Raw genomic sequence first — 41,978 nt, 5'->3', positions numbered from 1 at the left:
TGATGCATCTCCTCACGACCAGCGGGCGCACGGTCTGCCGCAAGACCTCGCACGGGTCAGATCCGGAGAGTGCTGACCCGCCAGCCGCTACCGACACCGAGTCTGCTCCAAGAACCGACCCGACAGAACCCATGAGATCCGGTCGTCTCCGACGCGCTGTCAGCGGCATGTGCGGATGCCGGGTGACGGGCTGCTCTTGCGGCGTGACGGGTGGATTGGCACTCGAATTTGGTGAGGCGCCACCCTATGATCGTGATCATGGAGATCCTGCGGTACGCCGCGTTCAGTGCCGATCCAGCCGGCGGCAACCCGGCTGGTGTTGTGCTGGATGCCACCGGGCTCGGCGACGCGGAGATGCAGCGGGTGGCGGCCGATGTCGGGTACTCCGAAACGGCGTTCCTCGTGCCTGGCGGGAATGGGCATTTCAAGGTGCGCTATTTCAGCCCGAAGGCAGAGGTCCCGTTCTGCGGCCACGCGACCATCGCGTCGGCAGTTGCCTACGCCGAGCGGCACGGTCCGGGAGTTCTGTATCTGGACACCCGCGCCGGCCTGGTCGAGGTCTCCACCAAGGTGCAGGCGGACGGCACTAGCACCGCCACGCTGATCAGCGTCGAACCGCAAAGCAAACCTATCTCCGCCGGCGACCTTGCGGCGCTGCTCGAAGCGCTGCATTGGACGCCGGGCGACCTCGACGCGACGCTGCCGCCGCGGATCGCCTTCGCCGGGGCGTGGCATCCCATCGTGGCCGCCGCGAGCCGGCAACGCCTGGCCAGCCTGGACTACGACATAGCGGCGTTGGCCAGCCTGATGGCCCAGCGCGACTGGACAACCATCGACCTGGTCTACCGCGAGTCCGCGCTGGTATTCCACGCGCGTAACCCGTTCCCACCCGGTGGTGTTGTCGAGGACGCCGCGACCGGTGCGGCGGCCGCGGCGTTGGGTGGCTATCTGCGCGAGATGCGCCTGGTGGCGCCGCCCGCGACGGTCACCGTGCACCAGGGCCAGGACATGGGCCGTCCAAGCCTGCTCACGATCGAGATCCCCGCCCAACCCGGAACCGGGATCGCGGTGACCGGCACCGCCGTTGCCCTTCCTGACATCCAGGCGAGCGGGGTCTGACCAACCCAGTCGAGCCGCCAAGACTTGTCGTCGACGACTTGGCAATGCACTGTCATCGCCACGACCGCGCGCCGTACGCTGCCGCTCTCTCGTCACGTACTGTGACGCGCGATCGGCGGCAGATCCGGATATCTGATCAAGGCGCATCGGCTTCCAGCCGGCCGCTGGCCTCAGAGCGGTAGGTCACGTGGGGGGTCGGCTGGTGATGCCGTCCAAGACGGTGGTCAGGTTGTGGTTGAAGGTTTCCTCGGCATTGAGGTGGGCGCCGTCGATGACGAGCCGGGCGACGGTGGGGTATCGGCCGGTTTTCAACATGCGTGTGAGGTAGGGGCCGAGGCTGGCCTGCCAGGCGGCCTCATCGGTGCCGGTGGAACGGGCGGTGCGTCGCTCGGTGACCTCTCTGCGGACCGCTCCGATGATGAAGGCGTTGAGGGCGCCCAAAGCCTCGCGGCGCCCCCGCGACCTGACGGGGGCTGGGAACTGACGTTCGATGGCGGCCACCGAACCGGCTGCGACATCCTCATCGGCGCGGACGGCGCGCGCTCAGTCGTCCGGTCGCTGCTGACCGACGTCCAACTGTCCTATGTGGCCACTCTCGTAGAGCTGAACATCGAAGACGTCGACCGGCGCCATCCCGATCTCGCCGAGCTGGTTGGCCCCGGGAACCTGTGGTGCGTCGGCGTGAACCAGATCCTGGCAGCGCAACGCCTCGGCGACGGCCGCCTACGTGTCGGGATCTCGCTGCGCGCAGACGATCGCCCCATCGACACATACCGTAGTAAGCGCGCTTTGCTGGACATGTTCGCTGGCTGGGACCCACGCCTCACCGCACTCATCGAGGCCGGCGACAGCGCGCCGACGCCGCGCCCGATCGAAGCGATGCCCATCAGTACGCGCTGGTCCAGCCGGCCGGGCGTCACCCTCATCGGCGACGCCGCGCACCTCATGCCGCCGGTCGGCGAGGGCGCCAACCAGGCCATGCTCGACGCCGCCGAACTCGCCAGCCGACTCGCCGCCAACCCCGCCGACCCTGACTCGGCGATCCGGACGTACGAAGAGGCGATGTTCACCAGGATTCATCCGATCGCCGAAATGTCCGCACGAGTCCAGGCGATGATGCTGTCCCCAACCGCAGCGGAAGACATCATCCGCTTCTTCACGGCCCGGCCCGCCGAACCGGCACCCGCAGACTGAGAACGCGCTGCGGAAAGACCGCAGCGTGACCGACCCGGCACCTCACCCTGCCGTCCCCACCCGAGCCGAACGCGAGGCACTCAACGCCACCCTGCTCGCCACCGGCACCGAGACCGGCTTCTGGGACGACAACGGCCGCCACGCATTGTTCCGACTACCCAGATCCGCGCGAGGGTAGGCGGCGACTGACCAACGTGGGTCAGCCACCGGTTCATGACCCATGGCCCGGCGGGGTAGTCGCGGATGTCCTGAGCGGGTCCACCTCGACAGAGCGCGATCAGGATGCCGTCGCCATCGAAGTCAACCACTACAAGATCGGTAGACACGCCTAGCCGCCGTGGCCACTATGGCATCGACGGGTACTCCAAGACCGTCCGTGGAATGCTGACGATCACAGATACTGCTGCAGTTCGGTCAACCGCTCAGTGAGGAAGACCCGCTCGACGCTGTTGTCGGTGAGGGTCAGCGCCTCTTCGTAGGCCGTCGCGGCCTGCGGCCACTGCCCCAACTGGCGCAGGAAGTCGGCGCGGGCGGCACTGAGATATCCGTACGTGGCCAGGGCCGGATCGGCGAGCAACGGCGTCAGCGCGTCGAGTCCGGCCCTTGGTCCGTCGCGCAGGCCGATCGCGACTGCCCGATTGAGATCGACCACAGGCGAAGGCCACAGCCGGAACAGGGCATCGTAGAGGCCGACAACTTCTGTCCAATCGGTGTCCTGCCATGTCGGCGCCTCGGCGTGCACGGCCGCTATCGCAGCCTCCAGGGCGTACCGTGTGGGTGGCCGTCGGCGCAACGCATCGGTCAACAACGACTGGCCTTCGGCGATGAGCTGCCTGTCCCAGCGTGAGCGGTCCTGCTCAGACAAGAGCACCAGGCGCCCGTCGTCGGACACGCGGGTGTCCAGACGCGACGCTATGAGCACTAACAGCGCGAGCAGGCCGCTGATCTCGGCGTCGGTCGGCATGAGCAGATGCAACATGCGGGCCAACCTGATCGCGCTGTCCACCAGGTCCCGGCGGACCAGGTGAGCGCCGAGCGGTGCCGTGTGACCGGTGGTGAAGATGAGATGAACGACCTCGAGGACGGCGCTGACCCGCTCCTCGAGTTGGTCCGGGCCCGGTACCCGGTATGGGATGCGTGCCGTGGCGATCTTCTTCTTGGCCCGGGTGACACGCGCGGCCATGGTGGCCGGCTGCACCAGGAACGCGCGGGCCACCTCGGGCGTGGACAGCCCGCACACCAGGCGCAGGGTCAGGGCGGCCTGCGCCTCCCTGGACAACGCAGGGTGGCAGCACGTGAAGATGAGCCGCAGCCGGTCGTCGACCAGACCGTCCTCGGGGCCCGGCACCGCCTCGTCCCGAACGAGTAACGGCATCTTGCGACGGAACACCGACTCGCGGCGCAGGACATCGCGGGCCCGGTTGCGCGCGATGGTGGTGAGCCAGGCGCCCGGTCGCTCGGGAATGCCGGTCTCTGCCCAGGTCTCCAGGGCCTGGGCGAAAGCGTCCTGGGTGCATTCCTCGGCGAGGTCGAGGTCACGGGTCAGATGGGCAGTGGTGGCGAGCACCTGGGCCCAGTCGCGGCGGTGCGCCTGCGCCACCGCCGCGAGGACCTCATCGTTCATCCGTGCCTCACCACGTCATCCGCGGTCGACCACCGGGCGGATCTCCACACCGCTGTGCGTCTGGTGCACCTCGCGTAGCAGCGTCACCATCGACAGAACCTCGTCCAGGTCGGCCGCCTCGAGCAGGTAGTAACCGCCCAGCGCTTCCTTAGTTTCCAGGAACGGCCCATCCGTCGTGTGGATCTGGCCGGACGCGTCCGAGCGCAGCGAGGTCGCCGTGGGCACCGGCTCCAACTGCTGTCCGTCGATGATCCGTGAGCCTGCTTTGGCGGCGAACGCTTCGTGGGCGGCGTGGTTCGCCTTCCACTCCTCATCAGTCATCGCGTTCCACTGCTGGGCGTCGCCAAAGATGAGAATCAGGTACTTCGCCATTTCTCATAGCCCCATCGTGTGCCGGCCCCTCTGTGGTGGCCTCTACCCTACGACGAGCCCGGAGGGTGGCAGATCGACAGCCGGGACGAAATTCTGGCGCGACGACCTGGGAACGATCGCGGGCCGTCGATCCGACCGAGAGTGCTCTGCACGACGTTTCCGCCGGTAGGTCCCGCGGCGGACAGCCCGATTCGTCACCGTCCTCGACGAGGGGACGATCAGCTGGCCGGACTACGTCGGCAACTCCTTCTTCATGAGCCTCGGCAGCATGCAGCTCGATTCCCGAACCGGGCTCGTCCACCCCGACTGGGAAACCGGCCGCACCCTGTAGCTCAACGGAACCGGGCGGATCAACTGGGACCCGGAGCGAGCGAGCCGGTTCCCCGGTGCACGGCCGGATGGTCGAATTCGAGATCGACCACGTCGTGGAGATCGAACAGGCCAGCGCGCCTCGCTGGCAAGTGCGCGCCTGCTCCCGGTTCAACCCGCCGGCACCGACGGATGCGTCGCTGGAAGGCTCCTCCGCCGTCTCCGATTGAGCCCGTTCCAGGCCCAGCGACAGGTGCTACGCCGTCGGCGCCAAGACGCACGGAGGTGGCGTGGACCGGTGCCGGACCGCCCGGCCCACCCCACGCCACCTCCACCGTCAGGCCCGCATGAACCGGCTCACCGGCAGCGGACGGTTCACCACCCGCATGTCACCGATCCAGCCGTAGAAGCCCTGCTCCACGATCCGGTCGTAGTGGTACGCCCCGACCAGCCACGGCTCGTTCGACGTGGCCAGGCCGACCGCCGGGGTGGACGGGTTGCGCAGCAGTTCGGCGCCGTCGACGTACAAGGTGGTGGTCTTCCCGTCGTTGACCACCGCGACGTGGAACCACTCGTCGGCGGGCATCTCGTGGCCCCAGTTGCTGGAGATGTCGTTCTGGTTGAGCGGGAAGACGGCCCACTGCAACGCCATGCCGTCCGACAGGCTCAGCGTGGCGACCGGCTCCGACGGGTCGCCGCCGGTCTTGCCCGCGTCCGGCCGGCGCCGAAGCGGCTCAGGATGCTCATCCACGCGTGGTTGCTCGCCCGAACGTCGGCGGGCAGCTTGACGAACGCTTCGATGGTGTAGCCGTCGCGGAAGGTCTCGGCGTTGAGCGGGGCGCCGTCGACGGTCCGTAGGTACGCGCCGCGCGCCGGCTTCTTGGCACCGTCGAAGCGGAGGCTGGCGTGAGCCGGCTGGTCGGGGTGGTGCTCTCCGGACCAGCGCAGCGCCTCCGGCCCGCTACCGGCGAGGGTGGCCCGGGTGAGATGGTTCCCGCGCCCGGAGAGATCCTCGATCCGGCCGCCGTCCGGCACTGCGACGCCGTCGCCGCGCCCCTTGTCGAACCGCCAGTAGGCGAGCGTGCCCGGGACCAGCATGGTGGCCGGGTTGCGGGGCGCACGAGGCGGCACCGGGTCGAAGCCTGCGAACCGCGCCGCGAAGTCGACCCCGATGCTGAACCGGTTGGTTGCGCCGGTCAGCTCCATCTCGCGCTGCTCCAGGACGTTGCGCTGCTCGGGCCGCTGCCCGAGGATCCACGGCGAGAAGGTCTCCACGTCGATCGTGTTGCGTGCCAGGTCGAACTGGTAGAGCCGGATCATCGCGCTGCCGCCGTAGTAGCGGTCCTGGTAGTTGGTGATGTGCAGGTGCACGTCGTGCCCGGCGGCGTTGCGCAGCACGGTCCGGCCGGGCGGCCAGTAGTGCCCGTTGAGGGTGAGGAAGATCTGGTCGCTCTCCGCGACGAGTTCGTCCCAGAGCCGCTGACCGTGCCCGGAGAGCGTCGCCGCTGCGGTGTCGTCCGCGTACACCATGTCGTGGGTGGTGAGGATGACCGGGATGTGCGGATGCGCGGCCAGGACCGACTTCGCCCAGGCGAGACCGGCGTCCGACGGACGCCAGTCGAGCGCTAGCAGCAGCCACTGCCGCCCCGCGGCGGTGAAGACGTGGTACGTGTTGTAGCCGTCCTTGGTCGCTCCGCCGTACGTCGGCAGCTTCCGGAACCGCTCTGGCCCGAACACGTCGAGGTAGGGGCTCGGCCCTCGCTGGTCGGTCGTGGACGAGTTGATGTCGTGATTGCCGGCGAGCACGCTGTACGGCATCCGTTGACGGTCGAAGGTCTCGAACACCTTGCCGGCGGCGGCGAGTTCGTCGGCGCGCGCGTTCTCGACGATGTCGCCGAGGTGGGCGGTGAAGACGATGTTCCGCTGCGCCTGGTTGTCGATGATCCAGCGCAGACTCGCCGCCAACGGCGCCGGGTCACCGCGGTCGGTGTCGAAGAGGTACTGCGTGTCCGGGATGACGGCGAGCGTGAAATGGGGCAGGTCGGGGTCGGGCCGACCGCCGCCGCCGTGCGCGCTCGCCGACGCGGGGGCCTGGGCCCCGACGGTGCCGGCGCCGACCAGACCGGCACCGACCAGGCCGGCGTTCTGAAGGAATCGGCGCCGACTCGGGCCTTGTTGCATGGGGTTGCTCCTCAGATCGATGATGCTCCAGGCTCAGTACGCCCCCCGACCACGAACGTTGATCATGGTGCCCGGCAACGCCGCCCGAACTCCCCGTGAATCTCGACCACCTGCCGCCACCGACGCACCCACGGCTACGCCCGCAGCTCGCGCCGCCGGCGACTACACGCGTACTCCCGGGTTAACCCGCCGGGCACGCCCCGGTCGCCCCTCCGGGCTCGCACCACGGCCCCCGACCGCCGATGGATCGTGAGCTGCCGACCCCAGGGCCTCGGCTGGCACCAGCGCTGGCTCCCGACGCCGCATCGGTCGATTTGGGGGGCGCGCTCACGAACGCCGCGCATTGTCAGCGGCATGAGAGTGTGCGGGGCGGCCTGTTATCCGCGTCCAAGCCAGGTGGCGACGCACGCCTCGTTGCCCTCGGCGTCGGCCAGGACCCACCACATGGGCGCGTGTGCATCGGAGACCAGTCGGCCGCCCGCGGCCAGGGCGGCGGCTATGCGGGCGTGCGCCTGATCGTGCGGGACGGCGACATCGAGATGCATGCGGTTGCGTTGTAGACGCGTGGTATCCATTCGCTGCAACCCAAAGCCCGGGCCACGGCGCGACGGGTCAAACAGGTAATCCTCGCCGATCTGGCGGTAGCCCAGCACCGCGCGCCAGAACGGCAGCACTTCCGTTCCGACGAGTGCGTCGAGGGTGACGTTGATGAGCTGCACGGCAGCCGGGTCAGCCGAGATGTCCAGATCCCTGGCGGCGGCCGAGATACGTCGGGCCAGAGCTATGTCGCGCTGCCCGAGGGATACGGTGACGCCGGCGTCGCGCAGGTCGATGTTGAGGTAGCGCTGTTCAGTTTCGTCGGCGAGCCGGCCGATTTCATCGACGAGCGCGATGCCTTTGGCAAGCGAGCCGGTCTTGAAGTAGGCCGAGACCACATGGTATAGGGAGCGCCAGTCCTCGACGCCGTCGGCCTCGTGGAACTGCCCTGCCGTGATCTGGCCAGTCATGCCAGCGAACATAGACGGTGTGTCACCGTCGCGGCACCGGCAACGCCTCTAAGCGGCAGATTCGGACGTCGGGCGGAGGCAGATCGGTGAGGGTGCGCCAGTCGTACGGATCCCCCGTGCCTACTTGGTTGCGGAATTGACGAGCGCTGTCAACGCGGGTAGCTCGGTATCGGCGGCGGCGATCAGTGCCGCGACGGTCCGTGGCGCAGTGTCGGTGTATCGCTGAGCAAGGGCGACGAGCTCCGGGACGGGCTCGGGTACGCGGTGAAGGCCGTCGACGGTCTCCAAGGGTCCAACGCCGCTCGCCAGCAGCCAGAGGTAGTCACCCAGGTCTCGGGCGATGACGTGCAGTTCGCCCTCCGAACCGAGGAACACGATGGGTTGTGTTTCGATTGCGGCTCCCGGCGCACGGATCCAGAAGGCAGCCAACCCGCCGGACCCGTCGCGCCCGAAGACCCGAAACGGTGGGGCGTCGGCGGCTGAGTCGCCGGTCCAGTGACGCCACCACTCGGTGGTCCCGGCGGACCCCATGAACATGGCGTCCGGCTGGAAGTCGTGGCCATCGTGGTCCTCGAAGAACCCCGATGCGTGTGCTTCTTCGACGACGGCCGGCAGTGTTCGGTCCTCTTCTGTCAGCAGGCGATCCTACGCAGACGGACACGGCTGCCCTGCCGGGAAGACCTCGCCTGCGGTCGCATGACGGACAAACCGCCGGGCATCCACTCATCGTCAGTCGTGCGCGCAGGTGTACTTGTCGCCTCAACCCCTCGCAGCTGGCTGAAGGATGTGTGGGCTGCCGGTGTGCGGCGTCGGATGGTAGCCGGGGTGCGGCTGCGGCAGTGCCGCCACGCACGCTGCGGAACATGCGTTCACCAACAGCGGCAGTACGTCGGTGGCGACCAGGCCAGAGATCCAGACTTGGTGCAGCTCACCGTCAACAGCTGCCATCGGCGGTGCGATATCGCACCGCGATTCAAGGCGGACGGCGCAGGAGAGCGAATTCCTTGCACCCCTTTACGGACTGGCGGCGCTCGCCGCGGCCGGGGCTGTCGTTGGCCGGGGGGCTGACAGGCTAGTTTGCTCGGATGAGTCTCCTCGATGACGTCGCGAGGCGTGACAGTTGGCGATGCTGGGTGTGCGACGAGCCGGTCGACGCCGACATGTCGGTGAACGACCCGCGTGGTCCCAGCGTCGACAGCCGCACCGCCGACAAGAAGGCCAAGGTCGCCGAACGACTTGCGCACCGTGCGTGCAACACCCGCAAGGGCGCTGTCAAGGTGATCATCGCCTGGCCGGACCGTCTGCACGTGGTGGAGCCTGCGCCATTGATCACCGTCGCCGAGCGACTCGAACGCAAGGGCGGCCGCGAGCTGGTCGCCCGCTGTCCGAGCAAGAAGGACGCCCAGGAGGCGGCGGACTGGCTGGTCGACCGGTTCTCCCGGCTGGTGCCCGGACTGCCGGTGACCGCGAGCGTCGACGCAGGCGGCGGACAGTTCCTCGTTGCCCTGGCCACCGGCCGCCGCTGACCGGTGGCCTTGGTCGGCGGGCCCCCGCCGACCCAGGGCAGCCCGGGCTCGAGCCACTACCAGCGCTGCTGCACCACTGACGGTCCCGACGGTCATCGATCAGGGACTTCACGGGGCGTGACCTGGCCCGGCTGGCGTCACTCGGGATGGCCCAGCCGCAGGTCGCGGCCGTCGTCGTCCCGGCCGTTGATGGTCACGGTGTCGGACCCGGGCGGGTACTTGGTTACCGGTCCCGGGTCGGCTTGCCAGTGGCCGAGCGGGGCAACGTCGTGACGATGACGATGTCACGGGGCAGTTCGGCGCGGGTGAGCCGGTGCCGTAGCCACTCGCGGAGGCTGGCCTCGGTCAACGTGCGATCTGTATGCACCTCGACCGTGGCCAGCAGGCGCTGGCCGAACCCCTCGTCGGGTACCGGCCGCAGCACGGCGTCTGCTACGTCGGGGTGGCTGGTGATCACGGCGGCGACGGGGGCGGGGTACACGTTCTGTCCACCGGAGACGATCATGTCGTCGATCCGGCCGTCCAGCAGGAGCCGGCCCACCAGGTCGAGGTGGCCGAGGTCACCAGTGGCGAGCCAGACTCTGCCCGGCTGCCATCCGCTGACCTGTACCTCACCGACGTGGCCGGGTGGGAGGGGCGCGCCAGCGCCGTCGACGACCCGCAGTCGTACGCCTCGCGGTGACCGGCCGACGGTGCCGGGCGCGGCTCGCAGGTCGGTAGGCGTGGCCATCGCGGCCCAGCCTGCCTCGGTCGTCGCGTACATGTTGAAGACGCGGTCGCCGAAGAGTCCGCGCAGCCGCTCGCCGAGTTCGGCCGGTAGAGGGGCGGCGCCGCTGATCACCGCCCGCAGGTGGCGGAGCGGGGGGCGATCGGTCACGGGTAGGTCGCACATGCGCCGCAGTTGGATGGGCAGTGCGACGAGCAACCGGGCGCGGTGCTCCTCAACCGCGTCGAGGATGTCCTGCGGGTCGCGGCCGCTGACCAGCACCACCGGGCTGCCGAGGGTCAGGCCGGCCGAGAGGTACGTCAGCCCGTAGCCGTGGTGGATCGGTGCGGCGACGGCGATCGGTTCCCCAGGGCGGACCGGGGTGAGCCGCAGGTGGGTGATGGCCGGGCCGAGGAGCATGCGCACCGGCAGGGGTCGGGACACGCTGCGAGGGGTGCCGGTGGTGCCGGACGTGAGCACCGACATCCGGCCCTTGCCGCGCCCTCGGGGCGGATACGTCGCCGGGTCGCCAGCCAACAGCACGGATATCGGCACGGCGGGCACCGGGCACGCCGGCGCGCCCGACTCGTGTACCAGTGCGACCAGGCGTTCCCGGGTCACCAGGTCGGTTAGCCGGTCGGCGGGCAGGTCCGGGGGCAGCAGCAGCACGTCAGCGCCGGCGCGGGCTAGGCCGGCCGCTGCCGCGACGAAGCCGCGGTGGTCGCGGCAGGCGAGGCCCACCCGGTCACCGGGCTGTACGCCGAGGGTCGCCTGGGCCGCCGCCGCGCACCTGCCGGCGGCCGCGTCGAGTTCCGCGTACGTGGCCGGTCCGTCCTCATCGATCACGGCGACCGCCGTCGGCGACCCGGCGGCGACCGCCGTGGCGAGGGTACGCCCGTGGCGGCGGCCAGCCCGCGCCAACCGCACCAGCCGGCCCGGCCGCAGAAGGCCCGCGCCGACCATGACCCGTACCGGTTCGGTCGCCGCCACCACCTGTAGCCCCGCGGCGAGCGCCCGCTCCACCGCGCGGGGCAGCGTGGCCGCCGCCGCCGCCGAGCCGAGCCGAGCCCACCATGGCCACCAGGTCCGCGGGCGCGCGACGGCGCGGCACACGATGCCCGCCGCCTCGTCGGCCGACATCGCCGGCGCACGCCGGTAGTGCGCGGTAGGTGCAAGCATCCGGGTACGCACCAGGTTGCAGTACACGGTGCTGACGGTGACGTCGTCATGCCGCAGCTCCGCGGCGGCAGTGCGCAGCCACGTGTCGAACGCCGCCTTCGAGGCGTGGTACGCCGACCAGTGCGGGGCGTTGATGGCGAGTCCGGCCGTCGAGACGTTCACGACGTGCCCACCGCCGGTGGTCCGCATGCCGGACAGCAGCACCAGCAGCAGTTGCGCCGGCCCCAGGTAATTCAGGTTGATCGTGCGTTCGAGGTCGTGGAACCGGTCGGCGGTGTCGGCCACCGCACGGCGGATCGACCGCCGGCATTGTTGACCACCACATCGATCCGGCGGTACCGCGTCAGCAACTCCTCCGCCAGCGCGGCGGCCTCCGCGGGTACTGAGAGGTCAGCGGGGTGAACGTACGCCACGCCGCCGCCCGCGACGATCTCGTCCCGAACCTGCTCCAGCCGCGAGGCCGTGCGTGCCACAAGAAGTACAACGGCGCCCGCCGCGGCCAGCCGGCGGGCAGTCACCGCGCCGATCCCCTCAGACGCGCCGGTCACGAGGACAGTACGACCGGCGACCGCCGCGCGCAGCCGGTCAGGACTCACGCCACGTCCGGTGACACCCGCAGCAATCCGCACCCAATGCATGAGCCCGCCCATCGCATGATTGTGGCTTCAGCTCGGAACCTGTCAAGATCAATGAGATCTGAAACCGCTATCGGTCCACCGACCTCATCAACGACGCCGCTGACCCGATCTTGTCTTCGTGGCCGAGCCGGTGCGCGATGGCTTTGGCCTGGGCGTGAGGATCAGTACCGTTTTCCGGGAAGGTGAACACTGGACATCCCGGCGGATGCGGCCCTGCCACGCTCAGGCCCTCGCTGGGCCCCACGCCTTGATCCCGCGCCTTAGCGTGGCAGGGTGGCAGCACCCCGCATGGCACCGCCGTCGGAGATGAGCCGCCGGCTGACGTTCCTGTTCGCGTTGGCGGCGGGAGCGGCCATCGGCAACCTGTACTGGGCGCAGCCGCTGCTCAGCTTCATCGCAGGCGATCTACGCGCCGCGACCGCGACGGCCGGCTGGCTCGTCACCGCGACGCAGGTCGGGTACGCCGTCGGCGTGCTGCTGCTCGTGCCTCTCGGCGACGTCCTGGACCGCCGCCGGTTCGTCCCGGTGATGCTGCTGACCTCGGCCGCCGCACTGCTGCTGTGCGCGCTGGCGCCGTCGATCGGCGTACTCCTCCTCGCACTGGGCGTGCTCGGCGTGACGACGATCTCCGGGCAGGTCCTCACGCCGCTCGCCGGGGACCTGGCCGGCGACGCCCACCGCGGTCGGATCGTCGGCGTCGTCGGGTCCGGGACCCTCACCGGTATCTTGGCCTCCCGCACGATCAGCGGGTTCGTCGCCGGCGCCGCCGGGTGGCGTGCGATCTTCGCCCTCGCCGCGGTCGTCGCCGTCCTGCTCGCGGTCCTGCTCTATCGCGCGATTCCACCGCTGGCACCGCGGACGCGCATGCCGTACCCGCAGCTCATCGCCTCGGTCGGCGCGGTGGTCATGCGCGAGCGGGCGGCCCGATGGACGCTGGTCCTGGCCGCCACCGGGTTCGCCGCGTTCTCGCTGTTCTGGACGGCGCTGACGTTCCTGCTCAGCGGCCCACCGTTCCGGTACCCGATAGCGGTGATCGGGTTGTTCGGGTTGGCTGGCCTCGCTGGTGTCCTTTCCGGCCTGCACGGCGGTCGTCTGCACGACCGCGGTTGGTCGCTTCCGGCCACCGGCGCGGCCTGGGTACTGGCCATCGGCGCCTTCGTCGTCGCGGCGTTCGCCGGCCGGTCCGTCGTACTTATCATCATCGCGATCATCATGATCGATGTTGCGCTCCAGGCGCAGGCCCTCCTCAACCGGGCGCGGCTGTTCGCCCTCTCCCCCGAGGCCCGCAGCCGGCTCAACACGGCGCTAGCCGCCGGCAACTTCATCGGCGCTGCTATCGGCTCCGCCGCCGCGACCACGCTCTGGTCCGCGGGCGGCTGGACAGCGGTCACGATCACGGGAACGGCGCTCTGCTGCTTCGCGCTCACCGTGTGGGCGCTGGGACGTCGTGGTCCACTCGTGCTCCGCTTCGCCGTGATGGACGGCGCTGTAACGGACCGCGGTGAAACCTCCCCTCAACCGCGCGACATTCGCACGTAGTGCTCGTAGTGCTCCGGAGTCGAACCCGCCATGACGCCCTCGTGCGCAGTCCACGCGTCCGCTTCTCAGCACGACCGGATGCCGGCACGATCCACTGGCCGTGACACTCGGTAGCGCGCGGTCGGCGGCAGGAGAGTGCGTGTTGGGGCGGTGATCCAGTGCGGCAGATTAGGGAACGATCACTACGCCGCCTCGCACGCCGCCTTGGGCCAGCCGGTTGTGGGCCGCTGCCGCGTCGGCGAAAGAGTAAACACCGGCGACCCGTAGCGGGATGTCACCGCCTTCTACCAATTTCACCAGTTCGCCTAGCCGGGCGCTGTCCGGCAGCACGTCCAGTGCGAACGTCCGGATTCCCCTCACCGGCTCCGGGCGCAGCGGGGGTGAGGCGGCCACGTAACCGCCGCCGTCCCTGACGAGTTCCATCAGTGACGAGCCGATCAGCGCCAGGTCGACAACCGCGTCGAACCTGTCCGCCGCTGCCGCGATCGGATCGTCCGAGCGCGGCACGAACGCCGCACCCTGCGACTCGACGAACTCGCGGTCCTCAGCCCCCGCTATTCCTGTGGCGTGCAGGCCGGCGACTCGGGCCAGCGCCAGGGTGAACCCGCCGACCTGTCCCGCGGCGCCGGTGACGAGCACGGACGAGCCCGTCGGGAGCGCGAGCAGGTCGAGGGCCTGGGCGGCGGCGAGGCCGTTGGTCGGCAGGGTCGCGGCCTCGCTGGCAGGAACCCCGACGGGCGCGGCGGTCAGCCATGCGGCATCGAGGACCACATACTCCGCGTGGGCACCGAGGGTGGTGCGCAGCCAGGGTGAGACGCCGATGACATCGTTATCCACAGTGAAATCTCCGACGGAACGACCCACCGCGTCGACCGTGCCTGCCACGTCCCAACCGGGTACGTACGGCAGCCCGGCCGGCAGTGGTGCCGGGAATCGACCGGCGCGAATCATGAGGTCAACCGGGTGCACGGCGGACGCGGCGACCCGTACTCGCACCTGCCCCGGCCCCGGCTCCGGCACCGGCATGTCCGCCACCACGTGCAGAACCTCCGGCCCTCCGAACTGTGCATAGCTGACTGCGCGCATCGCCGTACCCTCCGCTGAACGTCATGGTCGTCATTACGGTAGGTATCCTTGGGCACCGTGAGGAAGTAGGTACCTGGAAGTGCCTAGGGCACCGGAAGGGGTGGCACATGGCGACGACGACCGCTGGGCAACGACGAGAGCAGGCCAAACGCGACTATGACGCGTTCCTGGCGGGCTGCCCGACTCGGGAACTGTTGAGCACGCTCACCGACAAATGGGCGGCGCTGGTGGTCGCGGCGCTCGCCAGTGGCCCGCAGCGGCACAGCGAGCTCGCCCGCCGCATCGCCGGCGTCAGCCAGAAGATGCTCACCCAGACCCTGCGCACACTGGAACGCGATGGTCTGCTCACCCGCACCGTGACCGCGTCGGTGCCGGCCCGCGTCGACTACGCGCTCACACCGCTCGGCCACGACCTGTTCCCGGTGATGGTCGCGATCAAGACCTGGGCAGAGACACACATGGATCGCGTCTTTCAGGCGCGCGCCCAGTTCGACGCGCGATCATGAAGTCCAGCGGGCGCTGACCTCCGACCCGGTTCCCGTCCCTGCTGGCCCAGATGCGGCACGTCTTCGGGCACGACGCCCTGACGGTGGTCTGGGCCCTTCCGCGTCCCGGGTTGGCACCTGTACGGCTTCGCCGTGATCCACGCCCGTATAGCGCGTTGATCAACGGGAACCCCGCGGTGGCGCCGCCCTGCGAGCATCGGTGCCATGCGCAAGATTGCCCTGACGTTGGCCGCGGTCCTGCTGGCGTCGGGGTGCGCCGGCACGAGCACCTCGGCATCACCCTCGGGACCCTCCGCGACCGCCGCCAGCGGGTCGCCCGAAGCCGTCGTTACCAACGCGCCGGCACCGGCCTGGCGCCTGGCCACGCTGCCGGAGCTGGCCGGGCCGACCAGCGTGCTGTGGGACGTCGTGTCGGTGGACGCCACGCACGCGTGGGCCGTCGGCAGCGAGGCCTACTCGCCCGAACAGCCGAACGACACCGGCACCCCGTTGGTCCTCCAGTGGGACGGGACGCGTTGGGCACGCGCGGCGCTGCCGGCGATCGCGTGGCGCGGTCGGTTCGACCTCGTCGCGGCCGACTCGCCCTCGAACGTCTGGGCGGTCGGCAGCACGGCCGCCGCCGTCCCGGAGGACCAGGTGACGCACGTCCTGCACTACGACGGGACCGCCTGGCGCGAGGTGCCGTTCGCGCGGGGCAACAGCAAGAGCTACGCGCTGATCACCGGACTCACCGTCGTGGGTGGACACGCCTGGGTGGTGGGCAATCACCAGAGCGAGGTGATCATCGAGCAGTGGGACGGCCGGTCCTGGCAGTCGCACCAGTCGCCCGCCGAATGCCGCACCGGCGGCACGTCCTTCGGTGGCATGCCGAACTTCTGCACCTTCACCGCGATCAAGGCCTTTGGCTCGGATGACGTCTGGGCCGCCGGCAACGGCGCGTGGAAGGGGTTCAAGGGCCCGCTGCTCTTCCACTGGAGCGGCTCAGGCTGGCGTACGGTCCAGGTGGGCATCAACGAACAGGAGTCCTCGTTCGAAGCGCTCGCGGGTCGCTCGTCCGGCGAGCTGTGGGCGGTCGGCGACGGTGGGTTGGCCGTGCGCGGCAGCGGTGGATCCTTCGAGATGCTCCGGGACGCGCCGGGTGGCGCGCTGCCCGACGTGGCGACCGACCCGGCCGGACTGCCGTGGTTGATCGAGAACTCCCGAGCGCCGAGCGCGGCGCTCGCCGCGTACAGCACGGGCGCGTGGGTCGGCATGCCCGCGCCGCAGCCGCTGGACGCGGTCGGCATGAGCCTGCACGGGATCGCCGGGACCCCGGGCAGCCCGCTGATGTTCGCGGTGGGAGCGGTCGATCTCCCCACCACCCCGCGCTACCTGAGGGCGGTCGTGCTCGAGTACGTGCCAGGCCTGTCGACCGAATCGCGACCCTGACCGGTCCGATGCGACGGTTCTGGCCGGTTTTGCGGGCTAACGTCATACGGCGTGTCGCGGCTGACAGCCACCCACTCGGGAAGATCGCGCTGGCCGTGCTCGTGCGGCTGCGGGCGATGCTGGGGGTGGAGAGCTCGCCGAGGCGCTCTACACCCACGCGACGGGACTGAGAAATTCTCTGGCTCGACGCCGAGCGGCACGTGGATCTCCACGATGTGGAGCCATCTCATCGGGCCTCGTCCAAATGCACTCATCTCGGCTACTTGTTTCATTGACCTATGACCCCGGCCCGGCCAGGCTTCGGTCGAGGCGCCCGGGCTGTCGCTCTCATTTCGGCTGCCCACGCTGGTTGTGTGGCTCTCATTTGGCCTGCGCAGGCCCGGGCGTCGCCCCAAGGGCGGGGAGAGGCTCAAGAGGGTTTGCTCTGCTCGAAGTAGCGTTGCCCTCCCGGCTCGATGAACCAGGTGGATCGAGCATGGGAGGACCTGTTGAGTGTCACGTCGGATCGCGTGGTCATCGGCATGGACCCGCACAAGCGTTCAGCCACGATCGAGGTCATGGCCGGCGACGAGACCGTCATCGGCGCGGGCCGCTTCGACACCGGCCGGGACGGCTACGCGGCGATGAAGAATTACGCCAAGCAGTGGCCGCACCGGGTCTGGGCGATCGAGGGCTGCCAGGGCATCGGCCGGCACATCGCCAACCGGCTGCTGGCCGATGGCGAACAGGTCGTGGATGTCCCACCGAAGTTGTCGGCCCGGGCGCGGGTGTTCGCCACCGGCCAGGGCCGCAAGACCGATGCCACCGACGCCCACTCCATCGCGCTGGTCGGCACCCGGATGGCCGGGCTACACCCGCCGGTCAACGACGAACAGCTTGCCCTGCCGCGGATCCTGGTCGACCGGCGCCGCTCCCTCGGCGAGGACCACACCCGAATGGTCTCTCAACTGCACCAACTGCTGCTGGAGCTGATCCCTGGTGGAGCGAAGAAGAGTCTGTCCGCCGCCCAGGCCAAGGCACTGCTGGCCACGGTGAGACCCCGTGACGCGGTCGGCAAGGCCCGACGCCGGGTCGCCGCCGAGCTGATCAGTGACCTCGAACGGATCTACCAACGTTCCAAGGACGCCGACAAAGAACTAAAGGAGCTGGTCGCCTCCACCGGAACCACGCTGATGGACCTGCATGGCATCGGGCCCTCCGGCGCCGCCCGGCTGCTGGTCGAGGTCGGCGACATCGCTCGCTTCCCCAACCGGGCCCACTTCGCTTCCTGGAACGGCACCGCCCCCATCGACGCCTCCTCCGGCGACCAGGTCCGACACCGACTTTCCCGCGCCGGCAACCGACAGATCAACCGGGTGCTGCACATCATGGCCACCGTCCAGCTGCGCAATCCCACCGAAGGACGCGCCTACTTCGACCGGAAAAAGGCATCCGGCAAGACATCGATGGAAGCCATGCGCGCGCTGAAACGACGCCTGTCCGACATCGTCTACCGACGCATGCTCAACGACGCCGCAACCGCGGCAGCGGGCCCGGGAGGACACCGGGAAACGACTACAGACTCCAGCGTGACCAGCTCGCATCCCCATGCCGGTTCTTCGGAGAAGTCACTTCCCGGACCCGCCGAGACCCAGCTTAGAACCCCGCTCGCGGCGGTGTCTTGACACAGAGGGGAGCCAGATCCGGAAGTTGAGCGGTTAGCCGCGCACAGGGCATCTGACACGCAGGGTCACCGACCGCGCTGACCGTCAGATCCCGCGGACGTCGGATAGCTGCTCTCTGAAGGAAGGCCTACCTGCTGTCCAGTTTCACTCCGAGCACTCTCCTGGCTCTGTTGTTGGGCCGCACGCCGATCCCTTACTGGTCTCGACACAAGGCCGTCTCGTGCGAACGCCCGGGACGGCCTCTTGGCGTTCCGGTCCGCGCCAACCTTCCTGGTTCGCGGTCCCGGGGGGGGTGTCCCTATGGTTTTGTCAAGCGGCGACGGTTGCGGTGGGCAGCGGGCGTTGTTGGTAGGGGACCTTGTCGCGGAGCATGGCGAACAGGACGTCGACGCGGCGTCGGGCGAGGCAGATCAGGGCAGCGTTGTGGCGTTTGCCCTCGGCGCGTTTCCGGTCGTAGTAGGCGCGGCTGACCGGGTCGGCCAGGGCCGCGAACGCGGCGAGGAAGAAGGCGCGTTTCAGCTGCTTGTTGCCGCCCCGGGGTGGGTGTTCACCGCGGATGCTGCTGCCGGAGCGGCGGGTGACAGGTGCCAGGCCGGCGTAGGCGGCCAGATGGCCTGGGCTGGCGAACGCGGTGCCGTCGCCGACTTCGAGCAGGATCCGGGCTGCGGTCCTGACGCCGATGCCGGGCATCGAGGTCAGGACCTCGGAAAGAGGGTGCGCATCAAGCATCCTGTCCACCTCGGCGGCGACCTGGTCGCGCTGTTTGAGCACGTCGCGCAGGCTGTCAGCCAGCCGGGGCAGGACCGTTTCCGCAGCGGTCGTGCCCGCGACGACTACGGTCTGCTCGTCCAACGCGGTCATGACCTGCTCGATGAGGCGTTCGCCCATGCGGGGCGCGTTCTTGCTGGCGATGGCGGTGAGTTTGCGGCGGCCGGCCTTGCGCAGCCCGGCCGGTCCGCCGCAGCGCGACAGCAGCTCCAGGACGGCTTTGTGCTGCACCTTCGGCCCCAGCACCCGTTCCAGAGCAGGGTGGATCTGCGTGAGCAGCCCGCGGATGCGGTTGGCGATCCGGGTGGACTCGCCGGCCAGGTCGTCGTCGAAGCCGACCAGGACCTCGAGTTCGGCCAGGGTCTCGTCGCCGACGTCGACTCGGCGCAGCGTGTGCGGCAAGGTGCGGGCGGCGTCGGCGATCACGTAGGCGTCGCGGGCGTCGGTCTTGGCGCTGCCGGGGTGCAGGTCGGCGATCCGTCGCATCGCGAGTCCGGGCAGGTAGGCCACTTGATGACCACACGCTCGGGCTACCGCGACGGGCAGCGCGCCGATCGTCGCGGGCTGGTCGACCACGACCAGGACGTGGCCGTGGCGGCCGAGCTTGTCGAACACCTGCCGCAGTTTCGCCTCGGTGTTGACCAGCGCCCCGTCGTGCAGCCGTTTGCCGTCCCGAGTCAAGGCGACGGCGTGGTGGCCGTCCTTGCCGACATCGAGACCGAGAAACACCTGGTAGTCGCCGTGCACCGCATCGCCTCCCCGCGACGTCACCCGTCAACCCGGTCGATCAGGCGTCGACTGCCGGCAGCCACGTTACGAAGAGACCTACCCCAACAAAGCGGGTGGCCGTGTCCCTATCAGCGGTCCATCGGCGCCACCCGGCCCGGCGACAACACCCCCCGGATCATCCGAACGACAGGGGCAGTAAGTCATACCGAGCCGGGCGACCGAGCAGTCCCCGGCTGGGGACGATCAAAAAGGTAACGGGGGGGACTACGTGAGTCGCTGACCGGTCTTGTCAGGTCGTGACAGGCGCCAGGCGAGTTCGATCGGCCTGACAGCCGAGATCTGGGCAGTGCATGTCATCCACGGCATGCCCGCCCGGTGGGGACCTCCCATCCGGCGAGGCCACTGGTCCGGCACGGCTGGCGCGGCGTACTGACACCGCAACCCATCCCATAGCGCAAGGGAGGAGCGCCCCCACCGGCCCAGTCGAAGCTTCGCCCTGGTCCCCACCGCGGCGGCCCGCCGATCTCCTGTGGAGCGTCGCAATGCACACGACTCTGTCAGTCCTGTCCGACCTCGCTGCCGCCGCGCCGCAGCCACTCGCGGCTCCAAAATCCATCAACGAGGTCATCTCCTCGATCACCACGTGGATCATGGGCATCATCGCGCTGGTCGCGACAATGTTCCTGGTCATCGGCGGCCTCCGCTACATGGCCGCCGGCGGTGACCCGGCCCAGGTCGAGCAGGCGAAGGGCAACCTCAAGTCCGCCTTGATCGGCTACGCGCTGACGGTCCTCTCCCCCGTGATCCTGCAGGTCCTGCAGGGCATCATCGGCGGCTGAGGACATCTGTCATGGTCAACTGGATGATGAATGGCCTGGTGGAATGGCTCGCCGAGCGGCTGCAAGAGCTCCTCGGCGGGCTGCTGGCCTATCTGACGTCGTCGATGTTCCTGTCGCCGGACGTCACCGTGTTGCCGCAGGTGCAGACCATCGCCGCGAAGAGCGCGCTGGTCGTCAACGCCTGCTACATCCTCGCGCTGGTAACCGCCGGTATCGTGACGATGACCAGCAGTTCGGTCGAGATGCGATACGGCGTCAAGGAACTCGTGCCACGCCTAGTCGTCGGGTTCATCCTGTCGAACTTTGCGGTCCCACTCTGCGCCGTGCTCATCGATGTCGCCAACGCGTTGACTGTGGCCATGGTCGGCACTACGGCTCCGACCACGCAAGCTGTCACGCTGGCCCGCACCCACGTGGCCGCCGCCCTCATCGATCCGGCCAACGCCCTCATCGCACTGATCATCGGGCTGTTGATCGTCGGACTGATGTTCACCCTCGTCACCGGTTGGGTCGTACGCGTTGCGGTACTGGTCATCCTGGCCGGGCTCGCCCCGCTCGCGCTGGCCTGCTATTGCCTGCCCTGGACGCAACCCACCGCCGAACTGTGGTGGCGCAGCCTGCTGGGCTGCCTCGGCACGGCCGTGCTGCAGGCCATCGCGTTCTCCACCGGCATCCACCTGCTCACCGACCCGGATGCGAGCGTTCCGGTCCTGATCGGTCTGCCGGGCTCGGACGTGTTGAATCTGCTGCTGGTCGCCGTGGTTCTGTGGATGACGGTCAAGATCCCCGGACTGATGGGTCGCTACGCGACGGGCAAGGGGTCGCCGAACAGCGGCGGGGTTTTGCTGCGGGCAGTGGTCATCCAGGGCATCACCCGTCGTCTACCGCTCGGCAGGCTCGGACGTGCGGCCTTGCGAGGTGGGCGATGACGATCGAGGACACCGTGCCGCGCGCCGTTGTCCCGGCCAATGTCAACGAGCCCGACCGCATCGCGTTCGGGCTGACGTTCCGGCAGCTGGGCATCGTCGGCGGCGCCGGCCTGGTCGGGTTCGGTGTCTACCGCACGTTCGGGCATCTGCTGCCGCAGATGGCGTGGATCGTCGCTGGGGCAGTCGTGTTCGCCGTGGCGGTCGTGGTGGCGCTCGGCCGCCGGGACGGCCTGCCGCTGGACGTGTGGCTGCGACACGGGTTCGCGCTCAGCCGCAGGCCGCGCACCCTCACACCGGGTAGGGCTCGGGTCAGCTCGGTCGCGGACGTGGCCGGCAAGCCGAGCCTTCCGACGCCGCTGCACTCTCCGGTCACGGCGGTCAGCCCCGACCGGAGTCCTAACCAGTGAGGGCAGCGGCAAGGTCCTGATCGCCTGCGGCACGACAAACATCCACCTGCGCACCGGCGGTGAGCAGGGGGCCCTGTTGGAGGGGTTTGGCCGGTTCCTCAACAGCCTGACCGGGCCGGCGCAGATCGTCGTGGCCGCGCAGCGGCACGACCTGAGCGTCTACGCGCAGGCAACTGCCGACCACGCGCCACGCCTGGCGCACCCGGCGTTGCAAGCCGCCGCCGACGACTACGCCTCGTTCCTGCTCGACCTCGACAGCCAGCGCGATCCGCTGCGCCGCCAGGTCCTCGCCGTCGTCACCGGCGAGTACGCGGCCGACACGGCTGTGCGCGCCCTGTGCGGGCTCGGTGTCGAAGCCGCCGCTCTGGACGGGCCGGCTGTCGCCTCCGCGCTGGCCGGCGCGGTCGATCCGTTCTCCCCACCGGTGCCTGGCCCGCGTGCGGTACCCGGCGCCCCGATCACCCTGCGGAGCACATCGTGAACCTGTTGAAAAAGCGCAAGATGAGTGTCGCGGCCGGGGACGGGATGCCCTCCCCGGCCGCGTTGTCGGTCACGCCGTGGCACGTGCAGGTCGGCGACGGGTACGCCGCCACCTACGCGGTGTGCGGCTACCCGGCCGAGGTCGGCCCCGCCTGGCTCGACCCGCTGCTGTCCTACCCCGGGCGGGTCGACGTCGCGGTGCACCTGGACCCGGTGGCGCCGCAACTGGCCGCGCCGATGCTCAAGCGCCAGCGCGCCCGCCTCGAGTCCTCCCGCCGCCTCGACGCCGGCCAAGGCCGGCTGGGCGACCCGATGGTCGAGGCGGCAGCGGCCGACGCCGCCGACCTCGCCGAACGCGTCGCCCGCGGGGCGGCGAAGCTCTTCGACGTCGGCATCTACGTCACCATCCACGCCCGTACCCTCGACGAACTCGCCACCGTCACCGCGGGCGTGAAGTCCGCCGCGGCCAGCGTGCTGCTTGACGTGCAGCCGGCGACGTTCCGCCACCAGCAGGGCTGGGTGGCCACGCTGCCGGTCGGCGTGGACCCGCTACGGATGCGCCGCATCCTCGACACCACCGCCCTCGCGGCGGCGTTCCCCCTCGCCTCGGCCGACCTCGCCGCACCGGCCCCGGGCACCGTCGCCCCACCACAGGGGGTGCTGTACGGGGTCAACACCACGTCCAACGGGGTGCTGATCTGGAACCGGTGGGCGCAGGACAACCACAACAGTGTGGTCCTGGCGCGCAGCGGCGCCGGGAAGTCCTACTTCGTCAAGCTCGAGGTGCTGCGCAACCTGTACCAGGGCACGACGGTGTCGGTCATCGACCCCGAGGACGAGTACGCGCCCCTCGCGGAGCACGTCGGCGGCGCCGTCGTGCAGCTCGGTCAGCCCGGCGTCAGGGTCAACCCGTTCGACCTGCCCGCCGACAACCGTCCCGACACCCTGACGCGGCGCGGGCTGTACCTGCACACGCTGATCTCGGTCATGCTCGGCGCGGCACCGCCGCCGGCCGAACGCGCCGCTCTCGATCGGGCGATCACCGCCACCTACAACCGGGCCGGGATCAACGGCGACCCGGGCACCTGGACCACACCCGCGCCGCTGCTGCGCGACCTGGCCGCAACCCTCGACGCGGACGGCGACCCCGCCGCCGGGCACCTGGCCGCCCGGCTCGCGCCGTGGACGGTCGGCAACTTCGCCAGCATGTTCGACGGGCCGACATCCACCCGGCCGGAGGGCCACCTGGTGGTGTGGAGCCTGCGGCACCTGCCCGACGAGTTGCGCACCGTGGGAACTCTGCTCGCCCTCGACTCGATCTGGGCCGGCATCGACACTGCGCCCGCGGGCGCCCGCCGGCGTCGACGGCTCGTCGTCGTGGACGAGGCGTGGCTGCTGATGCGCGACGGCGAAGGCGCGCGGTTCCTGTTCCGGATGGCCAAGGCCGCCCGCAAGCGCTCCGCAGGTTTGTGCGTCATCACCCAGGACGCCTCCGACGTCCTGTCGAGTGACCTCGGCCTGGCGGTGGTGTCCAACGCCGCCACGCAGGTGCTGATGCGCCAGTCCACGCAGTCCATCGACGCGGTGTCCGAGGCGTTCGGCCTGACCGCTGGGGAGTCGAGCCTGCTGCTGTCGGCTCCGCGCGGTGAGGGCCTGCTCGTTGCTGGTCGTAGCCGGATCCCGTTCCGCAGTGTCGGATCGGCGGCCGAGCACACGCTCGCCGTGACCGGAATCGGGGAAGCCGAATGATGACCACTGCGACCTGGCCCGCCGACGTCGGGCACTGGATCATCGCCCGGCCGTGGCTGGGCTTCATCGCCGCCGCCGCGATCCTCGCCGCAGTGTTCGGCCACGATCAGGTGCTCGCCTGGCGGCACAAGCGGTTCACGATCGGCGCACGGTGGCTGAGCATCGCCGCCCCGCCGGAGGTCACCGCCGAGGCAGCCGCGGCGTTCTGGATGACGCTGGTCGGCGTGCTGACGCCGTCGGTGTGGCAGCAGCGCCTGTTCGGCATCGCGCACGTCGGCTGGGAGTACATCTGGACCGGCCGGTCCCTGACCATCCGGGTCTGGGTGCCCGGCACGGTGCCGGACGGCGCGGTCGAGGCCGCCGTCCGGGCGGCCTGGCCCGCGGCCACCCTCACCACCTCCGGCGCCGCACCGCCGATTCCGCCCACCGTCGCCGAGCAGGTGGGCGGGGCGCACTGGCCGCAGCACACCGACTCGCTGCCGCTGCGCAGCGAGCACGACACCGACCCGCTGCGGGCGCTGCTCGCCGCCGGCGCCCAGGTACGCCACCGCGAACACGCCTGTGTGCAGATCCTCGCCCGCCCGGCACCCACCCGCCGCGTCCGCGCCGCCCGCAGGGCCGCGGCGAGCACCAGCAGCCATCGCCGCGGGCGGCCCGACCTGGCCACCCGCGCCGTCACCGGGGCGGTGCGGGTGGCCATCGAGCCGCTGCTGTGGTTCCTCGACGTGTTCACGCCCGGCTCGTCGCGGCCACGCACCCATGCCCCAGTGGTGCGTCCGGGCGAGCGGGACCCGGTGGCCGTCGCCGACGCCCGCACCATCGTGGACAAGGCCGTGCGGGTCCCGCACTACGAGATCGCAGTCCGGTTCGCCGTAGCGGCCGACGCCGGCACGTCCCCACCAGACCCGCAACGGGCCGCCCAGGTCCGCTCACGCCTCGGCGGGCTCAGGCACACCATCGCCTCAGCTGCCGCGGCGTACACCGGCCCGAATCGGCTGCGGCGGATGAAGATGCCCCAGCCGGTGGCCACGATCGCCGGACGGCGACTGCGGCGCGGGTTCCTGGCCACCGTCGCGGAACTCGCGGCCCTCGCCGCCCTGCCGCAGGACCTCGCCGTCCCGGGCCTCGATCGGGCCCGGGCCAAGGCCGTGCCGGCGCCCGTGCAGGTCCCCTCCGGCGGCCGGGGCGTGAAGGTGCTGGGCCGCTCGCAGATCGGCCACCACAGCGTCGGGCTCAAGGTCTCCGACGCCCGCCAGCACGTGCATGTCGTCGGCAAGACCGGCGTCGGCAAGTCCACGCTGCTGCTGAACATGATCCTCGGCGACATCAAGTCCGGGCGCGGGACCGTGGTCATCGACCCGCGCGGGGACTTGATCACCGACATCCTCGACCGATTGCCCGCCTCGCAGGCCAAGAAGATCGTGATCATCGACCCGGATCAGGAGAACCCCGGCTGCTTCAACCCGCTCGATGACGGCGGCGACCCGCACCTGGCCGTGGACAACCTCGTCGGCATCTTCGCCAAAATCTTCCAAGGCCAGTGGGGGCCCCGCATGGACGACACCATGCGGGTCGCCTGCCTCACGCTGATGCGCCACGCGAAACCAACCCTGAGCCTGGTCCCGTCGCTGCTGCAGGACCGGGACTTTCGGGCCCGGTTCACCCACGGCCTGGACGACCCGGACGGCCTCGGCGGGTTCTGGCTCTGGTACGACGGCATCAACGAGCAGTTCCGCGGCCAGGTCATCGCACCCGTCCTCGCCCGACTCCGAGCCTTCCTGCTGCGGGACTTCGTGAAATCGGTGATCGGTAACGCCCACTCGTCGTTCGACATGGGCCGGGTGCTCGACGGCGGGGTGCTGCTGTGCCGGCTACCCAAGGGCATCCTCGGTGAGGAGACCAGCCGCATCCTCGGCTCGATGATCGTCGCCCGGGTGTGGCAGGCCGCCATCGCCCGCGCCAGCATCCCCGAAGACCAGCGAAAAGACGCCAGCCTCTACATCGATGAGTGCCACAACTTCCTCACGCTGCCCGGCAACGTCGGCGACATGCTGGCCGAGGCGCGCGGGTTCCGGCTCGGGCTGGTCCTGGCGCACCAGGACCTAGCGCAACTGCCCCACGACATCGCCGCGGCGGTGTCGGCCAACGCACGGTCGAAGCTGTTCTTCACCGTCGACCCGGCCGACGCGCGGGAGTTGTCCCGACACACCAAACCGGAGCTCGACGAGCACGACCTCGCCCACCTCGACGTGTACACCGCCGCTGCCCGCCTGCTGGTCGGCAACCGGGAGCTGCCCGGGTTCACCTTCGTGACCAACCCGCCGGCGCCGGCGGTGGGTGAAGCGACCGCGATCCGGCAGGAGTGCGCCACTGCTCACAGCCGCACCGGTGGTGAGCCGCCGATGCAGCAGCTCGCTCGTACCGCGATGAAACGGCGCATGACCGACCGCGAACGCTGAGCCCGCCGGCTCGTGCGGGGGCTCGGTTGGGTGCGGCACCGGGGGCTCGTGTGGGGGTGTCCGCGACACGAGACCCCACACGAGCCCCCTACACCTGGCCTGTCAGGTGCCTGACCTGCCCCAACCCACCCGACGTCAGAACCACAATCAAGATCAACCCATCCAGACTCCCTACGGGACTCTCTCTCCAGGGGTGAATCCACCTATGCCGCAATCACGCTCGGCCAGCCTGCTGGCCATCTATCCCCACATCACCAGCCGTGACCGCCGGCTGCTCCAGCTGCTCGACGAGCACCGGGTCCTCACCACCGATCAGATCCACCGCATGCTGTTCCTCGCCCGCCGGACCTGTCAGATCCGCCTCGGTGAGCTGGCCGCCCTGGGCCTGCTGGACCGGTTCCGGTTCGCCCGCGCCGGAGGCGGCAGCCACCCGTGGCACTGGACGCTCGGCCACCAGGGGCAGCGGTTTCAGGCCGCCGCTCACCACCGGCCCGAGCCGACCGTGCGCGCCAGCCGCCAGAGCGTCGACCGGCTCTCAGCCAACCCGAACCTGACCCACCTACTCACGGCCAACGAGTTCTTCGTCCGGCTCACCGTGTACGCCCGCCAGCACCCGCAGGCGCGGCTGGACCGGTGGTGGTCCGAGACGATGACCGCGAAGCAGTTCCGCACCGTCACCGCCGACGGGCACGGCCTGTGGAGCGTCGCGGACACCACGGTCGGGTTCTTCCTGGAGGCCGACACCGGCACCGAGGCGCTGGGTCGGGTCGTGGCCAAGCTCGACCGATACATCCAACTGGCCCGCCGCGGCGGCCCCCGCTACCCGGTGCTGTTCTGGCTCGGCAGCGAGCACCGTGAGGAACACCTGCACCGGCTCCTGCGCGGCCGACGCGACAGCGTTGCCCTCGCGACCGCCACCCACGCCACGGACCCCGCCGAAGCGATCTGGCTTCCCGGCGGCGCCACCAGCCGAGTCCGGCTCACCGAGCTGCCCAGCGACCACGGCCAGCCCGTGGCGGACAACCCGAACTACGACGAGAGCGGCTTCGTGCTGTCAACTACCCGCCCATGAATGGGCGGGCTTGCAGATCAACCCCGCTGCTGGGTGCAACGAGGTGCCGCGTGTGGGCGATTGACTGCTCCCCAGCCGTCCACACCGCGCTGGGCGATGTTGACGGCCGCATTCCGATCGGCGTGGGCAACGACCCCGCACGACCGGCAGATGAAGGTGGCCTGGTCGGGCCGATTCCGCTTGTCCCGGTGACCACACTGCGCACACGTCTGCGAGGTGTACGCCGGGTCGACCTGGACAAGAGCGACACCGGCCCGGCGAGCCTTGTAGGTCAGGAAAGAGCCGAGCTGGGCGAACGCCCACGAATGCACCGCGGCCCGTTGGGGCTTGCGCAGCCGTACCCTCTGCCGGATCCCCGTCAACTGCTCGACGGCGACCCCGCGCGAGGTGCGTGCGGCCTCGGCCACGATGCTTTTCGAGATCACATGGTTGGTGTCGGTGGCATGCCGCGCTTCCTTGCGCTTGCGCCGGGCCAGCAGCCGCCGCGCGGACTTGGTGCCCTTGGCTTGCAGACGGGCGCGCAGTCGCAGCTGCCGCCGCCGGTAGCGGTTCAGCTTCTCCCCGGCGTACACCCGCCCGTCGGAGTCGGTGGCGATGTTCACCACGCCGAGATCCACGCCAAGGAACCCCTGCGGGTCGACCGGATCAGCCTCGGCAACCTCGACAGTGGCGCACAGAAACCACGTGCCGTCGCGGTGCACGAGGTCGGATTCCCCGACCGGCAACTCGGCCACGGCCTTGAGCTGCTCGGGCGAACCGGTGTAGGCGACACCCTTGCACCGTCCGTCGATCGTCCAGATCGACACGGTGCGCGAGTCGGACTGCCACGACAGCATCCTGGCGTCGTACGGCTGCGCGGCGTCCCACCGGAATCGGACCGGCGTCGCCTCGACCCGCCGCCGGCGCTGCGACCCTGGCTTGCCGTAGTTACCAGCCGTGATGTTGGCGTGCAGCGTGGTGTAGGCGTCGGCGACCTTCTTGATGACGTGCTGCGCGGCCTGCGCCCCGAGCCGGTAGTCGGTCCTGATGCCGTGGTATGCGTGCCGGCGCAGGTCGTAGTTGCGGTAGCAGTCGATGTCACGGGCCATCCGCGCTACATCGGACGCCGCCTCGTTGCAGGCGCGCAGAGTCGCCGTCAGCGCGGACGCCTGCTCCGACGTCGGCAGCAGCTTCACCTGCACAACCAGCTTCACCAGCCCATCGTATCATTTGGTCCATGTCACCTCGATGGACTCCAGACCCAGACGTGCGCAGGGGTCGCAGCGTCGTCCACAATCTTCACGCGCACTTGGTCTTCACCACCAAGTACCGACGCGGCGCCCTCACCGATCCGATCCTCACCCGCTGCCAGCAGGTCATGGCCCAGGTGTGCGAAGACTTCGGCGCGCAGCTGCGCGAGTTCAACGGCGAAGACGACCACGTCCACCTGCTCGTGCACTACCCGCCAGCCGTGGCTCTGTCGAAGTTGGTCAACTCGCTCAAGGGTGTCTCGGCCCGGTATCTGCGGCAGGAGTTCCCGTCCCACCTCAGTCGGTATCTGTGGGGCGGTCACCTGTGGTCGCCGTCGTACTTCGCCGGCTCGTGCGACGGTGCCCCACTAGGTGTGGTCAAGGAGTACATCGAGAACCAGAAGCGTCCAGGTCCGTGACGGCGTTCCTCCCGGCCGTAAACGGCCGGGGTTCCCGCCTTATTCACTGCTGACAGACCCTGGCGGGCTCGCGACGAAACCCTGTCAGCGCAGCTCAGCGGCATGCTCGGCAATCCTGACAGAGGGGGTGCTGTCAGGTCGCGACGCTACGGTGCAGCTTCTTCCTTTTACTCGCACCGCCGCCCATCTGTCCCCCCGGGACCTGCCCGCGCCAGCGGGATCACCCACAGCCCACCTCCCGGTCGGCTCGTGATCCACGCCCCGCGCCTCCCACGGCAGCGTCCCGGCCAGATGCCGCGATCCGGCGCCACCACGACGCCAACCCTCCACCCCCACGCCTGCACGAAGGAGGCACCCCGCCATGCCCACGTCCATGCCGCTTCACACCCCGGTCGTCACCGTGTGCTTCGCCCCCGGCGAAGACGCGGACTGGTTCGCCGCCTCGGAAAAGGTCAACCACCTCCTGGACACCGACGGCACACCGGCCCGCCGCTACCACGTGCGCCACCGCCGCCTCATCGGCTGGCTGACCCGCTTCCTCGGCTACTACCTGCTCGACGCCGCCCGCCGCTTCGGCGCGGTCACCATGGCCGCCGGAGGCCGCAAGGGCCGCCTCGACCTGACCGGTACCGCGGCCAGGGCCGCCAACGACGCCACCCTGCGCTGGCGTGCCTGGAACACCCACATCGCCGCGACGACCCGTCCGGCCCACCCCTTCGAGGACTACCTCGCCCAACACCACGCCGACCCGACCAAGCTGAGCTTGGCCGAGGCCCGCCGCCGCTTCGAGCAGCAACCCCGCGTCCTGGCGACGCTCGCCCTCTCCTTCGACCCGTACGAGCTGTCCGTCTACCAAGCCGGCGAAGCCACCTACGTCGGGCTGCACTGGCGCATCGCGCTGATCGGCGACGCGCTGATCACCACCGACGGCCGCCTGCTCATCCCGGCCAGTGACTCCGTCGCTGACCGGTTCCGCTTCCTCAACGAGGCGTGCGGCTACCTGCGCAGCCTGCGCTCAACCGCGCGACTGTGCGCGGTCGCCATCGCCTAACCGGCTATCGCCTGACCCGACCGAGGACCGGTCGCAGCCCCGCTGCGACCGGTCCTCGCCATGCCCACAGCCCGCCCACTGGCAAAGGAGATCCCCGTGTTCCTGACCGATCCCGCCCTACGGCGCATCGCCGCCGACACCAACGACGTCCTACCCGAGCACCTCTGGCGCCACGACACCGCCACCCCCGATCCCCTCGGCGACCTCGCCCGCATCCTGCACAAGACCGCCCGCGACTTCACCGGCAGCACCACCAGCCTCGATGAGGCCCTCGCCCGGGTGGGTGTGCTCGCCGAGACGGCCCGGCAAGGTCTGGCCGCCCGCGCCGACCTGCACATCTCCGGCTATCACCAGACCCTCGCCGACGCGCTCGTCGCCCGCGAACGGCACACCGTCCTCGGGGCCGCGCTCGTCACCTGCTACCACGCCTGGCGCAACCACCGGCCAATCGCCGACGGCGACCAGCGGTACCTGCTCCTGCAGCGCTGCAACCCGTCGCGCGGCGTGGCGACGCTACGGCGCAACGACCCGCACACCTGGCTGGTGGTGCCCGACGCCGAGGCCGCCGGCGCCTTCGACATCCCCTACCCGGATCGCGTCGTCGGCGAGGTCACCGAGACCGAGCACGGGTGGACGCCCACCGCCTACATCGCCCGGCCGCATCACCCGGCCCCGCTCGCCACGGTGAATCCGCTACCCGCATGCGGTGACCTCGCCTCAGCTTGCCGATCCCTGCTGCGCTGGTGGCACCTGCGCCACTCCGACACCTGGCGCAACCGCACCCCGAACCAACTCGACCCCGCCGAACTCGCCCACCTCACCACCTGAAGCGGGGGGACCTCATGCCGCACCTCGACACGATCAGCCGCTGGATCACCGCGACGACCGACCGCACCCTCGACCAACACGCCACCGACCCCGTCCCCGCCGCCGCGCACCTGCCCGAAGCCGCCGCCAATCTGCGGCACCTGCGCACCGAGCTGCTGCTCGCGGTGGACCAGCTGCGCACCCTACTGATCAACGACGACGACCTGAACGGCTCTACCAGCACGGTCGCCGGCCCGATGGAGACCATCAGCGAGCTGGTCCGCGAGTATCGGTACGCCCGCAACTGGATCGACACCCTCATCGGCGACGAGGCTCGGGCCGCGTACGCGCAGACGAACCCGGGCCGGTCGCTGCGGGGGCGCTACGTCAACCCCGGCGACACGGTCCTGGTCGTCCTGCCGCACACCGACTCCTGCCGCCGGCAGAACCTCGCCGGACACGCCACCCACATCAGAGTCGGCATGTCGGACGCCAGGCTCCGCCCGTCCGGCAGCGTCAACCCGCTGTGGCTGTCCCACGCCGACGCCGGGATCTACCGCGATCCCACCGAGGACCGCCTCTACATCCTGCAGACCGCCGACGACGAGGCCACCCCCGGCCACTGACCGGCCGCCGCGGCACCACCCACCGCCACGACCACCGGGCCGCACCTGAGCGGCACCCCTCGGCAGCGCACCACGACACGCGCCCGCCGCGCTGACCGCTGCCCGCAACCCGGCGCCCCACCGCCCGACACACCACCGTGCCGGGCGTCCCCACCAGTTCCCGAGGAGGGAAACCCTGATGGAACACACTCCCCTGACGCCTGCCACGCAGGCCGTCCTCGACGCCCTGACCGACCTCGGCCAGGGCACCCTCCACGAGTTGGCCGACAAGTCCGGCAAGGCCCGCTCGACCACCGACAAGGCGATCAAGAACCTGGCCGACGCCGGTGTCATCGTCGCGGTGGATACCGACGCCGAGGGCACGCCCACCCGGTGGACCCTCGCCGCGTCGACCGACACCACCGCCCTCACACCCGTTAACGCAGCGGACGAGACCGACATCGGCGACCCTGACGCCGACAACGCGGCCAACCAGCCGGACATGGAGTTGGGCGACCAGCCCACCGAAGCGGTCCACGACGCCGAGAACGACCGACCGGATGACGGCAGCGACGACAAGCCGGATACCGAGACGACCGACCAGCCGGGCAGCCAGATCGACAGCGACGACGCGACCGAGCCCGACGGCACAACCGAAGACGACGCCGACAGTGGCGAGGACGAGCAGGCGCCAACGGTCGCCGCCGTGCAGCCCGCTCGCCCTGGTGACCGCAAGGTCATGGCCATCAAGGGTGTCCTGGCCGACTACGGCGACGACGGCGCGACCCTCGACGTGATCGTGGCCGAGAGCGGTATCAGTCACCCGACCGCCTCCCGGCTGCTCACCGCGATGGAGCAGGCCGACGCCGCCCGCCGGCTGCCCGGCCCGCCGGAGCGGTGGATCGCCGGCCCGACGAAGGCCAGCGAGGTCGACCCGAACCCGGAGCCGCCCCGCTGCCCGCTGTGCTACCAGGTCATCCGTGGCCTGGCGACCGCGCCGAGCACCACGGCGGCGGTGCTGCCCCTGATCCGGCCTGACGGCACGCTGCACGTCGTCGGCCCGAACGGGGAGACCCACATCGTCACCTTGCCCCTGCGCACGCCGGCGCGCGCGCCGGGCATCACGGGGAGCGTGGGCCGCCGCATTGACGCGACCCTCAACGCCGACGGCAGCCAGCCGTTCGGCCGGGGCGAGTTGGAGAAGCTGACTCTCGACGTCCTGGCGGCGAACATGGGACGGGCGATGAGCCCGCAAGACATCGCGACCGCGATCAGCGGACAACTTGGCCGCGCGGTCAGTTCCGGCGCGGTGCGCAACAACTGCACCAAGGCCGCCGCCGCAGGCCGGATAGCCCTGGTCTCTGACGCGCCGCTGACCTTCGCCTACCCCGCGCAGCCCGACCACGCCGTCAGCACTGAGGCCAGCGCGGGCAGCACCGGGCACGGCGACAACGACGCCGAGCAGTCCTGACCCGGTACATGCCGATCATGCTGCGGGGCCGGGCCATCCGGTGAGGCCACACGAGATCGCCCCGGTATCAACGCCACCCCCGACGGGCGCCGCATCGGCACGAACGCCGTCACCACCTGCTGCCTGCACACCGCCGCCACCGGTCACCTCACCCAGGTCACCGCAGAACCGATGACGTTCGCCGACCCCACCGCTGCGATCACGACCGGCGAAAGCCACCGCGAGCAGTCCTGACCCGCACCATCCCACACCCATCGCGGGGGCCGAGCGATGCGCTCGGCCCCCGCGGCACATCGAAGAGGAGAAACCCGTGCCACACGAACTTGAGACGTTCGCCGACGGAACGACCGCCTTCGCCAGCGCCCGACTGTCGGCCTGGCATCAGCTGGGGACCGTCACCCAGGACACCATGAAGGCCGAGGAGATCATGGCCGCCGCGCGGCTCGGCGACTGGGGCGTGCGGACCATCCGCACCGTCGGCATCGACATCGTCAACGGCGTCGAGGTGCAGATCCCCGCCGACGACAAGCGGATGACCGTGCGCCGCAACCCCGTCACCGGTGACACCGAGTACCTGGGCATCGTCGGCACCGACTACACCGTGGTCCAGAACGAACAGTGCGCCGAGATGCTCGACCGCCTGGTCGATCAGGTGGGCGGCGCCCACTTCGAGACCGCCGGAAGCCTGCGCCGCGGCAAGAGCGTGTTCGTCACGATGAAGCTGCCTACAGCGATGAAGATCGCCGGGGTGGACCGACTGGACCTCTACCTGATCGGCACGACCTCCCACGACGGCACCGCCGCGCTGCGCGTCGACGCCAGCCCCATCCGGGTGGTGTGCGCGAACACCCAACGCGCCGCCTTCGCCCACTCGGTCGGGCACTACACGTTCCGGCACACCTCCAACGTCACCTCCCAGATCAGCCAGGCCCGCGAAGCGCTGGGACGGATGTGGACGTACATGGAGACCTTCGAGAAGGCCGCCGAGCGGATGCTCCAGACCGAGCTGACCATGCGCGAGTTCGAGAGGGTCGTCGGCCAGGTGTGGCCGGTCAAGGACAACGCCTCCGAGCAGACCCGCAACAACGCCAAGCAGCGCCTCGGCACCCTGAAGTACCTGATCCGCGAGGCCGACACCCAGAAGGCCATCGCCGGCAGCCGGTGGGCCGGATACCAGGCCATCACCGAGTACCTCGACCACTACCAGCCCGCCAAGGACGAGTTCGCCCGCGCGAACCGGGTGCTCACCGGGAACGTCGGTGAGCTGAAGGTGGCCGCCTTCGACCTGCTGAAGGTCTGACCGCACCTCGACACGTCGGGGCAGCGGTCCACCGACCGCTGCCCCGGCCTGCAGGGAACGGACATACCCATGGCACCGCCGAGTACCAGGCGGCGCGGATCAGACGGAACGGCCTGCCGATGATCCGCCACATCCGCCACCCCCGAGACCTCCGACAGTCCGTGTGCGGTCTGCCCGCCGCCGACGTGCAGCGGTGGGAAACCGAAGACCCGCCGCGCGTCGAGGTCACCTGCGAGGACTGCTACACCCTGCTCCCCGAAGCAAAACGACCCGACGACGCAAACCACCCACCCGGCGATGCCACGCTCATCGACACGCTGCGGCGCATCGTCGCCAACCGGCAGCACGCAAAGATCGACGGTGTCCTCGTCGACCTGTGGTCGGCCAGCGTCACCGTCCTCATCTGGGACCAGCTCCGCGACGACAAGCGGCAACGGCTGCTGACCCTGCCGTCACACGAGCTGATCCTGCGCTGCATAGCGATCTACGCCCACGTCACCGCGAAGAAGGACCACCAGTGACCGGACCTCGACCACCCCGGTGGTTCCACTTCGGGCCGTGGGTGTACTCGATCGACGCCGCTCAGGCGCTGATCGAGGCGTCGCCCCGTGACACCCGACCCCTGGGCGTGCCGGCGTGGGCCGCCGCGTACGGCCTCGCCCATCTCGACAACCCGTGGGCAACCAGCCTCATCGGCCCGACCAGCACCGCCCTCAATCGGACCTACGCCATGACCACCGACCTGACCCGCCCGCTGATCGTGGGTCAGCTCACCATCAGCGGACACCCGCCCGGCCCGCTGCTCATCGACGGAACCCACCGTCTCTACCGCGCCTGGCGCGAACACGTGCCCCGCCTGCCGGCCCACCTGCTCACCGTGCAGGAGACCCGCCAAATCCAGCACGACCTGCTTTAGGGAACACACACAATCTCCAACCCCCGCCGTCGACCCGCTGACGGCCTGACACCACCCGTCCCCACCGCGTACGCCTCGGAAGCCGCCCCTACGCCGGCGGCGACCGAGGCGTACGCGCATTCACACCCTTGCGGAGGAACCCGTGACGTACACGCCACCGTGGCGCAGGGTCTGCGACTGCCGCTGCATCATTCACCACCGCCTGCCGCGCACCACCTACAACGAGCCCGGCTGCGCCTGCACCATCACCTGCGCCACCCAACCCATCACGCTGCTGCCCAACCAGCGGGACCGCGCACTCTTCCTCGACCAGGGCGGCGACCTCTGGCACGTCCCCGCCATGACCAACGGCACCTGGGACTGGGACAACGCCACAAAGGTCGCCACCCGCGCCGACGTCTACGACGCCGGCCTCGTCATCGAGCACCTGCTACGCCAGGCCGCCAATGTCCTCCACACGTCCACCGACTGAAACGACCGCTCAACGTGGGCCGCCCAAGCGGGCGGCCCACGACCCCTTTTGTGCTCCACGACCAAGGAAGACATCTATGCACCGCACCTACCGCGATGCCCGCGAGCGCGCCTGCGACTGCCGCTGCCCGATGCACCATGGCCAACCGCGCTCGATCTACAACGACCCCGACTGCCACTGCCTGGCCGCCTGCGCCAGCCAGCCCCTGCCCCTGCTCGCCGGACAGATCAACGGCGCCGTGTTCCTCGAATTCGCCGACGCCCTCCGGTACGTGCCCAGCTTGCAGCCCGGGCACTGGGACTGGCGCTACCCCACCCGCGTCGACATGGGCTACCCGCTGTTCCCGGCCAGCACCCTGATCGCCGACCTCCTCCGCGAGACCCACGCCGATCTACTCCCCCTTGTCTACCGCCGCTAGAACGCGCGTCGCGGCTTCCAGCCGCACACCCGCACGCAGACCGACCCCTTCTGGCTATCCCGAGAGGTCATCACCATGACAAAGCTCATCATGGGCGTCGTCACCGTCGTCGTCATCGCCTGCTTCGGCCTGCCCCTCCTGCTGCTGTCCTCCGTCACCGGCGGCGGCCCCGGCGGATGCGCCATCGCCGCCCCGTCCGCCCTACGCCCCTCCGGGCAGCCGCCTGGCCCCGACCGATGGGACACCGAGCAACTCGACATCGCCGCCGCGATCGTCGACGTCGGGGTCACCAAAGGCGTACCCCGCTGGGGCTGGACGGTCGCCGTCGCCACCGCCATGCAGGAATCCGGCCTGCGCAACCTGCCCTTCCTCGGCGACCGCAACGACCACGACTCCATCGGCGTCTTCCAGCAACGCCCCAGCCAAGGCTGGGGCACCATCGCGCAACTGTCCGAGCCCGCTTACCAGGCCGGCAAGTTCTTCGACAGGCTCCAGACCGTGCCCGGCTGGCAGACGATGCCGCTCACTCAGGCCGCGCAAGCCGTCCAGGTGTCGGCATTCCCCGACGCCTACGCCAGGTGGACCGACGACGCCCTGCACCTCGTGGAGCAGCTGACCAGCACACTCGTCGACTGCGCCACCGACGCCCTCGACGCGCTCCCCGCCGGGTTCGCGCTACCCGCCAACACCCCACCCGCCGTAGCGACCGCCATCGTCTGGGCCGTGAGCCAACTCGGCACGCCGTACCACTTCGGCGGCTCCTGCACCGACCCGCACTCCGGTGACCCCGCCAACCAATGCGACTGCTCCTCGCTTATGCAATCCGCGTACCGGGCCGCCGGCATCTTTATCCCGCGCGTCACCACCGACCAGGTAAACGCCGGCAAGCCGGTGGCCGACCCGGCGCTCCTGCTACCCGGCGACCTCGTCTTCATCCCCGGCAGCCAAGGGACTATGGCCAACCCCCGCCACGTCGGCATGTATCTCGGTCAGGGATTGATCACCGAGGCGCCAAGAACCGGCGACGTGGTCAAGATCTCGCGACTGAGCAACTGGTTAGGCCAGATCGCCGCCATCAGGCGGGTTGTGCTGTAACAGCCTCGGATACCACCTCGATCCCGCTTGATGCTCCATCACTGCCGACCTTGGTGAGCGGATCGCGGCAGATCCGTGCATCTGTCACGGCCGGGGATGAGGCCGCAGAGACCGCTCCGGCGGACCGGACACAACCGGCGCCGATGTACCTCCCGCGTGTGGACCGCGTTCACCTTGCACGCATCCTGCACCGGCCCGACAGCACCGGGCCCCAGTAGTGCGAGTCGGCGAATAGCCAACCCTCGTCGGCAGCGCCTCGGCGGGCGCGGGCTCGCCCGCGAAGTACGCCGCCAGCTCCGCGTCGCATTCCCGGCCAGCCAGCGCTGGGTGGCGCGCAGCGCCTCGGGGGGCGGCACCCGGCCGCACGTTCCGGCACGCCTAAGAGCAGCTGACAGCGCTGCATGAGCGTTCCCGACAGGTCGGCGACCGGCCATAGGGTGCCGATCACGCATCCTGCGTCGGCTCGCAGGAAGCCGGCGGGCAGGCCGACCGTCTCGTCTGGCATTCTCGATATCCGCCGCTTGCCACCGGATCTGATGGCACCCTGAACGCGGGGGTGCTGTCGCGAGCCCGGGAGAGGCGGCATCGGGATCACGGTGAACGGCTTCTGATGCGTACCGCGTTGATCGTGTTGGCCGCGCTGGCGGCGGCCGTGGTCGTGGACCTGGTCTCCGGCGTGCTGGTTCGCCGGGTTGCCCGTGGCCGCTACAAGTGGCTGCTGGAGCCGCTGCGGCTCGCCTGCCGCCGCCCGGCAGCCACGGTCCTGCTGATCGGGGCGCTGTACTACGCGCTGCCGCCCGGACTGGCCGGGTGGCATCGTTATCTGCGGCACGCCATCCTGCTGGTCCTGATCGCCGTCGGCGCGTGGCTGGTGGTCAGGGCATTGCACGTCGCCGAAGCGGTCGCGTTCAGCCGACTGCCGAGTGATTTGGCCACGAGCCGGCGGGTCCGGCGGGCCCGGACCCAGATCCGTCCGGTGCGGCGGCTCACGGTGGCCGTTGTCACGGTCCTCGCGATCGGCCTGATCCTGATCACCTTCCGGCCGGTACGCCTCTTCGGCATCTCCATTCTGACCTCGGCCGGGGTGGTCGGCGCGGTGATCGGCCTCTCGGCCCGAACCGCGCTCGGTAACGCGTTCGCCGGCATCCAGGTCGCCTTCGCCGACGGGCTGCACGTCGGCGACGTGCTGGTGGTGGACGGCGAATGGGGCCGGGTCGAGGAGGTGAAGCTGACCAACGTGGTGATCCGGCTCTGGGACGAGCGGATACTCATCCTGCCGACCACGTACTTCACCGAGCGGCCGTTCCAGAACTGGACCCGGGACGAGTCGCGGGTGATCGGCAAGATCCAGATCCATGTCGACCACACCGCGGACCTGGACGACATGCGCCGGGAGGCACGCCGACTGGTCGAGTCCTCACCGCTGTGGGATCGAGACCGGTGGGTGCTCCAGATGGTCGACGCCACCCCACAGACCGTGGTCATCCAGGTGCAGGCCTCGGCCGCGGACGGCGCCAGCGCCTGGGACCTGCGCTGCGACCTGCGCGAGGGACTGATCCGCTACCTGCGCGACCAGCACCCCCAGTGGCTGCCCCGCACCCGCAGCCAGTACCAGCCCTGACCAGCGGGTCCGGCGTGGTCGCCCGGACGCGGATGAATGAGTCGGCGCCTACCGGGGACTAGCTGGACCAGGCGACAGGGACGGGGGCGGCGATGAGCGTCGACCGGGACTGCACCGAGGTGGGGGACGACTTCGTCCGGGTCACCCGTACCGTCAACGCTCCCACCGGTCAGGTCTTCGAATACGTCATCGATGTCGACCTGAGCCACATCTTCCCCAGAACCGGACACTCGCCGGCAATCGTGCGCCAGCAGCGTCACCACCGACTGGAACACCCCAGGCCTGCGCCGGACGAACGCCTCGGACGACGGCTCGACCAACGAGGAAGAACTGCTCACGGTGGAGCCGCCGAACTCGTTCTCGTACCGGATCGACACCTTCAGCTCGCCGCGGCTGCGCGGATTGGTCGACAGCATCAAGGGTCCTCGTACTTCAGCGACCAGGACGACGGCACCACGAGCATCGAGTGGACGTACGCCCTGAACCGGGTGGACGAACCGGCCCGGACGCTCATCAAGGAGGACCTGCTGCCGCTCTACACCGAGCGGCTGAAGCCGGCGATGAGCATCCTGAAGGACGACCTCGAGTGTTGACGACGGCGCCACGGACCGGCGCCACGCCCGCGGGAGCGGCCGATCCGGCTCCGGGATTGTGGTGACCGGGCGCGGGTCCGTCGTCGTGGGTGTCGTGGCCGCCCCCGGGGCCGCGGCCGACCTGGCGCGGGAGGCCGTCAGAGAGCTCGCCGACCGGCTCCGCAACCGGGTCCCGGAGGTCGACTGGGCGGTACGCCTGCAGGTGGCGCGGCTCGTCGAAGGGCCGGCCGACCTCGGCCAGCTCATCGAGGCAGCCCGGCGCCGGATGCTGGCCGAGGGCTGGAGTCTGGTCCTCTGCGTGACGGACCTGCCGCTGCAGACCGCGCGGCGGCCCGTCGTCGCGCACGCCAGCACCACCCACGGCGTCGCGGTCCTTTCCATGCCCGCGCTCGGCCCCGTCGCCGTGGCCCGGCGGATGGCCGAGGCCGGGGACCGGCTCCTCGCGGCACTGCTCGGCGATACCGACGCGGTCGGCGACCCGGTACGGGCCGGCCCGCGCCGCCGGCGCCTGGCCACCGAACGGCGGGCCCGGGAACTCGGCGCGCGCGTGAACCACCAGGCGTCCGGCATCGGCCTGCTGGCCGGGGTGATCGGCGGCAACCTGCGGCTGCTGCTCGGCATGCTCCGGGCGAACCGGCCGTGGCGGCTGGCCGTCCGGCTCTCCCGGCTGCTGGTCGGTGCCTTCGCGACCGGCGTCCTCGCCCTGGTGAGCGCCGATATTTGGCAGCTGTCGGCGGCCTTGGGCAACCTGCGGCTCGCCCTGCTCGCGGCCGGCTCCGTCCTGGCGGTGGTGCTGACCATGGTGCTGGGCGCGCGCCTCTGGGAGCGGGTTCCACGCGACCCGGGCGCCCGAGAGCAGGTCGTCCTCTTCAACGTGGTCACCGTGCTCACCGTGGTGATCGGCGTCCTCGCGCTGTACGTGGCGCTCGCCGCGCTGACCATCATCGGGGCGATCGCCCTCGTCCCCTGGGACCTGCTCGCTGAATCCACCGGCCGACCGGCCGGCGTCGCCCACCAGGTCAAGCTGGGCTGGCTGGCCAGCTCGCTGGCGACGGTCGGCGGCGCGCTCGGCGCCGGACTAGAGTCCGACTCGGCGGTACGGGAGGCGGCGTACCGCTATCAGCCCGACGCGGAGCTGACCGGCGAGCAGGGTGGGCCGGACCCGACCGGCGGGGCCGGACCGGGACCGAGCGGCGAGTCCGGGTCACCGCGCAGAGACAGATCTGAGCCGGAGCGGAACCACGAGGCCGGCTGACGGCCCTGGTCGGCGCTGTGACCAGGACCCGGTCGCGGCGTTGCCCTCGGCGGCGCGGATCGCCAGCAGGGCGATGTCGTCGGTGGGCTGGTCCGCGGTGAGGCTGGCCATCACGGTGGCGCAGACCACCGCAGGCCGGGACGGGGCGTGGGTGCGCGCCCAACGGAGTGACAAACCGCGACGCACGCCGACGGGCGGTGGCGAACGACGGCGGACTTCGACCGGGCCGTTCGCGACCCAGCGAACCGCCGCTGACCTGCTGCGGACGGTCGCCGAGCGGGAGCCGCGGATCCCGGCGCCGTGGCGCCGCTGCCCGCGGTCGACCCGGAGCTGCTGAACCTCGCCGGCCCCCGGTGCTGGGGCCGGCCCCCTACGTGCTGCGGCCGCTGGCCGACGGCGTCTTGGAGCTGGCCCCGCTGTCCGGAGGCGGGCGCGGCACCCGGCTAAGCCCCACCACGACGGCCGTTGGGAGGGTCTCTGCGGCTATTTCGCCGGCGAGCGGCTGCGGGTCGAGCGCGACGCCGCAGGCGCGGTGAGCCACCTCGACCTCGGCACCTTCGTCTTCACCCGGCAGCCGTACGACTCGGCGGCGCCGGTGCCCGGCGGTATCGACCGGGCGCCGCCCTCCGGATCAGGGTGCGCGGAGCGTCTGACGCCAGGCAACATGTACTCGTGTCTCCCGACCAACTTGCCGGCTGCTTCGTCGTGGAGATCGGCCTCCGCCAGGCGTGGCTTTTCCTCGGCTTCTGTGACAACCGATCGACGCCGCCGTACGAAAGCCGCCTTTACCTGGACACCGGCTGGTGTATCGAGGCAGGTTTTCGTGTTCGGGGCACCGCTGACGACGGGGTCACGTGGCTAACCGCTGGGTTCACCCTCAACGGCGCCACGATCGCAGAGGCCCATGTCGCGGACGACGGCACGCTGCTCTTGGCAACGACCGATCAACGGTCACTCATCGCGGCGGGGCAGCCGGATGCCACTCCGGTCGGCGAACCGTGGTGGCTCTCCGGCTCGCCCTCCAGGTAGCCATCCCGCCGCATTGCTTTCGGCGTGCACAGGGCCTGGGCCGATGTCTACGCCGGGTGACGAGAGCCTGCCTCCCAGGGCGCCCGGTTGGCGGCATGAGTAGCCCTGTGTCAAGCGGCGGAGGCGAGAAGGGCCTGCAGAGCTCGGTGGCGGGTGGGGTCGTAGGCGACGCCGTCTTGCCAGCAGC

At 70.1% G+C, this 41,978-nt stretch carries 42 protein-coding genes and 1 pseudogene; 31 read left to right on the top strand and 12 right to left on the bottom strand.

Annotation, left to right across the window (positions count from 1 at the left end; genetic code table 11):
- Positions 1-258 precede the first annotated feature (258 nt).
- Positions 259-1,119, top strand: coding sequence for a PhzF family phenazine biosynthesis protein (locus tag ACWD5O_RS32355; RefSeq protein WP_449939646.1), 861 nt, complete (start codon positions 259-261; stop codon positions 1,117-1,119).
- Between the two features lie 183 nt (positions 1,120-1,302).
- Here the strand turns inward: ACWD5O_RS32355 and ACWD5O_RS32350 are convergent, their stop codons facing one another.
- A complete protein-coding gene (locus tag ACWD5O_RS32350) occupies positions 1,303-1,620 on the bottom strand; it encodes a TetR/AcrR family transcriptional regulator C-terminal domain-containing protein (RefSeq protein ID WP_354968267.1) in 318 nt (105 codons plus the stop codon).
- A 297-nt stretch (positions 1,621-1,917) separates the two neighbouring features.
- On the opposite strand from ACWD5O_RS32350, the gene ACWD5O_RS32345 reads away from it, so the two are divergent.
- Positions 1,918-2,313: an FAD-dependent oxidoreductase gene (locus ACWD5O_RS32345; protein WP_354968271.1), complete on the top strand. Its 396-nt coding sequence runs from the start codon at positions 1,918-1,920 to the stop codon at positions 2,311-2,313.
- 391 nt (positions 2,314-2,704) lie between these two features.
- Here ACWD5O_RS32345 and ACWD5O_RS32340 read toward each other — a convergent pair whose 3' ends face one another.
- Together ACWD5O_RS32340 and ACWD5O_RS32335 are read right to left on the bottom strand one after the other, a co-directional pair.
- On the bottom strand, positions 2,705-3,937 hold the full coding sequence (locus ACWD5O_RS32340; protein ID WP_450087628.1) for an RNA polymerase sigma factor: 1,233 nt from the start codon (positions 3,935-3,937) through the stop codon (positions 2,705-2,707).
- A gap of 15 nt (positions 3,938-3,952) precedes the next feature.
- Positions 3,953-4,309, bottom strand: coding sequence for a YciI family protein (locus tag ACWD5O_RS32335; RefSeq protein WP_354968265.1), 357 nt, complete (start codon positions 4,307-4,309; stop codon positions 3,953-3,955).
- A gap of 398 nt (positions 4,310-4,707) precedes the next feature.
- On the opposite strand from ACWD5O_RS32335, the gene ACWD5O_RS32330 reads away from it, so the two are divergent.
- Entirely contained in the window at positions 4,708-4,848 is a 141-nt protein-coding gene (locus ACWD5O_RS32330; RefSeq protein WP_354968264.1) for a hypothetical protein, read from the top strand.
- 107 nt (positions 4,849-4,955) lie between these two features.
- Here ACWD5O_RS32330 and ACWD5O_RS32325 read toward each other — a convergent pair whose 3' ends face one another.
- The 4 genes from ACWD5O_RS32325 to ACWD5O_RS32310 all read right to left on the bottom strand — a co-directional run bounded on the left by ACWD5O_RS32325 (position 4,956) and on the right by ACWD5O_RS32310 (position 8,343).
- Positions 4,956-5,270, bottom strand: a complete 315-nt coding sequence (locus tag ACWD5O_RS32325) for a LamG-like jellyroll fold domain-containing protein (protein ID WP_450087627.1) — start codon at positions 5,268-5,270, stop codon at positions 4,956-4,958.
- Positions 5,271-5,284: 14 nt separating this feature from the next.
- Positions 5,285-6,799 (bottom strand): metallophosphoesterase, encoded by a 1,515-nt coding sequence (locus ACWD5O_RS32320; RefSeq protein WP_450087626.1) that lies wholly within the window; start codon positions 6,797-6,799, stop codon positions 5,285-5,287.
- Between the two features lie 377 nt (positions 6,800-7,176).
- Entirely contained in the window at positions 7,177-7,806 is a 630-nt protein-coding gene (locus ACWD5O_RS32315) for a VOC family protein (protein ID WP_387329938.1), read from the bottom strand.
- A gap of 120 nt (positions 7,807-7,926) precedes the next feature.
- Positions 7,927-8,343: an SMI1/KNR4 family protein gene (locus ACWD5O_RS32310; RefSeq protein WP_387329935.1), complete on the bottom strand. Its 417-nt coding sequence runs from the start codon at positions 8,341-8,343 to the stop codon at positions 7,927-7,929.
- 548 nt (positions 8,344-8,891) lie between these two features.
- Between ACWD5O_RS32310 and ACWD5O_RS32305 the strand changes: the two genes are divergently transcribed.
- Entirely contained in the window at positions 8,892-9,332 is a 441-nt protein-coding gene (locus ACWD5O_RS32305) for a hypothetical protein (protein ID WP_354968260.1), read from the top strand.
- 223 nt (positions 9,333-9,555) lie between these two features.
- Here the strand turns inward: ACWD5O_RS32305 and ACWD5O_RS32300 are convergent, their stop codons facing one another.
- Together ACWD5O_RS32300 and ACWD5O_RS32295 are read right to left on the bottom strand one after the other, a co-directional pair.
- Positions 9,556-11,502 (bottom strand): SDR family NAD(P)-dependent oxidoreductase, encoded by a 1,947-nt coding sequence (locus tag ACWD5O_RS32300; RefSeq protein ID WP_450087625.1) that lies wholly within the window; start codon positions 11,500-11,502, stop codon positions 9,556-9,558.
- Positions 11,451-11,867: an SDR family NAD(P)-dependent oxidoreductase gene (locus ACWD5O_RS32295; RefSeq protein WP_450087624.1), complete on the bottom strand. Its 417-nt coding sequence runs from the start codon at positions 11,865-11,867 to the stop codon at positions 11,451-11,453. The genes ACWD5O_RS32300 and ACWD5O_RS32295 overlap by 52 nt, the downstream gene beginning before the upstream one ends.
- Before the next feature lie 261 nt (positions 11,868-12,128).
- On the opposite strand from ACWD5O_RS32295, the gene ACWD5O_RS32290 reads away from it, so the two are divergent.
- Positions 12,129-13,394, top strand: a complete 1,266-nt coding sequence (locus ACWD5O_RS32290; RefSeq protein ID WP_387329926.1) for an MFS transporter — start codon at positions 12,129-12,131, stop codon at positions 13,392-13,394.
- A 168-nt stretch (positions 13,395-13,562) separates the two neighbouring features.
- Here the strand turns inward: ACWD5O_RS32290 and ACWD5O_RS32285 are convergent, their stop codons facing one another.
- A complete protein-coding gene (locus ACWD5O_RS32285) occupies positions 13,563-14,420 on the bottom strand; it encodes an NADP-dependent oxidoreductase (protein ID WP_450087631.1) in 858 nt (285 codons plus the stop codon).
- A gap of 167 nt (positions 14,421-14,587) precedes the next feature.
- Between ACWD5O_RS32285 and ACWD5O_RS32280 the strand changes: the two genes are divergently transcribed.
- The 3 genes from ACWD5O_RS32280 (at position 14,588) to ACWD5O_RS32270 (ending at position 18,078) form a co-directional block, all read left to right on the top strand.
- Entirely contained in the window at positions 14,588-14,986 is a 399-nt protein-coding gene (locus ACWD5O_RS32280) for a winged helix-turn-helix transcriptional regulator (protein ID WP_387329920.1), read from the top strand.
- A 204-nt stretch (positions 14,987-15,190) separates the two neighbouring features.
- Positions 15,191-16,414, top strand: coding sequence for a hypothetical protein (locus ACWD5O_RS32275; protein WP_387329917.1), 1,224 nt, complete (start codon positions 15,191-15,193; stop codon positions 16,412-16,414).
- A gap of 488 nt (positions 16,415-16,902) precedes the next feature.
- Complete coding sequence (locus ACWD5O_RS32270; RefSeq protein ID WP_450087623.1) at positions 16,903-18,078, top strand: IS110 family transposase; 1,176 nt, start codon at positions 16,903-16,905, stop codon at positions 18,076-18,078.
- A gap of 309 nt (positions 18,079-18,387) precedes the next feature.
- Here ACWD5O_RS32270 and ACWD5O_RS32265 read toward each other — a convergent pair whose 3' ends face one another.
- Positions 18,388-19,593: an IS110 family transposase gene (locus ACWD5O_RS32265; protein ID WP_450087630.1), complete on the bottom strand. Its 1,206-nt coding sequence runs from the start codon at positions 19,591-19,593 to the stop codon at positions 18,388-18,390.
- Between the two features lie 524 nt (positions 19,594-20,117).
- Here ACWD5O_RS32265 and ACWD5O_RS32260 point away from each other — a divergent pair.
- The 7 genes from ACWD5O_RS32260 (at position 20,118) to ACWD5O_RS32230 (ending at position 27,510) form a co-directional block, all read left to right on the top strand.
- On the top strand, positions 20,118-20,414 hold the full coding sequence (locus ACWD5O_RS32260; RefSeq protein WP_354968254.1) for a pilin: 297 nt from the start codon (positions 20,118-20,120) through the stop codon (positions 20,412-20,414).
- Between the two features lie 11 nt (positions 20,415-20,425).
- Positions 20,426-21,343 (top strand): hypothetical protein, encoded by a 918-nt coding sequence (locus tag ACWD5O_RS32255; RefSeq protein ID WP_387329911.1) that lies wholly within the window; start codon positions 20,426-20,428, stop codon positions 21,341-21,343.
- Complete coding sequence (locus ACWD5O_RS32250) at positions 21,340-21,750, top strand: PrgI family protein (protein WP_450087622.1); 411 nt, start codon at positions 21,340-21,342, stop codon at positions 21,748-21,750. Before ACWD5O_RS32255 ends, ACWD5O_RS32250 begins: the two co-directional genes overlap by 4 nt.
- A 76-nt stretch (positions 21,751-21,826) precedes the next feature.
- A complete protein-coding gene (locus tag ACWD5O_RS32245; protein WP_450087621.1) occupies positions 21,827-22,231 on the top strand; it encodes a hypothetical protein in 405 nt (134 codons plus the stop codon).
- Between the two features lie 20 nt (positions 22,232-22,251).
- Positions 22,252-23,979 carry a VirB4 family type IV secretion system protein gene (locus ACWD5O_RS32240; RefSeq protein ID WP_450087629.1) on the top strand — a complete coding sequence of 576 codons (1,728 nt, stop codon included), beginning with the start codon at positions 22,252-22,254 and terminating at the stop codon, positions 23,977-23,979.
- Complete coding sequence (locus ACWD5O_RS32235; RefSeq protein WP_450087620.1) at positions 23,979-26,438, top strand: type IV secretory system conjugative DNA transfer family protein; 2,460 nt, start codon at positions 23,979-23,981, stop codon at positions 26,436-26,438. Before ACWD5O_RS32240 ends, ACWD5O_RS32235 begins: the two co-directional genes overlap by 1 nt.
- Positions 26,439-26,643: 205 nt before the next feature.
- Complete coding sequence (locus tag ACWD5O_RS32230; RefSeq protein WP_450087619.1) at positions 26,644-27,510, top strand: replication-relaxation family protein; 867 nt, start codon at positions 26,644-26,646, stop codon at positions 27,508-27,510.
- Positions 27,511-27,527: 17 nt separating this feature from the next.
- Here ACWD5O_RS32230 and ACWD5O_RS32225 read toward each other — a convergent pair whose 3' ends face one another.
- Entirely contained in the window at positions 27,528-28,703 is a 1,176-nt protein-coding gene (locus ACWD5O_RS32225) for an RNA-guided endonuclease InsQ/TnpB family protein (protein WP_210916031.1), read from the bottom strand.
- Between the two features lie 23 nt (positions 28,704-28,726).
- Between ACWD5O_RS32225 and tnpA the strand changes: the two genes are divergently transcribed.
- The 16 genes and pseudogenes from tnpA (at position 28,727) to ACWD5O_RS32145 (ending at position 41,791) form a co-directional block, all read left to right on the top strand.
- A complete protein-coding gene (tnpA, locus tag ACWD5O_RS32220; RefSeq protein ID WP_450087618.1) occupies positions 28,727-29,158 on the top strand; it encodes an IS200/IS605 family transposase in 432 nt (143 codons plus the stop codon).
- 361 nt (positions 29,159-29,519) lie between these two features.
- The gene (locus ACWD5O_RS32215) at positions 29,520-30,209 is read left to right on the top strand and encodes a hypothetical protein (RefSeq protein ID WP_450087617.1); all 690 of its coding nucleotides are present in this window, start codon (positions 29,520-29,522) and stop codon (positions 30,207-30,209) included.
- A 96-nt stretch (positions 30,210-30,305) separates the two neighbouring features.
- Positions 30,306-31,037: a hypothetical protein gene (locus ACWD5O_RS32210; RefSeq protein WP_450087616.1), complete on the top strand. Its 732-nt coding sequence runs from the start codon at positions 30,306-30,308 to the stop codon at positions 31,035-31,037.
- A gap of 14 nt (positions 31,038-31,051) precedes the next feature.
- Positions 31,052-31,642, top strand: coding sequence for a hypothetical protein (locus ACWD5O_RS32205; protein WP_450087615.1), 591 nt, complete (start codon positions 31,052-31,054; stop codon positions 31,640-31,642).
- Between the two features lie 178 nt (positions 31,643-31,820).
- A complete protein-coding gene (locus ACWD5O_RS32200) occupies positions 31,821-33,092 on the top strand; it encodes a MarR family transcriptional regulator (protein ID WP_450087614.1) in 1,272 nt (423 codons plus the stop codon).
- Positions 33,093-33,402: 310 nt separating this feature from the next.
- Positions 33,403-34,392 carry a DUF932 domain-containing protein gene (locus ACWD5O_RS32195; RefSeq protein ID WP_450087613.1) on the top strand — a complete coding sequence of 330 codons (990 nt, stop codon included), beginning with the start codon at positions 33,403-33,405 and terminating at the stop codon, positions 34,390-34,392.
- A 119-nt stretch (positions 34,393-34,511) separates the two neighbouring features.
- Complete coding sequence (locus tag ACWD5O_RS32190; RefSeq protein ID WP_450087612.1) at positions 34,512-34,913, top strand: hypothetical protein; 402 nt, start codon at positions 34,512-34,514, stop codon at positions 34,911-34,913.
- Entirely contained in the window at positions 34,910-35,308 is a 399-nt protein-coding gene (locus ACWD5O_RS32185) for a hypothetical protein (RefSeq protein WP_450087611.1), read from the top strand. Before ACWD5O_RS32190 ends, ACWD5O_RS32185 begins: the two co-directional genes overlap by 4 nt.
- 142 nt (positions 35,309-35,450) lie before the next feature.
- Positions 35,451-35,780, top strand: coding sequence for a hypothetical protein (locus tag ACWD5O_RS32180; RefSeq protein WP_449941258.1), 330 nt, complete (start codon positions 35,451-35,453; stop codon positions 35,778-35,780).
- A gap of 76 nt (positions 35,781-35,856) precedes the next feature.
- Positions 35,857-36,198 carry a hypothetical protein gene (locus tag ACWD5O_RS32175; protein WP_354968240.1) on the top strand — a complete coding sequence of 114 codons (342 nt, stop codon included), beginning with the start codon at positions 35,857-35,859 and terminating at the stop codon, positions 36,196-36,198.
- A gap of 75 nt (positions 36,199-36,273) precedes the next feature.
- The gene (locus tag ACWD5O_RS32170) at positions 36,274-37,293 is read left to right on the top strand and encodes a C40 family peptidase (protein ID WP_450087610.1); all 1,020 of its coding nucleotides are present in this window, start codon (positions 36,274-36,276) and stop codon (positions 37,291-37,293) included.
- Positions 37,294-37,903: 610 nt separating this feature from the next.
- The gene (locus ACWD5O_RS32165; protein WP_449941251.1) at positions 37,904-38,914 is read left to right on the top strand and encodes a mechanosensitive ion channel family protein; all 1,011 of its coding nucleotides are present in this window, start codon (positions 37,904-37,906) and stop codon (positions 38,912-38,914) included.
- 92 nt (positions 38,915-39,006) lie between these two features.
- Complete coding sequence (locus ACWD5O_RS32160; RefSeq protein WP_450087609.1) at positions 39,007-39,507, top strand: hypothetical protein; 501 nt, start codon at positions 39,007-39,009, stop codon at positions 39,505-39,507.
- 94 nt (positions 39,508-39,601) lie between these two features.
- Positions 39,602-40,762 (top strand): hypothetical protein, encoded by a 1,161-nt coding sequence (locus ACWD5O_RS32155; protein WP_450087608.1) that lies wholly within the window; start codon positions 39,602-39,604, stop codon positions 40,760-40,762.
- A gap of 391 nt (positions 40,763-41,153) precedes the next feature.
- A pseudogene (locus ACWD5O_RS32150) lies at positions 41,154-41,321 on the top strand (DUF7586 domain-containing protein); the annotation flags it as partial.
- Between the two features lie 113 nt (positions 41,322-41,434).
- A complete protein-coding gene (locus ACWD5O_RS32145) occupies positions 41,435-41,791 on the top strand; it encodes a hypothetical protein (RefSeq protein ID WP_354968235.1) in 357 nt (118 codons plus the stop codon).
- The last annotated feature ends 187 nt before the right edge of the window (positions 41,792-41,978 follow it).

Source organism: Micromonospora sp. NPDC005161, assembly GCF_053599855.1.
The sequence above is the reverse complement of the archived record's forward strand: the minus strand, read 5'-3'. Positions and strand labels throughout refer to the sequence as shown.

Excerpts from the sequence above, each read along its gene's own strand:
- ACWD5O_RS32355 (WP_449939646.1), top strand. The coding sequence starts at position 259 with ATGGAGATCCTGCGGTACGCCGCGTTCAGTGCCGATCCAGCCGGCGGC.
- ACWD5O_RS32345 (WP_354968271.1), top strand. The coding sequence starts at position 1,918 with ATGTTCGCTGGCTGGGACCCACGCCTCACCGCACTCATCGAGGCCGGC.
- ACWD5O_RS32340 (WP_450087628.1), bottom strand. The coding sequence starts at position 3,937 with ATGAACGATGAGGTCCTCGCGGCGGTGGCGCAGGCGCACCGCCGCGAC.
- ACWD5O_RS32335 (WP_354968265.1), bottom strand. The coding sequence starts at position 4,309 with ATGGCGAAGTACCTGATTCTCATCTTTGGCGACGCCCAGCAGTGGAAC.
- ACWD5O_RS32330 (WP_354968264.1), top strand. The coding sequence starts at position 4,708 with ATGGTCGAATTCGAGATCGACCACGTCGTGGAGATCGAACAGGCCAGC.
- ACWD5O_RS32325 (WP_450087627.1), bottom strand. The coding sequence starts at position 5,270 with ATGGCGTTGCAGTGGGCCGTCTTCCCGCTCAACCAGAACGACATCTCC.
- ACWD5O_RS32320 (WP_450087626.1), bottom strand. The coding sequence starts at position 6,799 with ATGCAACAAGGCCCGAGTCGGCGCCGATTCCTTCAGAACGCCGGCCTG.
- ACWD5O_RS32315 (WP_387329938.1), bottom strand. The coding sequence starts at position 7,806 with ATGACTGGCCAGATCACGGCAGGGCAGTTCCACGAGGCCGACGGCGTC.
- ACWD5O_RS32310 (WP_387329935.1), bottom strand. The coding sequence starts at position 8,343 with ATGTTCATGGGGTCCGCCGGGACCACCGAGTGGTGGCGTCACTGGACC.
- ACWD5O_RS32305 (WP_354968260.1), top strand. The coding sequence starts at position 8,892 with ATGAGTCTCCTCGATGACGTCGCGAGGCGTGACAGTTGGCGATGCTGG.
- ACWD5O_RS32295 (WP_450087624.1), bottom strand. The coding sequence starts at position 11,867 with ATGGGCGGGCTCATGCATTGGGTGCGGATTGCTGCGGGTGTCACCGGA.
- ACWD5O_RS32285 (WP_450087631.1), bottom strand. The coding sequence starts at position 14,420 with ATGCCGGTGCCGGAGCCGGGGCCGGGGCAGGTGCGAGTACGGGTCGCC.
- ACWD5O_RS32280 (WP_387329920.1), top strand. The coding sequence starts at position 14,588 with ATGGCGACGACGACCGCTGGGCAACGACGAGAGCAGGCCAAACGCGAC.
- ACWD5O_RS32275 (WP_387329917.1), top strand. The coding sequence starts at position 15,191 with ATGCGCAAGATTGCCCTGACGTTGGCCGCGGTCCTGCTGGCGTCGGGG.
- ACWD5O_RS32260 (WP_354968254.1), top strand. The coding sequence starts at position 20,118 with ATGCACACGACTCTGTCAGTCCTGTCCGACCTCGCTGCCGCCGCGCCG.
- ACWD5O_RS32255 (WP_387329911.1), top strand. The coding sequence starts at position 20,426 with ATGGTCAACTGGATGATGAATGGCCTGGTGGAATGGCTCGCCGAGCGG.
- ACWD5O_RS32250 (WP_450087622.1), top strand. The coding sequence starts at position 21,340 with ATGACGATCGAGGACACCGTGCCGCGCGCCGTTGTCCCGGCCAATGTC.
- ACWD5O_RS32240 (WP_450087629.1), top strand. The coding sequence starts at position 22,252 with ATGAGTGTCGCGGCCGGGGACGGGATGCCCTCCCCGGCCGCGTTGTCG.
- ACWD5O_RS32235 (WP_450087620.1), top strand. The coding sequence starts at position 23,979 with ATGACCACTGCGACCTGGCCCGCCGACGTCGGGCACTGGATCATCGCC.
- ACWD5O_RS32230 (WP_450087619.1), top strand. The coding sequence starts at position 26,644 with ATGCCGCAATCACGCTCGGCCAGCCTGCTGGCCATCTATCCCCACATC.
- tnpA (WP_450087618.1), top strand. The coding sequence starts at position 28,727 with ATGTCACCTCGATGGACTCCAGACCCAGACGTGCGCAGGGGTCGCAGC.
- ACWD5O_RS32215 (WP_450087617.1), top strand. The coding sequence starts at position 29,520 with ATGCCCACGTCCATGCCGCTTCACACCCCGGTCGTCACCGTGTGCTTC.
- ACWD5O_RS32205 (WP_450087615.1), top strand. The coding sequence starts at position 31,052 with ATGCCGCACCTCGACACGATCAGCCGCTGGATCACCGCGACGACCGAC.
- ACWD5O_RS32200 (WP_450087614.1), top strand. The coding sequence starts at position 31,821 with ATGGAACACACTCCCCTGACGCCTGCCACGCAGGCCGTCCTCGACGCC.
- ACWD5O_RS32190 (WP_450087612.1), top strand. The coding sequence starts at position 34,512 with ATGATCCGCCACATCCGCCACCCCCGAGACCTCCGACAGTCCGTGTGC.
- ACWD5O_RS32175 (WP_354968240.1), top strand. The coding sequence starts at position 35,857 with ATGCACCGCACCTACCGCGATGCCCGCGAGCGCGCCTGCGACTGCCGC.
- ACWD5O_RS32170 (WP_450087610.1), top strand. The coding sequence starts at position 36,274 with ATGACAAAGCTCATCATGGGCGTCGTCACCGTCGTCGTCATCGCCTGC.
- ACWD5O_RS32165 (WP_449941251.1), top strand. The coding sequence starts at position 37,904 with ATGCGTACCGCGTTGATCGTGTTGGCCGCGCTGGCGGCGGCCGTGGTC.
- ACWD5O_RS32160 (WP_450087609.1), top strand. The coding sequence starts at position 39,007 with ATGAGCGTCGACCGGGACTGCACCGAGGTGGGGGACGACTTCGTCCGG.